This is a genomic window from Massilia sp. DJPM01, from assembly GCF_030348125.1.
GTDB lineage: Bacteria > Pseudomonadota > Gammaproteobacteria > Burkholderiales > Burkholderiaceae_D > Telluria_A > Telluria_A frigida.
The window spans coordinates 1-57,671 of the sequence record NZ_JAQOZV010000049.1; the positions used below are offsets into that span (position 1 = coordinate 1).

Annotated in this window: 51 protein-coding genes and 1 pseudogene; 28 read left to right on the forward strand and 24 right to left on the reverse strand. The window is 63.7% G+C overall.

From position 1 onward, the window contains the following. Positions 1-76: 76 nt before the first annotated feature. The gene (locus PO883_RS25425) at positions 77-499 is read right to left on the reverse strand and encodes a hypothetical protein (RefSeq protein WP_289312237.1); all 423 of its coding nucleotides are present in this window, start codon (positions 497-499) and stop codon (positions 77-79) included. An 850-nt stretch (positions 500-1,349) separates the two neighbouring features. On the opposite strand from PO883_RS25425, the gene PO883_RS25430 reads away from it, so the two are divergent. Continuing rightward, positions 1,350-1,568 (forward strand): hypothetical protein, encoded by a 219-nt coding sequence (locus PO883_RS25430; RefSeq protein ID WP_289312238.1) that lies wholly within the window; start codon positions 1,350-1,352, stop codon positions 1,566-1,568. Positions 1,569-1,619: 51 nt separating this feature from the next. Here the strand turns inward: PO883_RS25430 and hemL are convergent, their stop codons facing one another. After that, entirely contained in the window at positions 1,620-2,909 is a 1,290-nt protein-coding gene (gene hemL / locus PO883_RS25435; protein ID WP_167086998.1) for a glutamate-1-semialdehyde 2,1-aminomutase, read from the reverse strand. Then, complete coding sequence (locus tag PO883_RS25440; protein ID WP_373890103.1) at positions 2,906-3,760, reverse strand: hydroxymethylpyrimidine/phosphomethylpyrimidine kinase; 855 nt, start codon at positions 3,758-3,760, stop codon at positions 2,906-2,908. Before PO883_RS25440 ends, hemL begins: the two co-directional genes overlap by 4 nt. Before the next feature lie 107 nt (positions 3,761-3,867). On the opposite strand from PO883_RS25440, the gene PO883_RS25445 reads away from it, so the two are divergent. The 6 genes from PO883_RS25445 (at position 3,868) to PO883_RS25470 (ending at position 13,744) form a co-directional block, all read left to right on the forward strand. After that, a complete protein-coding gene (locus tag PO883_RS25445) occupies positions 3,868-4,020 on the forward strand; it encodes a rubredoxin (RefSeq protein WP_054268606.1) in 153 nt (50 codons plus the stop codon). Between the two features lie 105 nt (positions 4,021-4,125). Then, entirely contained in the window at positions 4,126-4,527 is a 402-nt protein-coding gene (locus PO883_RS25450; RefSeq protein ID WP_054268473.1) for a PleD family two-component system response regulator, read from the forward strand. 17 nt (positions 4,528-4,544) lie between these two features. Continuing rightward, entirely contained in the window at positions 4,545-4,916 is a 372-nt protein-coding gene (locus tag PO883_RS25455; protein ID WP_167087000.1) for a response regulator, read from the forward strand. A 3-nt stretch (positions 4,917-4,919) separates the two neighbouring features. After that, positions 4,920-5,453, forward strand: coding sequence for a chemotaxis protein CheW (locus PO883_RS25460; RefSeq protein WP_289312240.1), 534 nt, complete (start codon positions 4,920-4,922; stop codon positions 5,451-5,453). A gap of 44 nt (positions 5,454-5,497) precedes the next feature. After that, a complete protein-coding gene (locus tag PO883_RS25465) occupies positions 5,498-7,810 on the forward strand; it encodes a methyl-accepting chemotaxis protein (protein WP_289312241.1) in 2,313 nt (770 codons plus the stop codon). A gap of 27 nt (positions 7,811-7,837) precedes the next feature. Further along, entirely contained in the window at positions 7,838-13,744 is a 5,907-nt protein-coding gene (locus tag PO883_RS25470) for an Hpt domain-containing protein (protein ID WP_289312242.1), read from the forward strand. Between the two features lie 130 nt (positions 13,745-13,874). Here the strand turns inward: PO883_RS25470 and PO883_RS25475 are convergent, their stop codons facing one another. Beyond that, positions 13,875-15,329 (reverse strand): deoxyribodipyrimidine photo-lyase, encoded by a 1,455-nt coding sequence (locus tag PO883_RS25475; protein WP_289312243.1) that lies wholly within the window; start codon positions 15,327-15,329, stop codon positions 13,875-13,877. 182 nt (positions 15,330-15,511) lie between these two features. Here PO883_RS25475 and PO883_RS25480 point away from each other — a divergent pair, with 182 nt between their 5' ends. The 6 genes from PO883_RS25480 (at position 15,512) to PO883_RS25505 (ending at position 20,214) form a co-directional block, all read left to right on the forward strand. Next, entirely contained in the window at positions 15,512-16,174 is a 663-nt protein-coding gene (locus PO883_RS25480; protein ID WP_289312244.1) for a YqgE/AlgH family protein, read from the forward strand. Between the two features lie 89 nt (positions 16,175-16,263). Next, positions 16,264-16,605, forward strand: a complete 342-nt coding sequence (gene ruvX / locus PO883_RS25485) for a Holliday junction resolvase RuvX (protein WP_229413812.1) — start codon at positions 16,264-16,266, stop codon at positions 16,603-16,605. After that, positions 16,589-17,125, forward strand: a complete 537-nt coding sequence (pyrR, locus tag PO883_RS25490; protein WP_289312245.1) for a bifunctional pyr operon transcriptional regulator/uracil phosphoribosyltransferase PyrR — start codon at positions 16,589-16,591, stop codon at positions 17,123-17,125. Before ruvX ends, pyrR begins: the two co-directional genes overlap by 17 nt. Further along, positions 17,118-18,083 (forward strand): aspartate carbamoyltransferase catalytic subunit, encoded by a 966-nt coding sequence (locus tag PO883_RS25495; RefSeq protein ID WP_099875215.1) that lies wholly within the window; start codon positions 17,118-17,120, stop codon positions 18,081-18,083. Before pyrR ends, PO883_RS25495 begins: the two co-directional genes overlap by 8 nt. A gap of 2 nt (positions 18,084-18,085) precedes the next feature. Continuing rightward, complete coding sequence (locus tag PO883_RS25500) at positions 18,086-19,396, forward strand: dihydroorotase (protein ID WP_289312246.1); 1,311 nt, start codon at positions 18,086-18,088, stop codon at positions 19,394-19,396. A gap of 77 nt (positions 19,397-19,473) precedes the next feature. Next, entirely contained in the window at positions 19,474-20,214 is a 741-nt protein-coding gene (locus PO883_RS25505; RefSeq protein WP_289312247.1) for a 1-acyl-sn-glycerol-3-phosphate acyltransferase, read from the forward strand. On the opposite strand, the gene PO883_RS25510 is transcribed toward PO883_RS25505, so the two are convergent. Continuing rightward, positions 20,211-21,062, reverse strand: a complete 852-nt coding sequence (locus PO883_RS25510; protein ID WP_289312248.1) for a symmetrical bis(5'-nucleosyl)-tetraphosphatase — start codon at positions 21,060-21,062, stop codon at positions 20,211-20,213. The genes PO883_RS25505 and PO883_RS25510 overlap by 4 nt on opposite strands. A gap of 69 nt (positions 21,063-21,131) precedes the next feature. On the opposite strand from PO883_RS25510, the gene rfbB reads away from it, so the two are divergent. From rfbB to PO883_RS25560, 10 genes are all read left to right on the forward strand, one after another. Beyond that, positions 21,132-22,175 carry a dTDP-glucose 4,6-dehydratase gene (gene rfbB, locus PO883_RS25515; protein ID WP_289312249.1) on the forward strand — a complete coding sequence of 348 codons (1,044 nt, stop codon included), beginning with the start codon at positions 21,132-21,134 and terminating at the stop codon, positions 22,173-22,175. Beyond that, entirely contained in the window at positions 22,172-23,065 is an 894-nt protein-coding gene (gene rfbA, locus PO883_RS25520; protein ID WP_289312250.1) for a glucose-1-phosphate thymidylyltransferase RfbA, read from the forward strand. The genes rfbB and rfbA overlap by 4 nt, the downstream gene beginning before the upstream one ends. Further along, positions 23,065-23,610, forward strand: a complete 546-nt coding sequence (gene rfbC, locus PO883_RS25525; RefSeq protein ID WP_289312251.1) for a dTDP-4-dehydrorhamnose 3,5-epimerase — start codon at positions 23,065-23,067, stop codon at positions 23,608-23,610. Before rfbA ends, rfbC begins: the two co-directional genes overlap by 1 nt. Beyond that, positions 23,607-24,497, forward strand: a complete 891-nt coding sequence (gene rfbD, locus PO883_RS25530; RefSeq protein ID WP_289312252.1) for a dTDP-4-dehydrorhamnose reductase — start codon at positions 23,607-23,609, stop codon at positions 24,495-24,497. The genes rfbC and rfbD overlap by 4 nt, the downstream gene beginning before the upstream one ends. Positions 24,498-24,716: 219 nt before the next feature. Continuing rightward, the gene (locus PO883_RS25535) at positions 24,717-25,811 is read left to right on the forward strand and encodes a glycosyltransferase family 4 protein (RefSeq protein ID WP_289312253.1); all 1,095 of its coding nucleotides are present in this window, start codon (positions 24,717-24,719) and stop codon (positions 25,809-25,811) included. 82 nt (positions 25,812-25,893) lie between these two features. Next, a complete protein-coding gene (locus tag PO883_RS25540) occupies positions 25,894-26,202 on the forward strand; it encodes an H-NS family nucleoid-associated regulatory protein (protein ID WP_054268487.1) in 309 nt (102 codons plus the stop codon). Positions 26,203-26,402: 200 nt separating this feature from the next. Continuing rightward, entirely contained in the window at positions 26,403-27,797 is a 1,395-nt protein-coding gene (locus tag PO883_RS25545; RefSeq protein ID WP_289312254.1) for a phosphomannomutase/phosphoglucomutase, read from the forward strand. 22 nt (positions 27,798-27,819) lie between these two features. After that, positions 27,820-28,800: a lipopolysaccharide heptosyltransferase I gene (gene waaC, locus PO883_RS25550; protein ID WP_289312276.1), complete on the forward strand. Its 981-nt coding sequence runs from the start codon at positions 27,820-27,822 to the stop codon at positions 28,798-28,800. Then, complete coding sequence (gene waaA / locus PO883_RS25555; protein ID WP_289312255.1) at positions 28,800-30,065, forward strand: lipid IV(A) 3-deoxy-D-manno-octulosonic acid transferase; 1,266 nt, start codon at positions 28,800-28,802, stop codon at positions 30,063-30,065. Before waaC ends, waaA begins: the two co-directional genes overlap by 1 nt. Positions 30,066-30,109: 44 nt before the next feature. After that, a complete protein-coding gene (locus tag PO883_RS25560) occupies positions 30,110-30,667 on the forward strand; it encodes a YcxB family protein (RefSeq protein WP_289312256.1) in 558 nt (185 codons plus the stop codon). A gap of 14 nt (positions 30,668-30,681) precedes the next feature. Here PO883_RS25560 and PO883_RS25565 read toward each other — a convergent pair whose 3' ends face one another. From PO883_RS25565 to miaB, 13 genes are all read right to left on the reverse strand, one after another. Further along, complete coding sequence (locus PO883_RS25565; protein WP_289312277.1) at positions 30,682-31,614, reverse strand: M48 family metallopeptidase; 933 nt, start codon at positions 31,612-31,614, stop codon at positions 30,682-30,684. A gap of 14 nt (positions 31,615-31,628) precedes the next feature. Beyond that, positions 31,629-32,369: a 1-acyl-sn-glycerol-3-phosphate acyltransferase gene (locus PO883_RS25570; RefSeq protein ID WP_289312257.1), complete on the reverse strand. Its 741-nt coding sequence runs from the start codon at positions 32,367-32,369 to the stop codon at positions 31,629-31,631. Between the two features lie 47 nt (positions 32,370-32,416). Beyond that, positions 32,417-32,980, reverse strand: a complete 564-nt coding sequence (gene gmhB, locus PO883_RS25575) for a D-glycero-beta-D-manno-heptose 1,7-bisphosphate 7-phosphatase (RefSeq protein ID WP_289312258.1) — start codon at positions 32,978-32,980, stop codon at positions 32,417-32,419. 11 nt (positions 32,981-32,991) lie between these two features. Further along, positions 32,992-35,079 carry a glycine--tRNA ligase subunit beta gene (gene glyS / locus PO883_RS25580; RefSeq protein ID WP_289312278.1) on the reverse strand — a complete coding sequence of 696 codons (2,088 nt, stop codon included), beginning with the start codon at positions 35,077-35,079 and terminating at the stop codon, positions 32,992-32,994. 17 nt (positions 35,080-35,096) lie between these two features. Beyond that, complete coding sequence (gene glyQ / locus PO883_RS25585) at positions 35,097-36,008, reverse strand: glycine--tRNA ligase subunit alpha (protein WP_289312259.1); 912 nt, start codon at positions 36,006-36,008, stop codon at positions 35,097-35,099. 103 nt (positions 36,009-36,111) lie between these two features. Continuing rightward, the gene (gene lnt / locus PO883_RS25590; RefSeq protein ID WP_289312260.1) at positions 36,112-37,668 is read right to left on the reverse strand and encodes an apolipoprotein N-acyltransferase; all 1,557 of its coding nucleotides are present in this window, start codon (positions 37,666-37,668) and stop codon (positions 36,112-36,114) included. Then, positions 37,668-38,546 carry an HlyC/CorC family transporter gene (locus tag PO883_RS25595; protein ID WP_289312261.1) on the reverse strand — a complete coding sequence of 293 codons (879 nt, stop codon included), beginning with the start codon at positions 38,544-38,546 and terminating at the stop codon, positions 37,668-37,670. Before PO883_RS25595 ends, lnt begins: the two co-directional genes overlap by 1 nt. Positions 38,547-38,679: 133 nt before the next feature. Beyond that, positions 38,680-38,985, reverse strand: coding sequence for a hypothetical protein (locus tag PO883_RS35205; RefSeq protein WP_373890104.1), 306 nt, complete (start codon positions 38,983-38,985; stop codon positions 38,680-38,682). Positions 38,986-38,995: 10 nt separating this feature from the next. Beyond that, positions 38,996-41,329 carry a hypothetical protein gene (locus PO883_RS25605; protein WP_289312262.1) on the reverse strand — a complete coding sequence of 778 codons (2,334 nt, stop codon included), beginning with the start codon at positions 41,327-41,329 and terminating at the stop codon, positions 38,996-38,998. Positions 41,330-41,469: 140 nt separating this feature from the next. Continuing rightward, complete coding sequence (locus PO883_RS25610) at positions 41,470-43,725, reverse strand: hypothetical protein (RefSeq protein ID WP_289312263.1); 2,256 nt, start codon at positions 43,723-43,725, stop codon at positions 41,470-41,472. A gap of 41 nt (positions 43,726-43,766) precedes the next feature. After that, positions 43,767-44,231, reverse strand: coding sequence for an rRNA maturation RNase YbeY (gene ybeY / locus PO883_RS25615; protein ID WP_289312264.1), 465 nt, complete (start codon positions 44,229-44,231; stop codon positions 43,767-43,769). Beyond that, positions 44,215-45,264, reverse strand: coding sequence for a PhoH family protein (locus tag PO883_RS25620; protein ID WP_289312265.1), 1,050 nt, complete (start codon positions 45,262-45,264; stop codon positions 44,215-44,217). Before PO883_RS25620 ends, ybeY begins: the two co-directional genes overlap by 17 nt. After that, the gene (gene miaB / locus PO883_RS25625) at positions 45,261-46,622 is read right to left on the reverse strand and encodes a tRNA (N6-isopentenyl adenosine(37)-C2)-methylthiotransferase MiaB (protein ID WP_289312266.1); all 1,362 of its coding nucleotides are present in this window, start codon (positions 46,620-46,622) and stop codon (positions 45,261-45,263) included. Before miaB ends, PO883_RS25620 begins: the two co-directional genes overlap by 4 nt. Before the next feature lie 607 nt (positions 46,623-47,229). On the opposite strand from miaB, the gene PO883_RS25630 reads away from it, so the two are divergent. After that, positions 47,230-47,571, forward strand: coding sequence for a hypothetical protein (locus tag PO883_RS25630; RefSeq protein WP_167087026.1), 342 nt, complete (start codon positions 47,230-47,232; stop codon positions 47,569-47,571). Positions 47,572-47,653: 82 nt separating this feature from the next. Here PO883_RS25630 and PO883_RS25635 read toward each other — a convergent pair whose 3' ends face one another. Further along, entirely contained in the window at positions 47,654-48,496 is an 843-nt protein-coding gene (locus PO883_RS25635; RefSeq protein WP_167087027.1) for an HDOD domain-containing protein, read from the reverse strand. Next, the gene (locus tag PO883_RS25640; protein ID WP_289312267.1) at positions 48,493-48,840 is read right to left on the reverse strand and encodes a hypothetical protein; all 348 of its coding nucleotides are present in this window, start codon (positions 48,838-48,840) and stop codon (positions 48,493-48,495) included. The genes PO883_RS25635 and PO883_RS25640 overlap by 4 nt, the downstream gene beginning before the upstream one ends. A gap of 170 nt (positions 48,841-49,010) precedes the next feature. On the opposite strand from PO883_RS25640, the gene PO883_RS25645 reads away from it, so the two are divergent. From PO883_RS25645 to PO883_RS25655, 3 genes are all read left to right on the forward strand, one after another. Continuing rightward, a complete protein-coding gene (locus tag PO883_RS25645) occupies positions 49,011-50,606 on the forward strand; it encodes a sensor histidine kinase (RefSeq protein ID WP_289312268.1) in 1,596 nt (531 codons plus the stop codon). Positions 50,607-50,782: 176 nt separating this feature from the next. Then, the gene (gene gstA / locus PO883_RS25650) at positions 50,783-51,391 is read left to right on the forward strand and encodes a glutathione transferase GstA (RefSeq protein WP_289312269.1); all 609 of its coding nucleotides are present in this window, start codon (positions 50,783-50,785) and stop codon (positions 51,389-51,391) included. A gap of 11 nt (positions 51,392-51,402) precedes the next feature. Then, positions 51,403-51,957: a DUF1697 domain-containing protein gene (locus PO883_RS25655; protein WP_289312270.1), complete on the forward strand. Its 555-nt coding sequence runs from the start codon at positions 51,403-51,405 to the stop codon at positions 51,955-51,957. A 61-nt stretch (positions 51,958-52,018) separates the two neighbouring features. On the opposite strand, the gene PO883_RS25660 is transcribed toward PO883_RS25655, so the two are convergent. Both PO883_RS25660 and PO883_RS25665 read right to left on the reverse strand, forming a co-directional pair. Then, complete coding sequence (locus PO883_RS25660) at positions 52,019-52,282, reverse strand: PEP-CTERM sorting domain-containing protein (RefSeq protein ID WP_167087032.1); 264 nt, start codon at positions 52,280-52,282, stop codon at positions 52,019-52,021. A 250-nt stretch (positions 52,283-52,532) separates the two neighbouring features. Then, positions 52,533-52,670: a hypothetical protein gene (locus tag PO883_RS25665; RefSeq protein ID WP_289312271.1), complete on the reverse strand. Its 138-nt coding sequence runs from the start codon at positions 52,668-52,670 to the stop codon at positions 52,533-52,535. Positions 52,671-53,123: 453 nt separating this feature from the next. On the opposite strand from PO883_RS25665, the gene PO883_RS25670 reads away from it, so the two are divergent. After that, complete coding sequence (locus PO883_RS25670; RefSeq protein ID WP_289312272.1) at positions 53,124-55,088, forward strand: AAA family ATPase; 1,965 nt, start codon at positions 53,124-53,126, stop codon at positions 55,086-55,088. An 80-nt stretch (positions 55,089-55,168) separates the two neighbouring features. Here the strand turns inward: PO883_RS25670 and ybaL are convergent. Both ybaL and PO883_RS25680 read right to left on the reverse strand, forming a co-directional pair. Next, positions 55,169-56,877 (reverse strand): annotated as a pseudogene (gene ybaL / locus PO883_RS25675) (YbaL family putative K(+) efflux transporter). A gap of 64 nt (positions 56,878-56,941) precedes the next feature. Beyond that, positions 56,942-57,577, reverse strand: a complete 636-nt coding sequence (locus tag PO883_RS25680; RefSeq protein WP_289312273.1) for a TetR/AcrR family transcriptional regulator — start codon at positions 57,575-57,577, stop codon at positions 56,942-56,944. Between the last annotated feature and the right edge of the window lie 94 nt (positions 57,578-57,671).

Below are 57,671 nucleotides of genomic sequence, written 5' to 3' on the forward strand. Positions count from 1 at the left end.
TATTTTTTGCTAGTAAATGGTGGGCGCTTTTGCTTTTGCCGCCAAGTGGCCTGACTGCTTGGTCTGAAAATTGAAGTCACCCCGCGCAAATGGTTATCAATTCATCGACTTGAGATGGCATGTGCAAGATGACGAGTCCTGTGAGCACTTGGATGGCATCTCTCTTTGACCATATATCGCCCTTGTCACTGGTAACAAAAATTTGGCATCCAGCTTTCAAAGCAGAGTCTAAATGCTGCGCGTCCACCTGTTGTCCGCCAACAATTTTTCGAAGCTGTAAAAATATGCTAGATGGCTCATCATCGTCCCATGACCCGGAATCGGCCGCCCAACTTACGTGTTCGCTTTGACCCCACGTCGCGCCGGAGCCTGGTACTATATTCCGTACCTTTGCATTTTTATTTTCAAACGGATAATGGTATGTTTCGAGCAGTTTTTGCCGCTCAAGCGCTCGGACTTGAGGGTGTAGTCCGCCCGTGTCAACGTAAACTTTTATCATTCCCCCCCCCCTATAGTGTTTAGTCATCTGTGGAGATTGGCTAATGGCAATTCTACTGCACTGCAGCCGCAACCTTACTTTGGCGCGCGAGGTGATTGAACGGTGGGCGATGGCTGAGTCGGAGCCGGCATTTGAGCCACACGCAGTGGCTCAACAGCATGTGCCGCTGGTGGAGACTTCAAAACGGGGCAATCTTGCTTATTTTTTCCGAAACTGCTCGGTTCGGTGTGATCGCAGGCGCGGAGGCGGACGGCGGGGTGGTATCGTGCGCTTTCTGGGCACTAGATTGATGTGGTCGTGATAGGCACTGCCCCGCCGATTCGATCCAAAATGGCTTGGTTATCGAGCGCGGCCTTGCGGGGGGCGGCGGCAATTCTAAAGCCGGCAAGCGGGAACTCTGCTTCCGTCCGAGTGCGTCGGAACGACGCCGTGGCGGGCTTACAAACAGCCGCAAAATTCCGAGTGTCCAAACCGATAACCGAGTGCTGCGCTAGTTTCTTCAGCACGGCCGGGGACTCCGGTGTAAGGTAGTCGTTCGCTTGAAAAATGATGTCGCCACTATCGGACTCGTTTTACTCCATAGGTCAGGCCGCTCCTCTAGCACCCTCAAGGCCATCGTCAGCGCAATGAGCGAAAACTGGTCGTTTTCCCTCCAAAGCGGCACTCGGTCAAATAGTTGTATGATCTAGGAACAACGAGGATATTCACATGAATATCGATAAAAGCGCCCTCTGTGAGTCGCCCGACGCGTCCTTTCATTTGAATCGCGGTATCGACATGCGCCTGTCGCCAAGCGTTGCGTTGCACGTCTGCGCCGAGGCAGCTCGTCAGGGCTTGGTCCATCGCGCGGGTGGAAGGCGGCATCTGGCATGCGCCTGGATTTGAATCGCGGCTGGACTGTATCTGGGATGGACAGGATTCGCCGCTCGATGCAGACCAGGCAAGCCGGAACAATCAGGAAGCGGCGCGGTTTATCGCGTCGCAAGCGCCGGCGCACAGCGTCTTCATCCTGACCGCGCCGCCGCTGGCGGGCTGGCCGCAGCGGGCGAAAAAACAGCAGCCCGGTTAGCGGCCGACCCTGCCGGGTAAGCCAGGGCAGCCCACCTCGAACGGATCGTCCTCAGGCCAGCTTGGCAAACACCCGGCGCGCCGCCGCGATGGTCTCGTCGATCACCGCATCATCGTGCTGCGCCGAGACAAAGCCCGCCTCGAACGCGGCCGGAGCAAAGTACACGCCTTCGTCCAGCATCGCGTGGAAAAACGCATTGAAGCGGGTCTTGTCGCCCGCCATCATCTCGGCATAGCTGCCCGGCACCTCGTCGCTGAAGTAAATCCCGAACATCCCGCCCACCGAATCGGCGCAGAAGGAGACGCCCGCCTCTTTGGCCGCTTGCGCCAGCCCGGCCGCCAGCCTGGCCGTCTGCGCCGTCAGCTTCTCGTAGAAGCCCGGTTCCTGGATCAGCCTGAGGGTGGTCATGCCCGCCGCCACCGCCACCGGATTGCCCGACAGCGTCCCAGCCTGGTACACGGCCCCGATCGGCGCCATGTTCTGCATCAGCTCGGCGCGACCGCCGAAGGCCGCGACCGGCATGCCGCCGCCGATGACCTTGCCCAGCGCGGTCAGGTCCGGCACGATGTCGTACAGTTCCTGCGCCCCGCCCAGGCCCACGCGGAAGCCGCACATGACTTCGTCGAAAATCAAAATCGCGCCGTGCCTGGTGCACAGGTCGCGCATGGCGCGCAGGAATTCCGGCGTGGCCTTGATCAGGTTCATATTGCCGGCCACCGGTTCGACGATCACGCAGGCGATGGTGTCGCCCATCGATGCGAACGCGTCTTCCAGCTGGGCCACATTGTTATAGTCGAGCACCAGGGTGTGCTTGACGAAGTCTTCCGGCACGCCGGCCGAGGTCGGGTTACCGAAGGTCAGCAAGCCGCTGCCGGCCTTGACCAGCAGGGAATCGGCGTGGCCGTGGTAGCAGCCCTCGAACTTGACGATCTTGTCGCGTCCGGTGGCGCCGCGCGCCAGGCGCAGCGCGCTCATGGTCGCTTCGGTGCCCGAGGACACCAGGCGCACCTGCTCGATCGACGGCACCAGGCGGCAGATTTCCTCGGCCATCAGGATTTCGCCTTCGGTCGGGGCGCCGAACGACAGGCCGCGCGCGGCCGCATCCTGCACCGCTTTCACCACTTCCGGATGGGCGTGGCCGACGATGGCCGGGCCCCAGGAACCGATGTAGTCGATATAGCGCTTGCCGTCGGCGTCCCAGAAGTAGGGGCCTTCGGCGCGGGTGATGAAGCGCGGCGTGCCGCCCACCGATTTAAAGGCGCGCACCGGCGAATTGACGCCGCCCGGGGTGGTTTTCTGGGCGCGCGCGAACAGCGTGTTATTCAGGGAGTCTGTGGTCATGGCTTGCTCGATGGAGGAATAGGGTGTGCGAAAAATTTGTTGGGAACCAGTTTGCCCATGCCGAAGCGCTGCGCATTGGCCAGCGCGCCGACGGTGAACTCCTGGGCTGCCTGGATGGCGTCGACCGTGTCGACGGCGCCGCCGGCGTGGACCCCGCGCGCCATCAGCGCCGCCAGCGCACCCGACAAGGTGCTGCCGGCGCCCACGAACGGCCCCGGGAAATGCTGCCAGTTGAAGGTGCCGACCACGCCGTTCTCGTCGAACAGGGTGTTGGCCAGCTGCGCGCCGGCGCCGCTGCCGCTGGTGGAGGTGCATTTGACCAGCACGTACTCGCAGCCCATGCCGGTCAGCTCAAGCACGTCTTCCTTGAGCATGTCGCCGCCGCCGTCGCGCCAGGTTTCGGCCATGCGCGCCAGTTCCACCTGGGTGAGCAGCAGCACGCTGGCCTGCGGCACCAGGATCTGGCGGATCGCGACCAGCATGTCGTCGTCGGCCAGGCCGGAGTCGGGCAGGCTCGATAAAAACGGGTCGAGGATCAGCGGCACGTCCGGATAGTCGGACACGATTTCGGCAATCGCCGAGGCTTGTTCGACGCTGCTCAGGGCGCCCACCTTGAAGGCCGCCACCGTCATGTCTTCGAGCACCACGCGGGCCTGGTCGCAGACCCAGTCGGCGTCGACTTCCTGCAGGTCTTCGACGCGCGCGGTGTCGGCAATGAGAATGCCGGTGGTGACCGACAGGCCGTGGCAGCCGAGGGCTGAAAAACACGCCAGGTCGGCCTGGATGCCGATGGCGCCTATGGGGTCGGACACGCCGAACGTTAAGATCAGAGGAGAAGTTTGGATTTGCACGGCCGGTAGATTAAGATGCCTGATTCGGCATTTTACTAGATAGAAGGGTAGTCAACGTGAGCAGCATAGAAACAACCGGCGCCGCAGGTGCCGCTTTCCAGACCTGGATGTGCCTGATTTGCGGCTGGGTCTACGACGAGGCCGCCGGCATTCCGGAAGAAGGCATCGCCCCCGGCACCCGCTGGGCCGATGTGCCGATGAACTGGACTTGTCCCGAGTGCGGCGCCCGTAAAGATGACTTCGAAATGACTGTTATCTAATCGCCATGAGGCTTATTGCAGACACATGTTGACTGGCCGCAACATTAAGGGGACAAAAGGGTTGCCCTATGATATCGTTCAGGTTCATGCTGAGTGAAATTGAAAATGACGACATTGCCTCAACCGAATGTACTGAAAATCATGGTGATCGACGACAGCAGCACGATCCGTCGTTCGGCCGAGATTTTCCTCACCCAGGCTGGGTATCAGGTGGTGCTGGCCGAAGATGGTTTCGATGCCCTGGCCAAGATTAACGACCATCATCCGTCGCTGATTTTCTGCGACATCCTGATGCCACGCCTCGATGGCTACCAGACGTGCGCGCTGATCAAGCGCAGCGCGCGTTTTCACGCCACCCCGGTGCTGATGCTCTCGTCGAAGGATGGCCTGTTCGACCGCGCCCGCGGCCTGATGGTCGGTTCTTCCGCCTACCTTACCAAACCCTTCAGCAAAGACAGTCTGCTCAGCGCGGTGCGCGAACATACTGCCGACGCCGACTCAAAATAATATCTCTGGAACCTACCGTGGCCATACAAAAAATCCTGATCGTCGACGATTCCCCGACCGAACGTTACTACCTGACCGATATCCTGGTCAAAGCCGGTTTCACCGTGACCACCGCCGAAAACGGCGAGGAAGCGCTGCTCAAGATCAAGGACGACAAACCTGAACTGATCCTGATGGATGTGGTCATGCCTGGCGCGAATGGCTTCCAGGTCACCCGCACCATCGCGCGCGACCCCGAGCTGGCCGACGTGCCGATCATCATTTGCAGCAGCAAGAACCAGGAAACCGACCGCGTCTGGGGTCTGCGCCAGGGTGCGCGCGACTACATGGTCAAGCCGGTCGATGCCGAATTGCTGCTGGCGAAAATCGCTGCCCTCGGCGGCGCCTAAACCGTGAGCGACGTCGATTTCGCCCCAGTCGCCTCCGCCCCGTCGGATGGCGCCAGCCGCCGCACGCGCTTGCGCCAGTACCAGGTGCAGCTGCTCGAACGCATGCAGGCGGCCCGTACCAACAGCGGTGCGCGTGTCAATCAACTGGGGGTGCTGATCGGCGCCGAGCGCTTCCTGCTCGACCTGACCCAGGCCGGCGAAATCGTGCCGATCCCGCCGGTGACGGTGGTGCCGCTGACGCAGCCCTGGTACCTTGGCCTGGCCAATATCCGGGGCAATCTGGTCGGCCTGATCGATTTCGCGCGCTTCCAGGGAGGCGCCGAAACGGTGACCGGCCCGGACAGCCGGGTGGTCACCCTGGCCACCCACCTCGGCTTTAACTGCGGCCTGCTGGTGGCCCGGGTGTACGGCCTGCGCCACGCCGGCGACATGGAAGTGGTCGGCGACAGATTACGCGATACCGATGCAAACGAATGGATCCCGCTCGACCTGGCGGCCCTCGTCACCGATGCGCGGTTTTTGCACGTTGGATTTTAAGCCGCAGTCATAAGTGGCCATACCTTAAGAAACTGGGAGCTGGAATGGGATTTGCATGGAAGAGTACCCCAAAGGGTGAGCCGGTACCGGATACAGAATTCGGTCCCGACCTGGAGGCTGCGGCCTTGAACAAGGACGATAGCGCGCCCGCGCCCGACGTGGTGGACGACAGTCTGCGCGCCGAGCTCGATCAGCACGACGAACTGCGCCTGGCCAATATCATGGGCCGCAAGCGAGGCGCGGACGACGACGATGGCGAGACCGAAGCGCGCCTGCCGCTGATCGGCCACCTGTCGCTGCCGCGCCAGCTGCGTATCTTGCTGATGGTGTTCGTGGCCGGCATCCTGGTCACCGTGGTGGCGCTGTGGCGCAACGCGGCCAGTAGCTCGGACGCGTCGGCCCAGACCCAGATCGCATCGGATGCGCTGATGCACTCCCAGCGTATCGGTAAAGCGGCGCCTAACGCGATCCAGGGTAACCAGGAAGCGTTCGTGCAGCTCGATCAGAGCCGGGTCCAGCTGTCGGCCGACCTGAACGCGCTCCAGCGCGGCGGCAAGATCGGCGGCGTGCAGCTGCCGACGCCACCGGCCAGCATGAACAAGCTGATCGCCGCTGCGAAAACCAAATGGGTTACCTCCGACAATTCCGCAGGCACCATCTTGCGCATGAAGCCGGAACTGACCGGTTTTGAAAAGACCCTGCGCCAGCTCGACACGCTCTCGCCAGAGCTGTTGTCGATGACCGAAGAACTGCTCAACGAAAAAGTCCAGCGTGGCGGCACGCCGCGCGAACTGGCCGCCATCGGGCGCCTGATGATGCTGACCCAGCGCCTCTCGCGCAGCGCCAGTGAATTCCTGACCTCCGGCGGTATCCGTTCCGAAACCGCGTTCCAGCTGGGACGCGACACCACGACCTTCCGTACCACGGTCGAAGGCTTCCTGAACGGGAACGAGACGATGCAGCTGTCCGCAACGAAAGACGCGGAACTGCGGGTCAAGCTCGAACTGATCAAATCGAAGTTCGACACCTACCAGAAACTGGTGGCCTCGATCCTCGACAACCTGCCGAAATTCACGGCCGCCAAGGGCGCCGAACAGTCGATCTTTTACGAGAACGAAGAAGTCAAGGCGCTGTTGACCAAGGTGCAGGTGGGCTTTCGTACCGAGCAGGATTCGAACAATGTCTGGTTCTGGGTGATGGCCCTGGCCACCATGTTTACCCTGGCCGTCGGCGTGAGTATCGCCCGCGTCATGCTGCAAGATTCCCGTACCCGTGCCCGCGGCGCCGATGCGCGTCGCCACGAAGCGGAAACGTTGCGCCAGCTGGCGCAGTCGAAGGAAGAAGAAGCGAAAGCGACCAACGACCAGAACCAGGCCGCTATTTTGCGCCTGATGAACGAACTGCAAGAAGTGGCGGATGGTGACTTGACCGTGCACGCAACGGTGTCGGAAGACATCACCGGCGCGATCGCCGACTCGGTTAACTACACGGTGGAAGAGCTGCGCGGTCTGGTGGAACGCGTCACGACCACGGCCGAGCAGGTGACTTCGGCATCGACCAACGCGCAGAATATTTCGACCGACCTGCTGGCGGCGACCGAGCAGCAGTCGCGCGAGATCCAGGAAGCGTCCGAGACGGTTCTGAAAATGGCGAACGAAATTACCGACGTATCGAAGTCGGCGAATGAATCGGCAGAGGTTGCGCGCCAGTCGGTTGCGGCGGCATTGCAAGGTTCGACGGCGGTGGAAAACTCGATCAAGGGTATGCACGAAATTCGCGAGCAGATCCAGGAAACCTCGAAACGAATCAAGCGACTGGGCGAATCGTCCCAGGAGATTGGCGAGATCACGGAACTGATTTCCGACATTACCGAACAGACCAACGTACTGGCGCTGAACGCGGCGATTCAGGCGGCATCGGCCGGCGAAGCGGGGCGCGGCTTCTCGGTGGTTGCGGAAGAGGTTCAGCGACTGGCGGAACGTTCGGCGGAAGCGGCAAAACAGATCGGCGCGCTGGTGCGTACCATTCAGACCGATACCCACGACGCGGTGGCCGCTATGGAAAAATCGACGCAGGGTGTGGTCGAGGGAGCCAGGCTGTCCGATGCCGCGGGTGCCGCACTGTCCGACATTTCGCGCGTTTCGAACCGCCTTGCGGAACTGATTCAGGGTATTTCGTTTGCGACGGAGCTGCAGGCGACATCGGCGAACGATGTGGCGCACAACATTCAGCACATCCTGTCGGTGACCGAGAACACCCAGGACGGTACCCAGCAAACCGCACAATCGATTCGCCAGCTCTCGCTGCTGGCGCAGGAACTGAAAAACTCGGTATCGCGCTTCCGCGTGGTGGCTTGAGAACCCGGTTGATTTATCAAGGTAAGCATGACCACTACTGACAATTCGCACGTACCGCAGTTCGACACAGGACCGCTGTCCTGGGTCATGAGCGAGATCCGCGATGCGCTGGGCCGCTCCAATACCGCGCTGGCAGAGGCGGCGGAGCATACGGCGGAAGCCCAGGCAAGTTCGCTCAAGCATGCGAAAGCCTATCTGCACCAGGCGCACGGCGCCTTGCAGATGGTCGATGTCGATGGCGCCGGCGCCATGACCGAGGCCGCGGAAAACGCGCTGGACCGCTTCAAGGATGGCCTGCTCGACTGCACGCCCGAGCGCGCGCAAGTCATCGCCCACGCTTACCAGGCGCTGATCGAGTATCTCGAAGAACTGCTTTCGGGCGCGCCACAGCAGCCGGCGCGCCTGTTCCCCTATTACCGCGCGCTCAAGGAAATGCTGGGCGCCGACCGGATCCACCCGGCCGACCTGTTTTTCGCCGACCTGTCGGCGCCGGTGTCGCTCAAGCGCCACGTGGCGCCCGACAGTGCGCCGGATTACGCCGCCTGCCGCACGCGCTTTGAAAAAGCGCTGCTGCCGTTCCTGAAAAGCCCCGACCAGGCCAGCCAGCAAATGCACGCGCAAATGCTGCTCGAAGCGATCGCCCATGTGGCCGACGCCCAGGACCAGCCCTTGCCGCGCACTTTCTGGATGGCGATGCAGGGTTTTGCCGAACTGGTGACCGAAGGCCATCTGGCCAGCGACCTGTATGTCAAGCAGCTGTTTGGCCTGATCAATCTGCAAATCCGCCGCCTCTCGCAAGGCCAGGTCAGCCTGCCCGAAACGATGCTGCGCGACGCCCTGTTCTTCATGGCCGCCGTACCCAATCCGCCGCCAACGGCGCTGGCCCTGCGCCGCGCCTATCAGCTCGATGGCATGGTGCCGGCCGATTACGATACGCGCCGCTACGGCCGCATCGACGCCGAGGCGCTCAAGACCGCCAAGGAAGCGCTGGCCAAGGCCAAGACCATCTGGGACCGGCTCTCGGTCGAACCGTTGCCGGCGCTGGAAACCGAATTCGAAGAACTGCTGGCCACCCTGGCCGCGGCCGGCGAAAAGCTGGGCGCCCCGGCGCTGGCGAGCCTGCAGCACCTGATGGTGCGCGTCACGAAAGATTCGGCCGCCTCGAAACGCAACAGCGTGTTCAGCCTCGAAATGGCGACCGCCATGCTGTTCATCGAGAATAGCCTCGACAAGATCCGCCAGTTGCCGGACGATTTCGACGCCCACGCCGAAGTGATTGGCGCGCGCCTGCAGGCCATCGGCGCCGGTGAAACGCCGCCGGAAGCGCCGCAATGGCAGGGCGACCTGTCGCGCCGCATCCAGCACGAGCAAACCGTCGCCGTGCTGGCCGCCGAAATGAAAAACGGCTTGCGCCAGGTCGAAAAAGTCCTCGACGATTACTACTCCGACACCAGCAAGCGCGCCACCCTGGCCCAGATCGATCCGGTGCTGCACCAGTTGCAGGGCGCCGTCGCCATCCTGGACCAGGAAGACGCGATGCGCGCCGCCCTGCACGTCAAGGATGCGGTACGCACGCTGGCCGCGGCCGAAGGCAATGCCGAACTCGAAGCCGCGTCGCTGCAAAACATCGCGCAAAACGTCGGCGCGCTGGGCTTTTTTGTCGATATGCTGGCCAAGAACGTCGACGAGGCGCGCGAGCGCTTCACGTTCGACAGCAACGATGGCATGCTGCGCGCCGTTCCGTTTGAAAAACCGGCGCACGGTGAATCGCAATTCGACCAGGAACCGGTGATCGAAGCCGTGCCGGTAGCCGAGGCGCCTGCGCCGGCGGCGCCGGTGGTGGTCGAAGCAGAAGCCAGGGCGCCGATGGCGGTGGCCGCACCGGCACCGCCGGGCGACGACGAAATCGAAGCCGAACTGCTCGAAATTTTCATCTCCGAAGCACAGGAAGTGCTGGCCTTTGTCGGCTCGACCCTGCCGGCGGCGCAAAGCATGCCGACCAATATGGAAACGCTGACGATGCTGCGGCGCTCCTTCCACACGCTCAAGGGCAGCGGCCGCATGGTTGGCCTGAACAATTTCGCCGAAGGCGCCGCCGCCGTCGAAAAAGTGATGAACCTGTGGTTGTCGGAAGAACGCGCAGCCGACGCCAACCTGCTGGCGCTGCTTACCCGCGCCACCGCCGACATGAGCGTCTGGGTCGAGCAGCTGGCGACCACGGGCAGCTCGCAGCGCACCAGCGAAGCGCTGGTTGCCGCCGCCGAACGCGTGCAGCATGGCGAAGCCTTCTCGATGGATGCGACGCCGGCCGACGTCACGCCGGCCATGGCCGACGAGCCGCTGCAGACGGCAACGCCGGTGGACGAACATCACGACGAACACTTCGCGATCGACGACTCGTTCGAGCCGATGGTCCTGGACGATATCATCGCCCTGCCGGCCACGGAGAGCGCGGCGCCGGGCAATGTCATCGACTTCCCGGTCCCGGGCACCCTGGCCGCGGCCGACGACAACACCAAGCGCATTGGCGAACTCGAAATCCCGCTGCCGCTGTATAACATTTACCTCGCCGAGACCGACGAACTGGTTCGTTTGTTGAGCCAGGATTTCGCCGAATGGCGTCACGAGCCGCAGCGCCAGGTCACGCCGGAAGCTGAAAAAGCCGCGCACACCCTGGCCGGCACCTCGGCCACGGTGGGTTTCCACGCCCTGCGCGAAATCGCGTACGAAGTCGAGATGGTGCTCAAGAGCCCAGCCCCGGTGTTCGACGAAGCCCAGCGCGACCTGCTCGACGAAACCATCGACCGCGTGCGCCAGATGCTGCAGCGCTTCGCGCTCGGCGAACTGGCCGCGGCCGAACCGGATCTGGTGGCACGCCTGCACGTATTGCGCGAGCAGCTCGCAGCCCAGGAAGCGGCCGCCGTGTTTGCGGGTGCCGACGAAGACCTGGCACGCCGTCTGGATGGCCTGTTTGCCGATACGCTCGACAGCCTGGTGGCAGAGCCGCCAGTGATGCCGGAACGCGAAGCGGCCGTGGCGCAGACGCCGTCCGAGCCGGAAGTCGACGCGATCGACGCCCTGTTCGGCGAGGACGATCCGTTCGATGTGCCGCTGCTGGACAATCCGGAACCGGCGCAGCCGGTGGTGGAACAACAGCACGATCCAGTGATCGAAGCGCAAGCCGTGTTCGAAGCCGAACCGCTGTTCGACGAGCCGGTGATCGAAGCGCAAACCGTGATCGAAGCCGAACCGCTGTTCGACGAGCCGGTGATCGAAGCGCAAGCCGTGATCGAAGCCGAACCGCAGTTCGACGAGCCAGTGATCGAAGCGCAAGCCGTGATCGAAGCCGAACCGGTGTTCGACGAGCCGGTGATCGAAGCGCAAGCCGTGATCGAAGCCGAGCCGGTGCTTGAAGAACAACTGGTTGATGAAGCTGTGCTTGAAGCCGAGTTGCTGGTCGAAGAGCCAGTGGCCGAAGAAACCGTGCCCGAAGCCGAACCGCTGGTTGAAGAGCCGGTGATCGAAGAACCTGTGGCCGAAGAACCTGTGGCCGAAGCCGAGCCAGTGGCCGCAGCGCTGCCGGAACCAGAACCGGCGCCGGTCGTACCGATGCAGCCGATGACGGCGCACGTGCCGCTGCTCGAAGCCTTGCTGCAGCCGGAGTCGGACACGCCAGCCGCGCCTGCGGTGGCCGAAACGGCCTTCGCCGATGACCTTGACGTCGACCTGCTGCCAGTGTTCCTGGAAGAGGGTACCGACCTGTTGCCGGAAATCGGCAACAACCTGCGCAAGTGGCAGCAGAATCCGTCCGATACCAGCCCGGTACAGCAGCTTCTGCGTACGCTGCACACGGTCAAGGGCAGTGCGCGGATGGCCGGTGCGATGCGCCTCGGCCAGCACACCCACGAAATCGAAACGCAGATCGAGAACATGGTCCACGCCGGAACGTCGACGCCAGCCGCGTTCGACGAACTGATGGCCAACTACGATCACGCGCTGCTGCTGTTCGAACAACTGCAACAGCCCGCCCTCGGCGTGGTGCCGGTGCCTGGCCTGGCCGCTACGGCCCCGGGCAGCATGGACGATGCGCACGCCGCCCAGACCCGTACGCCGCTGGTGCGTGTGCGTGCCGACATTCTGGACCGCCTGGTCAACCAGGCCGGTGAAGTGTCGATCACGCGCTCGAAGCTGGAGAGCCAGGTCTCGACCCTGAAGGCGTCGCTGAGCGACTTCTCGGACAATCTTGGCCGTTTGCGCCGCCAGCTGCGCGAAGTCGAGATGCAGGCGGAGTCGCAGATTTCGTCGCGTATGTCGATTTCCAGCGAACGCGAATTCGATCCGCTCGAATTCGACCGCTTTACCCGCTTGCAGGAATTGACGCGGATGATGGCCGAATCGGTGAACGACGTTGCGTCGTTCCACGAAAGCCTGACGCGCACGGTCGACGGCGCCACCGACGACTTGAACGTGCAGTCGCGCCTGACGCGCGATCTGCAGCAGGATCTGATGCGCGTACGGATGGTGCAGTTTGCCAGCCTGTCGGAACGTCTGTTCCGCGTGGCGCGCCAGACCGCGAAAGAAATCGACAAACGGGTCAACCTGGATATCCGGGGTGGCACGGTCGAAATCGACCGCAGCGTTCTGGAGCAGATGGCCGCGCCGTTCGAGCACTTGCTGCGTAACGCCATCGTGCACGGTATCGAATCGCGCGCACGCCGTGGTGCGGCCGGCAAGGCCGAAACCGGCGAGCTGCTGATCCAGGTCAGCCAGCAGGGTAACGAGGTGGTCATCCAGTTCAACGATGACGGCGCAGGTCTCGACCTGGCCCGTATTCGCACCAAGGCGCGTGAAAACGGCCTGCTGGCGCCGAATGCCACCGTCACCGACGCCGAAGCGGCCGACCTGATTTTCGAGCCAGGCTTCTCGACCGCCGATGCGCTGACCGAACTGGCCGGCCGCGGCGTGGGTATGGACGTGGTGCGCTCGCAAGCGCAAGCGCTTGGCGGCCGGGTGGCGATTGCCACCGAAGCCGGCAAGGGCGCGCGCTTCACGATTCACCTGCCGCTGACCCTTGCGGTCACCCAGGTCGTGCTGACCACCAGCGGTACCAAGACGTTTGCGCTGCCATCGATCCTGGTGGAGCAGGTACTGCAGATGAAAGAAGCGGCCGTCAACGCCGCGCACGCCGAAGGTTTCGTGGAATTCCAGGGCCAGAAGGTGGCGCTGCATTATCTGCCGACCTTGCTGGGCGATGCCGAAGCGCGTCCGATGTCGCAGCGTTCCTGCCCGGTGATGGTGCTCAAGAGCGGCGCCGACCGCCTGGCGGTGCAGGTTGACGATATCCAGGGCAACCGCGAGGTCGTTATCAAGAATATCGGACCGCAGTTGTCGCGCATGATCGGGATTTCCGGTGCGACGGTGCTCGGTTCGGGCGATATCGTGCTGATTCTTAATCCGGTGGCCTTGTCGCATCACCTCGACCATCATCCGCAAATGCGCCAGCGCGTTGTCGTGGAAACGACGGCGGCGGTGCCTGAGACGCGGGCGGCGGACTTTGTCATCATGGTGGTCGACGATTCGCTGACCGTGCGCAAAGTGACCCAGCGTTTGCTGGAGCGCGAGGGCTACCAGGTGGTGCTGGCCAAGGACGGCGTCGATGCGCTCGAACACCTGCAAGAGACGGTGCCGGACCTGATGCTGGTCGATATCGAGATGCCGCGCATGGATGGTTTCGACTTGACGCGCAATATTCGCGGCAACAGCAGCACCAACGAGATCCCGATCATCATGATCACCTCGCGTACCGCGGACAAGCACCGCAACTACGCGCTCGATCTGGGGGTGAATGCCTACTTCGGTAAGCCGTTCCAGGAAGAGATGCTGCTGGCGGCGATTGCCGGTTTGCTGAATCGGGATATGCCGGTTGCGCATTAAGCGGTAGGTAGCAAAGACAAAACGCCTTGCCCCGGTTAAACGGCGCAAGGCGTTTTTTATTTTCGCTGCCCGTAAACCCGTCGTTCCCGGCCTTGGCTGGAACGACGGGGCGAGGGGGAAGGGAGAGCGGTTAGCTGACCTTCACCACCGCATACCGCTCCAGCGTCTTCGCCCGCGCCTCGTCATGCCTGACAACCGGCGCCGGGTAATCCTTCCCCAGCACGACCTTCTTCTGCGCCAGCACCATCGGCGGCACCGTCCACGGCGCGTGAATTTCCTTGTCCGACAAGCCATCGAGCTGCGGCAGATAGCGCCGGATGAACTTCCCCTTGGCGTCAAATTTTTCGGACTGCGTCACCGGATTGAAAATCCTGAAGTAAGGCTGCGCATCGCATCCCGACGACGACGCCCACTGCCACCCGCCATTGTTCGACGACAGATCGAAGTCGTTCAGGTGCAGTGCGAAATACGCCTCCCCCCGGCGCCAGTCGATGCCCAGATCCTTGATCAGGAAGCAGGCCGTGACCATGCGCAGCCGGTTGTGCATGTAGCCGGTCTGGTTCAACTGGGCCATGGCCGCATCGACCAGCGGATAGCCGGTACGCCCTTCGCACCAGGCGGCAAACATCGCGTCGGCTTGCGCCCCGGTCTCGAACGCAATCGCATCGTAGGCCGGCTTGAACGCACGCTCGACCACGTGTGGATGGTTAAACAGGATCATGGCGTAGAAGTCGCGCCAGATCAGTTCCGACAGCCACACCGGCGCACCTTCGCCGCCAGCCCCGCGCGCGATCAACTGCGTCACCGTGCGCACCAGATGGCGCAGCGACAGGGTGCCGAAGCGCAGGTGGACCGACAGATACGACGGCCCCTTGACGGCAGGGTAGTTGCGCGCCTCTCCGTAGTCCGCAATGCGCCCGATGAAGTCCTCGAACAAGCGCGCCGCGCCGCTCATGCCGGCCGGGATCGACAAGGCCGCCAGATTGGTCGGCGCGAAACCGATCTCGCTCAACGCCGGCAGGCGTTCGTCGCCGCAAGGAGGCGCGAAGCGCGCCGCATGCGGCTCCACCGAATACGGTACCACGCAATCCGGTTCGGCCGCCATGCGTTTGAGCCAGGCGTTCTTGTACGGCGTGAACACCGAGAAGTTCTGGCCCGCCAGCGTGAGCACCTCGCTCTTCTCGAAAATGACCTGGTCCTTGTAGCTGAAAAAGCGCCGGCCATCGGCTTCCAGGCGGCTGGCCACGGCCGCATCGCGCGCGATGGCTTGCGGCTCGTAGTCGCCGTTGACGAAGACCGCATCCACGCCCAATTGCGCCGCAAGTGTTGGAATTGCCTGCGCCGCGTCGGCGTGGCGCACGATCAGAAAGCCGCCCAATTGACGCAATTCGGCATCGAGTTCGGCCAGGCTGGCATGAATGAACTCGACCCGGCGGTCCGCGCGCGGTAAACTGTCGAGGATTGTGTTATCGTAAATGAACACGCAATAAACGCTGTTCGACGATGTTAGCGCATGATGCAGCGCGGCGTGATCGAAGGCACGCAAGTCGCGGCGAAACCAGACGAGCGATTTACTCAATGTCATGATGGTGTTGGGTGTCAAGAATGGAAGGCGTATTATCGGCTACCATCGCAGTTAGCTGCGCGCGCGATGGCGCTTCCGGTGGGTGGCGGCCGCAAATCAGTGTAAACTATCGAAAATTCCATCGTTTTCCGGCCCGGATACTAGCAGTAAACATCAGAGAGCGAGCAGAGAGAGTGACGCATATGAAGAAAAGCAAAATCGGCAAAACTCTGCCCGTGCCCGGCATGTCGCAGGACGACGAGGTTCGTCTCGACGAGCGCAGCGCCCTGGCATCGGGGTCCGCCTTGAACCTGGCAAATCATTTCTTGATAGCGATGCCATCGATGCAGGACCCGATTTTCGGCGGCACCGTCGTCTACATCTGCGAGCACAATGACAAAGGCGTGCTTGGTGTCGTCATCAACAAGCCGACCGACATGACCATGGAAGTGCTGTTCGAGCGCATCGACCTGAAACTGGCAGATGGCTTGCGCACGGCCGTCGTCAATGAACCGATCATGTTCGGCGGCCCGGTGCAGGACGACCGCGGCTTCGTGCTGCACACGCCCGGCGCGCGCTATTCCTCGTCGCTGACGGTGACCGAGGACGTGGCCTTCACCACCTCGATCGACGTGCTCGAAGCGGTGGCCAACGGCGAGGGACCCCGGCGCCTGCTGGTGTCGATCGGCTATGCCGGCTGGAGCCCCGGCCAGCTGGAAGATGAAATCGGCCGCAATGGCTGGCTGACGGTGGCTGCCGACGCGCACGTGCTGTTCGACCTGCCGATCGAAGAGCGCTACAACGCCGCCATCAAACTGCTTGGCATCGACCCGCTGATGCTCGCCTCCGAGGCTGGCCATGCTTGACCATCACAGCGGGAACCGCGCGCGTGGCTGAAGCGGTGATTGAACTGGTACTCGGCTTCGATTTCGGCATCAAGCGTATTGGGATCGCCATGGGCAACACCCTGACCGGCCAGGCGCAGCCGCTCGCGGTGGTCAACGCCATCGACAATGCGGCGCGATTCAAGCAGATCGGCGACCTGATCGCCGCCTGGGCCCCGGCCCGCCTGGTGGTCGGCGAACCGCGCCACCCGGATGGCACGGAACACGACATGACGCTGCGCTGCCGCCGCTTCGCCAACCAGCTGCACGGGCGCTTCAACCTGCCGGTCACGCTGGTCGACGAACGCTATTCGTCGGCCGTGATCCACGCCAAACGCGGCCAGATCATCGACGACCAAGCCGCCTCCATCATTTTGCAACAATACTTTGACGACCATGCCAACAACAACTAATCAGCTCGACGCAATCAGGCAGTTCGACGCCGAGGCGCTGTACCAGACGCTGCTCGGCCAGGTGCGTGACGGCTTGCACGGGGTGCAGGACGCGGCGATCATCGGCATTCACTCGGGCGGCGCCTGGCTGGCCGAACGCCTCGCGGCGGACCTGGGCCTGAAAGACCGCCTGGGCTTCATCGACGTCTCGTTCTACCGCGACGACTTTGCCAAGAAGGGCCTGCATCCGGACGTGAAGCCGACGCACATCCTGTTCAACGTGGACCGCGCCACCATCGTGCTGGTGGACGATGTGCTCTACACCGGCCGCACCACGCGCGCGGCGATCAATGTGCTGTTCGACTATGGCCGCCCGGCGCGCATCATGCTGGCGGCACTGGCCGACCGCGGCGGGCGCGAACTGCCGGTGGCGGCCGATTTCGTCGCCACCGCCGTCGCGCTGGAAGCCCATCAGTCGCTTGCGCTGGCGCGTGCCGGCGACGGGCAATTTTCGCTCACCATAGAAGAAGACCATGCTTAATCCGCAACTGAATAAAAATGGCGAACTGCAGCACCTGTTAAGCATCGAAGGGCTGCCCAAGTCGATCGTCAACCATATCCTCGACACGGCGTCGAGCTTTGTCGGCATCTCCGACCGTGAAGTCAAGAAGGTGCCGCTCATGCGCGGCAAGAGCGTGTTCAACCTGTTCTTCGAGAACTCGACGCGCACCCGCACCACCTTCGAGATCGCCTCCAAGCGCCTGTCGGCCGACGTGATCAACCTGAATATCCAGGCGTCGTCGGCCAGCAAGGGCGAGTCGCTGCTCGACACCATCGACAACCTGTCGGCCATGCACGCCGATATGTTCGTGGTGCGCCACGCGCAGTCGGGCGCGCCCTACCTGATCGCCAAGCACCTGATCGACACGAAGCAGTCGCACGTCCATGTGGTCAACGCGGGCGATGGCCGCCACGCGCACCCGACCCAGGGCTTGCTCGACATGTACACGATCCGCCACTACAAGAAAGACTTCACCAATCTGCGCGTGGCCATTGTTGGCGACATCCTGCACAGCCGCGTGGCGCGTTCCGACATCCACGCGCTGACCACCCTGGGCGTGCCGGAAGTGCGCGCCATCGGCCCGCACACGCTGCTGCCGGGCGGGCTGGAACAGATGGGCGTGCGCGTGTTCACCAACATGGACGAGGGCCTGAAAGACGTCGACGTGATCATCATGCTGCGCTTGCAGAACGAGCGCATGAGCGGCGCGCTGCTGCCGTCGGCGCAGGAGTATTTCAAGAGCTACGGCCTGACGCCCGAGCGCCTGGCACTGGCCAAACCCGATGCGATCGTCATGCATCCGGGTCCGATGAACCGGGGCGTGGAAATCGATTCGGCCGTGGCCGATGGTGCGCAGGCGGTGATTTTGCCGCAGGTGACGTTCGGGATCGCGGTACGGATGGCGGTAATGAGTATTCTGGCAGGAGCGCAAGGGTGAACGTGAACAACCATCTTCATATCAAGAACGGGCGCCTGATCGACCCGGCCAACGGCATCGACACGGTCACCGACCTGTTTATCGTCGACGGCAAAGTGGCATCGACCGGCACGGCGCCAGCCGGTTTCAAGGCCGGCAACAGCATCGACGCCACCGGCCTGGTGGTCGCTCCCGGCCTGGTCGACCTGTCGGCGCGCCTGCGCGAGCCGGGCTACGAATACAAGGCCACCCTCAAGTCCGAGATGCAGGCGGCGATGCAGGGCGGCGTGACCAGCCTGATTTGCCCGCCCGATACCGATCCGGTGCTGGACGAGCCGGGCCTGGTCGAAATGCTCAAGTACCGTGCCGGCAAACTGCAGCAGGCGCACGTGCACCCATTGGGCGCGCTGACCATGGGCCTGAAGGGCAAGGCCCTGACCGAAATGGTGGAGCTGACGGAAGCGGGCTGTATCGGCTTTTCGCAGGCCGAGGAAGTCATCGAAGACACCACGGTGCTGCTGCGCGCCCTGCAGTACGCCAAAACCTTCGGCTTTACCGTGTGGGTGCGTCCGCAGGATGCGCACATCGGGCGCGGCGGCATCGCCCACAGCGGGCCGCTGGCATCGCGCCTTGGCCTGGCCGGGGTGCCGGTCATGTCCGAGACCATCGCGCTGCACACCGTGTTCGAACTGGTGCGCGCCACCGGCGCGCGCGTGCACCTGTGCCGCATGTCGTCCGCCGCCGGCCTTGACCTGGTGCGGGCGGCCAAGAAGGAAGGCTTGCCGGTCACCTGCGACGTGGCGGTGCACCATGTGCACATGACCGACGCCGACATCGGCTTTTTCGATTCCAACGCGCGCGTTACGCCGCCGTTCCGCAGCCAGCGCGACCGCGATGCGATCCGCGCCGCCCTGTACGACGGCACCATCGACGCGATCTGCTCCGACCACACCCCGGTCGACGACGACGAGAAGCTGCTGCCGTTCGGCGAAGCCTCTCCCGGCGCCACCGGCCTGGAACTGCTGCTGTCGCTGGCCATCAAGTGGGCCGACGATTACGCCAGCGTGCAGCATGGCGCGGCCGGGTCAAGCTCCCCGCTGGCGCGCGCCATCGCCAAGATCACGGCCGACGCGGCGCGCATTGCCGGCCTGGCGGTGGGCCAGCTGGCGCCGGGCGCCCCCGCCGACGTGGTGGTGTTCGATCCGGCCGCGCGCTGGACGGTCGAAGCGTCAGCGCTGGCCAGCCAGGGCAAGCACACGCCTTTCCTCGGCTATGAACTGGCCGGGCAGGTGAAGGCGACCATCGTGGGCGGACGCGTCGCGTTCCAGCGTTAAGATGACCGGCGGCGCGCGACGCCGCAGGCAAACCGGGCGCCATCGGCGCGCCCGGCATTCCCGTTCCTTTGGTGTCAATGAAGATCAAGCTCTATTTCCGGCTGTGCCGCGTGTTTTTCCATCTGCTGACCGGCCTGTCCGCGTGCGCATTCGTGTTCCCGTGGGCCAGCCACCGGCTGCGCGACCGCGTGACCCAGAGCTGGTCGCGACGGCTGGTGGGCATCTGCGGCGTGACGGTGACGCCATCGACCGGCGTGCCGGCGCTGGCGCACGCGATGGTGGTGGCCAACCACGTTTCGTGGCTCGATATCTTCGTGATCAATGCGCTGTACCCGTGCCGCTTCGTGGCCAAGTCGGAAATCCGCGAGTGGCCGGTGCTGGGCTGGCTGGCCGACAAGGGCGGCACGGTGTTTCTCGCGCGCGGCAACCGGCGCGACCTGCGCCAGATCTTCAAGGGCCTGGTGCTCAAGCTGGAGCAGGGCGAGCGCGTCGCCTTTTTTCCGGAAGGGACCACGGCTCCGCAGGGCACCCTGCTGCCCTTCCATGCCAATCTGTTCGAGGCGGCGGTGGATGCCAAAGTGATGGTGCAGCCGTACGCGGTGAGCTATGTGGATGCCAGCGGCGCGCCGCATCCATCGATTGAATTCATCGGCGAGATGACCTTCGCCGACAGCATGGTGGCGATTCTCTCCGGCCCGCCGGTCACCGCGCGCCTGATATGCCTGGAAGCGATGGATGGCGCCGGCGCGCACCGGCGCGACCTGTGCGCCGCCGCCCAAGTGGCCGTGGGCGCGGCGCTGGGCCAGCAGGCCGTCTAGGGCTTCTGTTTGCCGGGTTCCCTGTACTCGGGGCAGTCGACCTGCAGCAGGCTGCGGTCGTCCAGGCACAGGGCCGTCAGTTTGCCACCCCACACGCAGCCGCTATCGAGGCCGATGACGTCGGGGCGCAGCAGCAGGCCTAAGGCCGACCAGTGGCCGAACACCACGGTGGTGCCAAGGCTCCGGCGGCCGGGCAGGTCGAACCAGGGCCGCAGATTCGATCCGGGCGGCGCGCCCGCGCTTTCCTTTTCCTTGAAATCCATGCTGCCGTCGGGCGCGCACAGGCGCATGCGCGTGAGCGCGTTGACGATGCAGCGCAGGCGCGCGATGCCGGTGAGCGCATCGTCCCAGCGCGCCGGCTCGTTGCCGTACATCTCGCGCAAAAAATCGATCCAGCCCGGCCCGCGCAGCACCGTCTCGACTTCCGCCGCCAGCGCCATGGTTTGCGCCGCATCCCACTGGGGCGCCACGCCGGCATGCACCAGCAGGTGGCCTTTGGCCATCATGGCCAGCGGGCGATGGCGCAGCCAGTCGATCAATTGATCGCGGTCGGGCGCGCCGAGGATGGCGTCCAAGGTGTCGGATTTCGACATCTTTTGCGCGCCCACGGCCACCGCCAGCAGGTGCAGGTCGTGGTTGCCGAGCAGGGCGTCACTGGTGCCGCCGCTGGCGCGCGCGCGCGCCGCCACCTGGCGCAAGGCGTCCAGCGAGGCCGGGCCGCGGTTGATCAGGTCACCCACGAACAGCACCCGCGCCTGTCCCGCGGCATCGTCATCGATGCGCTTGAGCAGGACGGCGGCTTCGTGGGCGCACCCTTGGAGGTCGCCAATTACGTAAGTTCTTAACAATTAAATTCCAGTACTGGCGGGTTTCACATAAAATCGTGGTTTCAAATTTCCGACCTCCGCGGATACTAAATGATTTTTGTAACCGGTGGTGCCGGTTTTATCGGATCCAATTTCATCCTCGACTGGCTGGCGCGCAGCGACGAGCCGGTATTGAATCTGGATAAGCTGACGTATGCAGGCAATCTGAATAATCTTGCGCGGCTCAAGGACGACCCGCGCCACCTGTTCGTGCAGGGCGATATCGGCAACCGCGCGCTGGTGGCGCAGCTCCTGGCGCGGCATCGCCCGCGCGCGCTGCTCCATTTCGCCGCCGAGAGCCATGTGGACCGCTCGATCGACGCCCCGGGCGAGTTCATCGCCACCAATATCAACGGCACCTTCGCGCTGCTCGAAGCGGCGCGCGCGTATTGGCAGGACCTGGCAAGCGCGCCGAAAAGCGCGTTTCGCTTCCTGCACGTGTCGACCGATGAAGTGTATGGCACGCTCGGTCCGGCCGATCCGGCGTTTACCGAGCACACCGCGTATGCGCCAAACAGCCCGTATGCGGCCTCCAAGGCGGCCTCGGACCATCTGGTGCGGGCCTGCCATCACACCTACGGCTTGCCGACCCTGACCAGCAATTGCTCGAACAACTATGGTCCCTACCAGTTCCCCGAAAAGCTGATTCCCCTGATGATCGCCAATGCGCTGGCCGGAAAGCCGCTGCCGCTGTACGGCGACGGGCAGCAGGTGCGCGACTGGCTGTATGTGGGCGACCACTGCGCGGCGCTGCGCCGCATCCTCGATTGCGGGCGGCCGGGCCAGGTGTATAACGTCGGCGGCTGCAATGAAATGAAGAATATCGATGTGATCCACACCCTGTGCGATCTGCTGGACGGCGCGGCCCCGCGCGCGGCCAGTTATCGCAGCCAGATCGCGCATGTGGCGGACCGTCCGGGCCACGACCGGCGTTATGCCGTCGATAGCGGCAAGCTGCAGCGCGAATTGGGCTGGCGCCCGGCCGAGAGTTTCGGCAGCGGTATCGCCAATACCGTGCGCTGGTACCTGGAGCAGCGCGCATGGGCGGAAGATATCGCCTCGGGCGCTTATCGTCATGCGGGAGCGGCGGCATGACGGCGCCAATGGCGCGCAAGGGCATTATCCTGGCGGGCGGCTCCGGATCGCGCCTGTATCCGGTCACCACCAGCGTCTCCAAGCAGTTGCTGCCGGTGTACGACAAGCCGATGATTTATTATCCGCTCACGACCCTGATGCTGGCCGGGATACGCGATATCCTGATCATTTCGACGCCGCAGGATACGCCGCGTTTTCACGCGCTGCTGGGCGACGGCAGCGCCTGGGGCATTAACCTGCGCTACGCGGTGCAGGCGGCGCCCGATGGCCTGGCGCAAGCCTTCGTTATCGGGCGCGAGTTTGTCGGCGCGCAACCTTCAGCGCTGATTTTGGGCGATAACATTTATTACGGTCATGGACTTGATCATAAATTGAATATGGCCAATGCGCGCACCGATGGCGCCACGGTATTCGCGTATCACGTGCACGATCCGGAACGCTACGGGGTGGTGGAATTCGACCAGGACCAGAATGCGCTGTCGATCGAAGAAAAGCCGTTGCTGCCGAAATCGCATTACGCGGTGACCGGCCTGTATTTTTACGACAGGCAGGTGTGCGACATCGCCGCCGCGATCCGGCCGTCGGCACGCGGCGAGCTGGAGATTACCGATGTTAACCGCGCCTATCTGGCCACCGGGCAATTGCGGGTGGAAGTGATGGGGCGCGGACTGGCCTGGCTCGATACCGGTACCCACGAATCGCTATTGGACGCCTCACAATTTATTGCCACAATCGAGAAGCGGCAGGGTTTGAAAGTCGCGGTCCCCGAAGAAATTGCTTACCGCAAGGGTTTTATCAGCGCCGCCGACCTGGAAGCGCTGGCCCAGCCGATAAAAGATAATGCTTACGGGCAGTATTTGCTGCACATCTTAAATGATAGGATTTTCTGATGAAAGTCACACCAACCGCCATGCCCGAAGTGCTGATCCTGGAGCCGCGCGTGTTCGGCGACGACCGGGGCTTTTTCTTCGAGAGTTTCAACGAGCGCAAGTTCGAGCAACTGACCGGTGTCAGCGCCCATTTTGTCCAGGATAACCATTCCAAATCGGCCAGGAATGTCTTGCGCGGCCTGCATTATCAGATCAGCCAGCCGCAAGGCAAACTGGTGCGCGCCAGCGCCGGTTCCATCTATGACGTGGTGGTCGATCTGCGCAAATCATCGGCCTTTTTCGGGCGCTGGATCGGGGTCGATTTATCGGCCGAAAACCAGCGTCAGCTGTGGATTCCGCCCGGCTTCGCGCACGGCTTCATGGTCACCAGCGAGAGCGCCGAAGTCCAGTACAAAACCACCGATTACTGGGCGCCCGAGCTGGAACGGGTGATTTTGTGGAACGATCCCGATATCGGTATCGAGTGGCCCTTGCGCGGACTGCCCATGCTATCGGGCAAGGATAGCAAGGGTGCGCCGCTGTCCCAGTCCGACGTGTTCCCGTGAAGATTTTACTCACCGGCGCCAGCGGGCAAGTCGGGCATGAACTGGCGCGCAGCCTGCGCCCGCTGGGCGAACTGGTCGCGCCCGGGCACGCGCAGTGCGACCTGGCCGATCTCGACCAGCTGCGCGCCGTGCTGCGCGCTGTGCGGCCCCATCTGATCGTCAACGCGGCCGCCTACACGGCCGTGGACCGGGCCGAGGGCGAGGGCGCGCTGGCGATGCGCATCAACGCCGACGCGCCCGCCCTGATGGCGCAGGAAGCCCGCGCGCTGGGGGCCGCGCTGCTGCATTATTCCACCGATTACGTGTTCGACGGCAGCAGCGCGGGCGCCTACGCCGAGACCGATACGCCGGCGCCGCTGAATGTCTATGGCCAGAGCAAGCTTGCCGGCGAGCAGGCGATTGCCGCCGCCGGCATTCCGCACCTGATTTTGCGCACCAGTTGGCTATATGGCATGCACGGCAATAATTTTCTCCTGACCATGTTGCGCCTGGCGCGCGAACGCACGCAGTTGCGCATCGTCGCCGACCAGCACGGCGCGCCCACCTGGAGCCGCACGGTGGCCGACACCAGCGCGCAGCTGCTGGGACTGGCGCTGGCGGGTGGCGCGCCCTGGTGGGAGCGGCACGGCGGCCTGTACCACCTCGGCAGCCAGGGCCAGACCAGCTGGGCCGGCTTTGCCGAGGCGATTTTCGGCGCGACCGGAATGGCCTGCGAGGTGATCCCGATCAGCGCCGCCGAGTACGGCGCCAGCGCGCCCCGGCCCGCCAATTCGCGCTTGAATTGCGCCAGGTTGATGGCCTTGTGCGGCCCCCTGCCGCACTGGCGCGCGGCCCTGGCCGACTGCCTGGCCGGGGCGGGCGCGAGCGGCGCCGTCGGCCAGGAGTGAGCAAAAGTGCCGCAACAGGCGCCGATAGCGCTCTTTTTTGCATAAAACCTGCGCATCGTCGGCCGCCAGCCCCCATCCAGGCGTAATTAAGGGGCGGGTAATCCGGTACAATCACGGATTACCTCCACACCAGATCATGGCGACGGCAACACTCACCGCATGCGTTGGTCCGCCGGGTAGGGCACGAGCCTGCCCGCGTTTTTGCATATATAAATAATAATGTTTTCATTTCTCGTGAGTTTCGTCGCTTCCGCCTTGCTGACCCTGCTTGTGATCAAGCAGGCCAGGCTGCATGGTCCCGCGCTCGATGCCGATTTTTTCGGCGTGCAAAAAGTCCACTCGCATACCGTGGCGCGCATTGGCGGGCTGCCGATTTTCATGGCGGTCGTCATCAGTGCGCTCATTTCGATCTGGCGCGTGCCGGCCATGGCGGGCTGGCTGATGTCGCTGATGCTGTGCGCCGGCGTGGCATTTGTCGGCGGCATCGTGGAAGACTATACCGGCAATGTCAGCGCGCTGCGCCGCCTGGTATTGACGATGGCGGCCGCCTTGCTCGGTTATTTCTTGCTCGACGCCAAACTCGACCGCATTGACTTTCCCTTCAGTTCGTGGCGCATCATGTATATCTGGGTGGCGCTGCCGCTGACCGTGCTGGCGGTGGCCGGGATCGCCAATGCGATTAATATCATCGACGGCTTTAATGGCCTGGCCAGCGTGGTAACCATTTGTATGCTGATCTCGCTCGGTTATGTGGCGTGGCAGGTGGGCGATGTGTTCGTGCTGGTGGCGGCGCTGATGGTGGCGGGCGCCACGGCTGGCTTCCTGATCTGGAATTACCCGGTCGGCCTGATATTCCTGGGCGACGGCGGCGCGTATTTTATCGGCTTCATGCTGGGCGAGCTGGCGCTGCTGCTGGTAATGCGCAACCCCGATGTGTCGACCTGGTATGCGGCTTTGCTGCTGATATATCCGGCGTTTGAAACGATTTTCTCCGCCTATCGCCGCATGTTCTTGCGCGGCAAATCTCCCGCGATGCCCGATGGAATTCACTTGCACAGCCTGATTTTCCGGCGCATCGTGCAATGGGCGGTGGGACGCAAAGAAGCGCGCGCCCTGATGCGCCGCAATTCGCTAACATCGCCCTACCTGTGGATGTTTTCGCTGATGGCGGTAATCCCGGCCACGGTGTTCTGGAAAGACACGGGCGTATTGATTTTTTTCTGTTTATTGTTCGTCGTCAGTTATGTGTGGCTGTATGCGCGTATTGTTCGATTTAAGTCACCGCGCTGGCTCATTCTTCGCAAGAAGGACTAGCATTAATACACGGATGTAGTATATTGCGACAATTGGTGAGTTTTCACTTAATTTGTTTCAACCCCACTTTGAAGGAACGATGATGGATCTGTCAAATATGTCCGTTGGTGACCTGCGCAACCTGCAGGATCAAATCAAGCAAGAAATGAAGAAGCGCGAGCACCAGGAAGTCGCCAAGGCGCGCGAACAGATCCTGGCAATTGCACAGAGCGTTGGTGTGCCACTAAAGGATCTGATTGGCACCGGCATCCGCGCCAAGACCGGCAGCGTGGCCGTGCGTTATCGTCATCCGGACAATGCAGCCCAACAATGGACCGGCCGTGGCCGTCAGCCGAAATGGGTCAAGGAATGGGTCGAAGGCGGCAAAGACATCGACAAGCTGCGCGTCTAGTCGTTTTCCATGTAGCGGCAAGATCCGCGGGCCGGCAATTCCCAACAGCCCCGCTTGCCGCTACAATATCAACCACGTTCTTTTAAGCGCTTTCCCCCACATTCATCCCGACGCACTGTTTGCAAGCCCGGTACCGCCTGTTCCTGCATGGCGCACGCCAGCATCCTGCCGCGCCGCGACTCTCCTAAGGTTTCTATCCCATGCTTCCACTTTCCAAGACGATCTTCAAAGCCTACGACATTCGCGGGGTGATCGGCAGTACGCTCGACGCCGGCATCGCGCACCAGATCGGCCAGGCCTTCGGCACGGCCGCGCTGGCCAAGGGCGAGCGCATCGTCGTGATCGGCCGCGATGGGCGCCTGTCCGGCCCGGAACTGACGGCAGCGCTGGCGCAAGGCTTGCAAGCGGCCGGCGTCGATGTGATCGACCTGGGCGTGGTGGTGACGCCGATGGTCTACTTCGGCACCAATGTGCTGGGCGCGGCCTCGGGCATCATGGTCACGGGCAGCCACAATCCGCCCAACTACAACGGTTTCAAGATGGTGCTGGCCGGCGAAGCGATTCACGGCGAAACCATCCAGGCGCTGTTTCACAGCATAACCGACAGCATCGCCGCGCATGACGGCAGCGCCGCCCCGACGCCGGGCGCCTACCGCACCCACGATATCCGCGCCGCTTACCTGGAGCGCATCATCGGCGACGTCAAGCTGGCGCGCCCGATGAAAATCGCGGTCGACTGCGGCAACGGCGTGGCCGGCGCCTTTGCCGGCGACCTGTATCGCGGCATGGGCTGCGAAGTGATCGAACTGTTCTGCGAAGTGGACGGCACCTTCCCGAACCACCATCCCGATCCGGCCCATCCGGAAAACCTGCAAGACCTGATCCGCTGCCTGCAAGAGACCGATGCCGAAATCGGTATCGCCTTCGACGGCGACGGCGACCGCCTGGGCGTGGTCACCAAGGATGGCCAGATCATCTATCCGGACCGCCAGATGATGCTGTTCGCGGCCGATGTCCTGTCGCGCAATCCGGGCGCCGAGATTTTGTACGACGTCAAATGCACGCGCCACCTGGCGCCGTGGATCAGCAAGCATGGCGGCCGTCCCCTGATGTGGAAGACCGGCCACTCGCTGGTCAAGGCCAAGCTGCGCGAAACCGGCGCCCCGCTGGGCGGCGAAATGAGCGGCCATATCTTCTTCAAGGACCGCTGGTACGGTTTCGACGACGGCCTGTATTCCGGCGCGCGCCTGCTGGAACTGCTCACCAAAGAGAGCGATCCGTCGGCCATGATGAACGCGCTGCCGCAGTCCGACAGCACGCCCGAACTGCACCTGCACCTGGCCGAAGGCGAGAACGTGGCCCTGATCGAGCGCCTGCGCAATGAAGCGACTTTCCCCGGTTCCGAGCGCATCATCGACATCGACGGCCTGCGCGTCGAATATCCGGATGGCTTTGGCCTGGCGCGATCGTCCAACACCACGCCGGTGGTGGTGATGCGCTTCGAAGCGGAAACGCCGGAAGCGCTGCGCCGCATCCAGAGCGAATTCCGGCGCGTGATCGTGGCCGTGCGGCCCGACGCCGAACTGCCGTTCTGAGCGCGAGCCCCGCTTGGCGCGCCTGAACATCCTGCTGGTGCGCGTTTCGTCTTTGGGCGACGTGCTGCACAACCTGCCGATGGTGGCCGATATCCTGCGCCACCATCCCGACGCCAATATCGACTGGGTGGTGGAGGAGGGCTATGTCAGCCTGGTGCGCCTGAACCCGCACGTGCGCCGCATCATTCCGTTCGCCTTGCGGCGCTGGCGCAAGAGCCTCGGCAAGAAGGAAACGCGCGCCGAGATCCGCGCCTTCTTCAAGGCCGTGCGCGAAGAACAGTACGACTACGTGTTCGACACCCAGGGCTTGCTCAAGACCGGCATCATCATGGGCGCCGCGCGCGTGACCAGGGGCGGGCGCAAGGTGGGCCTGGCCAACGGCAGCGAAGGCTCGGGCTACGAAGGCATCTCGCGCATCTTCCACACCCACAGCATTGCCACCGATCCGCGCACGCACGCGGTGGCGCGCGGACGCCTGGTGGCAGGTGCGGCGCTCGGCTACGCGCTCGACACCCAGCCCGACTTCGGCTTGCCGGGACCGGAGCACGCCAAGCGCCCGGCATGGATGCCGGCCGGGGATTACGCGGTGTTCTTCCATGGGACCGCGCGCAACGCCAAGAAATGGGCGCCCGAGAACTGGATCGCCACCGGACGTGCGCTCGCGCCCATGCCGGTGCTGCTGGCCTGGGGTTCGCCCGTCGAGAAAGCCGAAGCCGAAACGCTGGCGGCCAGCCTGCCGAATGCCACCGTGCTGCCCAAGCTGTCGATGGATGAAGCGGTCAGCCTGGCGCGCAACGTGGCGCTGGCGATCGGCGTGGACACCGGCCTGACCCACATCGCCGCCGCCTTCATGCGCCCCGTGATCGAGATTTATTGCGACTCGCCCAAGTGGAAAACCGAAGGCAACTGGTCGCCGCACATCATCAACCTGGGCGACAAGGGCGCACCGCCCGCGGTGGCCGAGGTACTGGCCGCCGTGAAGCAACTGCGGGGCGCGGCCTGATGCGCACCTTCTACAGCGTCATGTGGTACCTGGCCTTGCCGCTGGTGCTGGGGCGCCTGTGGTGGCGCGGCTTCAAGGAACCGGGCTACCGCCAGCACTGGCGCGAGCGGCTCGGCTTCTACGGCGGCCGCGTGGCCGGCTGGCACACGATCTGGGTGCATGCGGTGTCGGTCGGCGAAACGCGCGCCGCCGAACCGCTGATCGACGCGCTGGCCGAGGCGTATCCCGACAGCCGCATCGTACTGACCCATATGACCCCCACCGGGCGCGCCACCGGCAAGGCGCTGTTTTCCAAACATGGCGAGCGCCTGGTCCAGGCCTATCTGCCGTACGACACGATGGGCATGGTGAACCGCTTCATCCGCCAGTTCACGCCGCGCATCTGCATCCTGATGGAGACCGAAGTCTGGCCCAACCTGATCGCCGCCTGCGGCGAGCGCATTCCGGTCGCGCTGGTCAATGCACGCCTGTCGGAACGCTCGCTGCGGCGCGGCCAGCGCTTCGGCAAGCTGATGACCGATGCCGGCCGTGGCATCGCCCTGGTGGCGGCCCAGACCGAGGCTGACGCGGCGCGCCTGCGCTCTTTCGGCGCGCCCAAGGTGGAAGTCACCGGCAGCATCAAGTTCGACGTGGTGGTGCCCGATGCGGCGCTGGAGACGGGCGCCTGGCTGCGTGCGCGGATCGGCGAACGCCCGGTGCTGCTGTGCGCCAGCACGCGCGACGGCGAGGAAGCCCTGATCCTCGACGCGTTCAGGAAAATGACGCTGCCGGCCGGACCGGCGCCGCTCCTGATGATCGTGCCGCGCCACCCGCAGCGTTTCGATGACGTGGCGGCGCTGGTCAGGGAACGCGGCTTTTCGCTGCGGCGCCGCTCGGCCATCGGGCAGGAGGATCTCGACGCGCAGGTACTGCTGGGAGACTCGATGGGCGAAATGTTCGCCTACTACGCCGCATGCGACGTGGCCTTCGTGGGCGGCAGCTTGCTGCCGCTGGGCGGGCAAAACCTGATCGAGCCGTGCGCCCTGGGCAAACCGGTGCTGGTCGGCCCGCACACCTTCAATTTTGCGCTGGCCACCGAAGACGCGATCGCCGACGGTGGCGCGATTCGCGTGCCCGATGCCGGCGTGCTGCTCAGCGAAGCGGCGCGCCTGCTCGCCGACCCCGCCGCGCGTGCCGCCATGGGTGCGCAGGCCGCCGCATACGCGCAACGGCACCGTGGCGCGACCGCGCGCACAGTTGGTTTATTGCGACGATTGATCTATTAGGCTTTGGTAACATGTGACCACAACAAATATAACTGGGGAAACGCATGTGGTTCATTCATCCAAAGCCGGTGGGCAGCCGCAAGCCCGTCGCCGTGCTGGTTCAACGCGAACGGCTCGATTCAGCAAACCGCGTCACCATTGACGCGCCGATGATGCCGCTGCCGGTGCTCGGACCGGGCCTGGTGCCGGCGGCCGCACCGGAGACGGTGCAGTTTTCGGTGCGCTATGCGCTGCCGGAATATGTCAGCTTCATGTGGCAGCACGCCGGATATATCATCCGCCGCCGCCGCATTGGTACTCTTGCTACGTATTGGATGCAAACCAAGAGTACCTCGTCCGCGGCCTTGCATTTCGTCACGCAGGGGCGTTCCCGGAATACCTATGAATTCACGATCGACACGCATGGCATCGTGCGCGCCAGCCGCAGTGGCGTGACCCTGGTACCGTGGGGCGATGTGTATGCGATCCGGCGCTATTCGCGCGGCTTCATGATGGTTCTCAAGCGCGGCACCCTGCCGGTACCGTTCCGCTGCCTGAACGCCGCGCAGGGCGAGAGCATGGTCCGCTTCAGCGAGTCGCTGCGGGCCGCCACGCGGCTCTGAGAGCGCGCTGCGCGTCAGGCGCTGAACACCACCGGCATTTCCTGCGAGCGCTGCTTGAGCGCCGTCCTGGCGCCGTCATAATCGGGATACACCGACTCCACCCTGGCCCAGAAGCGCGCACTGTGGTTCATTTCGATCAGGTGCGCCAGTTCGTGCGCCACCACGTAGTCGACCAGCGGCAGCGCGTAGTGGATCAGGCGCCAGTTCAGGCGGATGTGGCCATCGACGGTGCACGAACCCCAGCGCGTGCCGGCCGACGACAGCGCCAGCGAGGCGTGGCGCACGCCCAGTTTTGCCCCATACAGGTCGAGCCGGTCGGCGAACAGGCGCTTGGCCTCGGCCTGGAACCAGATCTTCACCCGTTCCTGCAACTGCCATTCGGCCAGCCCGGCCACCACGCCCACCGTCAGCACGCGCGCATCCGCATCGAACTCGCAGCGGCTGCGCGGCGCCTCGATCAGGCGCAGCGTGATGTTGGCGCCCAGGTAGGGCAGCTGGGCGCCGTCGATCCACACCACCGGCGCGCGTTCCTGGCGCAGTGCGCGCCGCTCGCCGCGTTCGCGCAGCTTGGTGATGATCCAGCGCTGCTTGGCGCGGATGGCGTTGTCGATGTCGGCCAGGGTGATGCGCCTGGGCGCGGTGACGCGCAGGCCATGGTCGTCGATCATGAAACCGATCGAGCGCCGGCTGGAGCGGCGCAATTCAAATTCGAGGCTGTGGGGGCCGAGCTGGATGCGCCGCAGCGGTGGCGCGTCCGGTGCGCGCAGCGGCGTGGGGAAAACGACTTTGGGCGGCGCCGGCGGCGCCTTGAACAGCGGCTGCGGCGCGATCGACTGCTTTGCGGCCGGTTCCAGCGCCGCAAAAAAATCCTGGGCGAATAATTCGAGCTGGTCGCCGTTGATCTTGGGAGAGGACTCGGTCTGCTGCGGCGCCGCTGCCTGGATCAGGGCGCCGACCCCGCTCAGCCAGCGCTGTAGACGTGGGGCGAAATGACGCGCATTTCGGATTCTATCCAATTTTCTACCTCGTGCATCAAGCTGTCAGGGGTGTGCCCGTCCGGTGAAATCGGTTTGCCGATCGATACCGTGATCACACCAGGGCGTTTCAGAAAAGAGTTCTTGGGCCAGCATTCACCTGAATTATGCGCGATCGGCACCACCACCGCATTGGTTTCAATCGCCAGGCGCGTTCCGCCGCTTTTGTATTTACCTTTTTGTCCGACCGGGATGCGGGTCCCTTCAGGGAACATGATAATCCATTGGCCGCTGGCCAGGCGGCGTTTGCCATGCGCGACCACGTGCTTGAAGGCGTTCTTGCCCCGCTTGCGGTCGATCGGGATCATGCGCAGCAGCGCCATGGCCCAGCCGAAGAAGGGGATATACAAGATCTCCTTCTTGAACACGAACACCAGGGGACGGGTCAGGTTCGGCAGCAGGAAAATCGTCTCCCACGCCGACTGGTGTTTCGACAGCACGATGGCCGGTTCGTCGGGCAGGTTCTCGTAACCCTTGAATTCATAATGGATGCCGCAAATGACCTTGGCGCACCAGATCACGAAGACGTTCCAGCGCGAGGTGACCCAGAAGCGTTTGTTGTACGGCAGCGGCGCGGCCAGGAAGCATACGCAGGCCCACACGATGGTGGCAATCGCCATGACCACGGTAAACAGCATGGAACGCAGGAACAGGATGGTATGACGCAAAGAAGTCTCCGGGGATGCGTGAGTCGATGGGGAGTCGGATACGACAATCAGATGGGGATGTGCGCGGCCGCGGCACTGACCTTGAGCAGCGCGCTGACCATCGTCGCCAGGTCGGGGAAGACCTGGGTGCCGGGCGGCAGGCCGCCGGTCTGGCGCGTCTTTTCGCCCTTGCCGGTCAGGACCAGGTAGGGCGTGCAGCCGCTGATGAAGCCCGCCTGCAGGTCGCGCAGCGAGTCGCCCACGGTCGGCACGCCTTTCAGGCTGACTTTGAAGCGCTTGGCGATTTCATCGAACATGCCGGCTTTCGGCTTGCGGCAATCGCAGTTGTCGATGGCCGCGTGCGGGCAAAAGAAGATGGCGTCGATGTCGGCCCCAACCTGCTGCGCGCTGGCGTGCATCTTCTGGTGAATCGCGTTGAGGATCGTCATGTCGAACAGTTCGCGCGCAATGCCCGACTGGTTCGAGGCGATGACCACCCGATAACCCGCCTGGTTCAGGCGGGCGATCGCTTCGAGCGAGCCGGGGATCGGAATCCACTCCGCCGGCGACTTGATGAAGGCCGGCGAATCGTGGTTGATGACGCCGTCTCGGTCGAGGATGATCATCTTCATGCCGGTCTCTCCTAGGCCGCCAGCTTGGAAATGTCGGCGACGCGGTTCATCATGCCGTGCAGGACCGACAGCAGCGCCAGGCGGTTGTTGCGCAGCGCCAGATCCTCGTCCATCACCATCACGTCATCAAAAAACTTCGCAACGTCGTCGCGCAGCTGGGCCAGCGTTTTCAGGGTGCCGGCGAAGTCGCGCGCCGCGAAGGCCGCATCGATTTCCGGACGCACGCGCCTAATGGCCGCGAACAGGGTGCGTTCGGCGTCTTCCTTGAGCAGCGCTTCGATTGGTGCGCCGGTGACGGCGCCATTTTTCTTGAGGATGTTGGTGATGCGCTTGTTCGCTTCGGCCAGGGTGACGCTTTCCGGCAGGGCGGCAAAGGCTTGCACCGCTTCCAGGCGCTCGACGATGTCGTGCAGGCGGTCGACGTGCGAGGTGAGCACGGCTTCGACTTCGTTGGCGCTAAAGCCACGCTCGCGCAGCACGCCGCGCAGGCGGTCGAACATGAAGGCGCGCACGTCGAGCACCGGATCGGTGAAGCCGGCGATGCCGTCGAAGCGCGCATTGGCGAAGCCGAGCAACTGGATGATCGACACGTCCATGCGCTTTTCGACCAGCATGCGCAGCACGCCCAGCGCGTGGCGGCGCAGTGCGAACGGATCTTTTTCACCGGTTGGCTGCAGGCCGATGCCCCAGATGCCGACCAGCGTTTCGAGCTTGTCGGCCAGCGCCACGGCGGTGCCGGTCTCGGTCGATGGCAGGGTGTCGCCGGCAAAGCGCGGCTGATAGTGTTCGGTCGCGGTCAGCGCCACTTCTTCCGGCTCGCCGTCGTGACGCGCGTAGTAGGTGCCCATGATGCCTTGCAGCTCAGGGAACTCGCCCACCATGTCGGTCAGCAGGTCGGCCTTGGACAGTTGCGCGCCGCGCGCGGCCAGTTGTTCGTTGTAGCCCATGGTGTGGGCGATGGCGGTGGCAATGGCCACCACGCGCTGCGAGCGCGCGGCCTGGGTGCCCAGCTTGTTGTGGTAGACCACATTGGCCAGCAGCGGCAGGCGCGATTCCAGGGTCTTCTTCTTATCCTGCTCGAAGAAGAACTTGGCGTCGGACAGGCGCGGACGCACCACGCGCTCGTTGCCGCCGATGATGTGCTGCGGATCGCTTGTTTCGATGTTGGACACGATCAGGAAGCGCGAACGCAGCTTGCCGTCGGCATCGGTCAGCGCAAAATACTTCTGGTTGGTCTGCATGGTGAGGATCAGGCATTCCTGCGGCACGGCCAGGAATTCTTCCTCGAAGTGGCACTCGTACACCACCGGCCATTCGACCAGCGCCGACACTTCGTCGAGCAGCGACTCGGGCATCAGCACCTGGTCGGCGCCGGCTTTTTGCAGCAGCGCGCTGCGGATCTTTTCCTTGCGCGCTTCAATGTTGGCGATGACTTTGCCTTGCGCTTCGAGCGTGGCCGCGTACTGGTCGGCATGCGCGATCGTCAGGGGCGCGCCATCGGTCAGGAAGCGGTGGCCGAGCGTCTGCTTGCCGGACGAAAGGCCGAGCAGGGTCAACGGCACGACGGCCTCGCCATGCAGGGCGACCAGCTTGTGTGCCGGACGCACGAACTGCACGGTGCTGCCGTCCGGACGCTGGTAGCTCATTAATTTGGGAATCGGCAGCTTGGCGGCGGATTCTTCCAGCGCGGCTTGCAGGCCGGTGTGCAGCGCGCTGCCAGCCACGCTGCGGGTGTAGAACAGGCTTTCGGCCTTGCCGTCCACGGCGCGTTCGAGCGTAGCGATATCGAGGTCGGGCACGCCGAGGGCAGCGAGTTTTTTCGCCAGTGGCGCGGTGCCCTTGCCGTCGGCATCCAATGCTACGCTGACCGGCAAGACTTTTTCGCGCACCGATTTATCGGGCGACATGGCGCGCACGCCGGTGATCGACACGGCCAGGCGGCGCGGCGAGGCGTAGGCGGTGGCCACGCTGTCGTCGCCCAGGAAGTCGCGCGATTTGAGGCCGTTGGTAATGCCGGCGGCAAAAGCGGCGCCCAGTTTGACCAGCGCTTTCGGGGGCAGTTCTTCGGTCAGCAGTTCGACCAGTAAGGTGTTGTTCATCATTCTAATTTTATCTTTCAGGCGGCGAGCGGCGCTTTGGGAGCCATCGGGAATCCCAGCTTTTCGCGCGAGTCGTAATAGGCTTGTGCGACCAGGCGCGACAGCGTGCGCACGCGCCCGATGTAGGCGGCGCGTTCGGTGACCGAAATGGCGCCACGCGCGTCGAGCATGTTGAAGCTGTGCGAAGCCTTCATGATCTGCTCGTAGGCCGGCAGGGTCAGTTCGAGTTCGATCAGGCGCTTGGCTTCCGATTCGTGGTTGGCGAACTGGGTGAACAGCAGGTCGGTGTTGGCGTGCTCGAAGTTATAGGTCGATTGCTCGACTTCGTTCTGATGGAACACGTCGCCGTAACTGAGCGACTTCTTGACGCCGCCCTCTTCCCACTCGGTCCAGACCAGGTCGTACACATTCTCGACGCCCTGCAAGTACATGGCCAGCCGTTCGATACCATAGGTAATTTCGCCCAGCACCGGCTTGCAATCGAGGCCGCCCACTTGCTGGAAATAGGTGAACTGTGTCACTTCCATGCCGTTCAGCCACACTTCCCAGCCCAGGCCCCAGGCGCCCAGTGTCGGGCTTTCCCAGTCATCTTCGACGAAGCGCACATCGTTCTTTTGCAGGTCGAGGCCGAGCGCCTTGAGCGAGCCCAGATACAAGTCGAGGATGTTTTCCGGCGCCGGCTTGAGGACCACCTGATACTGATAGTAGTGTTGCATGCGGTTCGGGTTTGCGCCATAGCGGCCATCTTTCGGGCGGCGCGATGGCTGCACGTAGGCGGCACGCCAGGGTTCCGGTCCGATTGCGCGCAGGAATGTACCCGTGTGAAAGGTGCCCGCGCCGACTTCCATATCGTATGGCTGGAGCAAGGCGCAGCCCTGCTTGTCCCAGTAGGTTTGCAAGGTCAGGATAATTTGTTGAAATGTGAGCATCTTGGTGGCTGTCGCGCGGCTGACGGCGCGAACGAATGAGTTTGCTAAAACGACCAATTTTAGCGGGTTTTAGCGGGACGCTGGGGGGCAAGTGGCGACAATGTCATGTTTGCTGCGTTTTTGCGTACTTGCGGCCCGAGAACCAGGCAAAAGCCAATGCCAGCGCCGCCAGTGCGAGGAACAGATAATTGCCCATGCGGATGAATGGCGTCATGCCGCCCATCCCTTGTACCTGGGCAGCCAGGGTGCCGTGCGTGTACATCGGCAAGGTGTTGACGATCTTGCCACGGCCATCGATCACGACGGTCGCGCCGGTGTTGGTGGCGCGCAGCATCGGGCGCCCGGTTTCCAGCGAACGCATCTGCGACATTTGCACATGCTGGGGAATCGCCACCGATTCGCCGAACCAGGCCAGGTTCGACATATTAAGAAGCATCGTGGCCGGACGCGGCATGGTGCGCAGTTGCAGGGCAATTTCTTCGCCGAAGACGTCTTCATAGCAGACGTTCGGCAACACCAGCTGGTCCTTGACGGCGAAAGCGCCCTGGACTTGCGCGCCACGGCTCATGTCGCCCAGCGGAATGCGCATCATGTCGACGAACCAGCGGAAGCCGGCCGGCACGAACTCGCCGAACGGCACCAGGTGGTGCTTGTCGTAGCGGTAAGACTGGCCGGACGGGCTGACACCGACCGCGCTGTTGGCATAGCTGCCGGGACCGTCGGACAAGGGGATGCCGAACAGCACGTGACTGCCCGTGTCGGCGGCAAATTTTTTGATCGACGGCAAATAATCGGGTGGCAGATACTGAGGCAGGGTGGCGACGGCCGTTTCCGGCAGGGCGATCAGGTCGGCTGGCTGGGCGGTGATCATGCCGCGATACATCTCCACCGCGCGCATGACATGATCCGGATCAAACTTCTTCATCTGTTCCACATTGCCCTGCATCAGGCGCACGCTGATGGGATTGCCCTGGGGGGCGGTCCAGGCGACGAAAGTCAGGCCGTAGCCGGCCGCGAGGATGGCGCCGAGCAAGCCCATGCCGGGCCAGCGCGCGCGCTGGGTCAGCATGACGATGCAACTGGCGCACAGGGCGGCGATGGCCCCGATGCCGTACACGCCGACCAGCGGCGCGTAGCCGCCCAGCGGACTGGCGTTATGGGCGTAACCGGTGGCAACCCAGGGGAAGCCGGTCATGACCCAGCCGCGCATCCAGTCCGACAAGCCCCAGGCCACCGGTAGCACCAGCAATAAAAAGCTGGTGAGCGGCAGCGACCAGCGCTTGCGCAGCCAGGTGGACAAGCCGCTGGCGAAGGCACCGAACAAGCCCATGTACAGGCCCAGCAGGCACACGGCCGCCACCGCCATCGGTCCCGGAATATTGCCGAAGCGATTCATGGTGATGTATAGCCAGTGCATGCCGGCAACCGACCAGCCGAAGCCGAAGGCCCAGCCGATCAGGCTGCTGCGGCGGACATTGGTGTCCATGCCGACCTGGTAGAACAGGAAGGCGAGCGCGAGGATTTGCAGCGGCCACCAGCCGATGGGCGCGAACGCCAGCACGCTGGTCGCGCCAGCGAGGGCGGCGAACAGCATGGGCAGCAGCGTGGTGCGGGGGGCGCGCAGCGCCGGATCGAGCGGAACGGTCGAGCGGCGCAACATCAATCGTGTTCGTCTTCGGGCAGCGGCAGTTTTTCCACCAGCACGACGTGAACCTGGCGCGCGTCGGCGCGCAGCACCTCGAAGCGCAGGTTGGCGATATCGAACACGTCGCCCTTGTGCGGCATGCGGCCGAGATGGCTGGCAACGAGGCCGCCGATGGTATCGACGTCGTCTTCCGGCAGGCTGGTGCCGAGTTCTTCGTTGAACTGGCTGATCTCGGTCAGCGCCTTGATGCGCCAGCGCGGGCCGAGCAGGCCTTCCTTGATCGACAGGATGTTGTCTTCTTCTTCATCGAAATCGTATTCGTCTTCGATGTCGCCGACAATCTGTTCAAGCACGTCTTCGATCGTGATCAGGCCGGCAACGCCGCTGTATTCGTCGACCACGATGGCCATGTGATTGTGATTGGCGCGGAAATCGCGCAGCAGCACATTCAGGCGTTTCGATTCGGGAATGAAGATGGCGGGACGCAGCATGTCGCGTACGTCGAAAGTTTCTTCGGCGTAATAGCGTAGCAAGTCCTTGGCCAGCAGGATGCCGATGACCTTGTCGCGTTCGCCTTCGATGGCAGGGAAGCGCGAGTGGGCTGTTTCCAGCACCTGCGGCATCCATTCCTCGATCGGCTTGCTGATGTCGATGACGTCCATCTGCGAGCGCGGGACCATGATGTCGCGCGCGGACAGGTCCGAGACCTGGAACACCCCTTCGATCATGGACAGCGCATCGGCGTCGATCAGGTTGCGTTCATGGGCGTCGTGCAGGACTTCGAGCAGCTCGGCGCGGTTTTCGGGCTCGGGAGAGATCAGTGCGGTCAGGCGTTCAAACAGTGACCGGTGGGTCTTGGCGTCCGTTCGGACGTCATAAGGGTGCTCTGGCATAGTTGGCGTGAGCCGTTGTTGCGATAGGCGTAGGATACACCAAAAGCGCAATTGCCTGTTTTTTAAGCGGAGACGGACTCCTTTGCCCTCTACCGTCGCTCAGCGTTTACCGTCGCCCCCGCGACGTTAATAGCTAATCGGTCCTGCGCTCTTGCCCCGCTGCCGGAGGCGTCCCGGCGCCCGTTTCGGCTTCCAGCGTGGCCACCGTCAGCGCGCGCTTGGCCGGTCCGTGCAGCACCTCCCCATCGGGCGCGAAGCGCGAGCCATGGCAAGGACAGTCCCACGACTTCTCGCCCGCGTTCCAGTGCACCGCGCAGCCAGTCGGTGTTTCGCCGGCGATCGGGAAGCGCTGGCGCGTCCACGCCTCGATCGCATCGTAGCGCTGCTGCGGATGCGCATCCTGCCCCCCGCGAGTGCGGCAAATACTACCTTGCCTCACTCACCGTCATTCATACCATCGCGCCCGACTTCCACGCAGTGACCAGTTCCTGCGGCCAGAACTGGCGCGGCGCGATCATCAGGCACAAGGTGTCGGGGTGGGTCAGCACCGGGAACCAGGCACCCTGCATCACGTCGGCCGGCATGTGCTTGCGCACCGCCAGGAAGGCCGAGATCATCACGCGGCGGCGCGTGAGCATGTCCGGCACCGCCAGGTCTTGCGGGCGTTGCAGTTCATTGGACAGGCAGGTGGCGATGTGCTGCAGCGGCGCCGGTACGTCCTTGCCCTTGTACCCAAACAGCGCCTGCGCGACGCGCTGCAAGGCTTGCGGGCGCGCTTCGAAATGGCGGTCAAGGCTGTAGGCCAGCAGCGCCGGCATGTCGTGCGGTCCCTCGGCGAACAGGGCGTTGTTGGCCCGTACCAGCGAAGCCCACACCACCATGCCGCGTTCCAGCAGCATGTGCTGGCGGCGGTAGATCTCGGCCAGGCTGTCGTTGCCCAGCCAGCCCGGATTACCGGCGTACAGGGTGTCGTAGTCGGCCGCGGTGGCCGCGCGGCGCCACTTCATGATGGCGTTGCGGACCTTGTCGAGAGTCAGGTCCATCTTGGGATCGGCCGGCCATTGTTCGATATCGGCTGGCGCCAGCGGGTTGGCACCGTCGCCGGCGCTGTGCGGCAGCAGCTTGCGCGCGTAGTCTTGCAGCGATTCGGCGCGCGCGTCGGTCAGCACGGCGCTGATGCTGGCCAGCGGGTAGGTGGTGTATTCGACGCTGTCGAGAAACACCAGGAAATCGCGTGCGCGCGGACGCTGGCGCGCAAAGGCGGGATGGGCGCGCACCATGTCGTCGTAGTTCATCCATTGCCACTGGCTTGCGTCCGGCGTATTGCTGCGGATGACTTCACCGAGATAGGCGCCAGCCGCGTCGATCAGGCGCGCCAGCAGCGGCGCCGCAAGCTCGCCGGCCGCATGGCGCTGGCGCACCAGGCCGAGCCAGGCTTCGAGCGGGCGCAGCGAGGCGAAGCTGTAGTCGAGTTTATCGCGCGGCAGCTGTGCTTCGAGCGGCAGGCCGGCGCCGTCCGCGACCTCGCCCTGTCCGAGCAGCATGGCGCACAGGCGCGGGATGCGGCAGGCCAGGTCGTCGGCGCGCGCGCAGACGCTGGCGTCGCTCACGGCCAGTTGCGCATACCAGCGCGCCACGCTGTCGTGGGCGCCGTTGATGATGTGGTCGAGCACCTGCAGGTGCGGATGGCACACGCGCCCGCGGTGCGTGCGCACCACCATCAGGCGCCGCTGGCCGCGCGTGACGTAGCCCCACTGGCCGCCGATCTGGCTGGCGATCACGGAACCGAGGTAGCTGCCGGCGCGGAGCGCCCAACTGGTGGCGATTGCGCTGCTGAAGGCGGCGTTGGCCGGCTGCTTGCCGCGTTCGTGCATGTAGAAGGCGTGCAGCTTGTCGAGCAGGCCGGCCAGCGCGGTGATGCTGACGCCGCTGCCGTCGAGGGCGATCCGGTATTTGTCGCGCGCATACGCGACCAGTTTGGCCTGTTCGGCGTGGGCGCTGGCATACACGCCGCGGTCGCTGGCAAAGCCGGGCAGGTGCGTGCTCAGGCCGGGGCCGGGGCTGACCATGGTGGCGCGGTGGGCAAGCGTGCCCAGTGGCGCCGCTTCCATGAACAGCAGCGAACTGGCGTCGTGCGCGAAGCGGTAGAACGGGTGGTAGCCGGGATTGGCGCCGACCGCGGCGTCGGCGCGCGCGGTCAGGTTGCGCAGCACGCGCAGGGTGGCGCTGTTGCATGCCTCGGGCCGCATCGCCAGTTCGATCGTCAATTCCTTGGCGGCCGCCTCGCCGTGATCGAACAGTTGCAGGTACGGGCCGTTGGCGTTGACGCTGGGGTAGCGCAGGGCAGGGCGCTGCGGGTCCGGCATGGCCGTTTCCAGCTGGTCGGGCCAGAGCTGCTGGGCGCTGTCGATGCGCCGCACGCCGTTGACGCAGGCGTCGCGCATGGCGGGCGGCAGGCCGTGTGCGCCATGCAGCGGCGTGTAGATCATGTCCAGGGCGTCGTCGAAGGCGACGCAGCCCAGCTGGCGCATGCATTCCCAGACCAGCGCGCGCAGGGGCGCGTCGAAATGCGGACGCTCGAAGCCGACGCACAGCGCGCCGCCGGTGCGCGCGCCGATGACGGTGGCGCCTGCGGCGGTGCGCCCGGCTTCAAAGGTGATTTCAGTGTCGTGCAAACCGCGTCCGGGTTTGCCGTGGCGCGCGAGGATGGAGATCAGGACATCGAAAGGCATGGCTGCCGGTTCGCCGTTGGCGAATCGCTGCAGGTAAAGAAAAGTGGTCACAAAGGTCCAGGAAAAGGATGCTGCGCGGCGCAACAGCGCCGCCGTACATGCGATTTAGATTTTTCCGTATGGTACTTCAGAGCCCTGTGCCGGGTCCATCAAAGTGTTAGCATTGTGGCATTAAAGTGACACGCGGCGGATTAATAGAGCTGACCCCTGTTCCACATGTCGAGCAGATGCGGCGGCCAGAACCAGCTCGGCACGATCATCACGGCGCGCACGCCGGGATGGACCAGCGCCGGAAACCAGGCGCCGCTGAGGATCCTCTCGGGCAGGTGTTTGCGGAACGCCATGAAGGACGACATCAGCACTTCCTGGTCGGTCAGCAGGTCGGGCACGGGCAGATTGAAAGAGCGCACGGTTTCCGCAGCCAGGTTTTGGCCGATGATCCTGAAGGCGCCCGCCGCCGTCTCGCTTTTGTGCGAAGACACCGCGCGGGCGATGCGTTTGAGGGCTTGGGGGCGGCCATCGAAATGCGGATCGCGGCTGTAGAGCAGATCGCCAGGACAGTCGTGCACGCCCGGCTCGAACAGCATGCTGTTCGCTTGCACCAGCGCGCCCCACACAACGCTTCCCTTGGCCAGCAGGTCCAGCTGGCCTTCGAGGATGACGCCGAGCGGGTCGTCGGCCAGCCAGCCCGGATCGGCGCCGCGCAAGACCTCGAAGTCGCCCTTGTTGGCGACGCCGCGCCAGCGGATCAGGGCCGTGCGCACGTCGTCGAGCGCGCCGGCCATGACCGGGTCGCACGGCCAGTCGTTGATCTCGTCCGGGCCGAGTACAGGGGCATTGGTGCCGTGGATCAGCTGCCGTGCGTAGGCGCGCAGCTTGCCCTGGCCCGCCAGTGCCAGCGCCGCCTGCGCCATCGGAAACGCCATGCCGGCGGCGCTGTCGAGCAAGCCGCGCATGCCCGCTTCGCGCGGCTGCTGCTGCGCGAAGCGGGGGTGGAGCGCGGCGGCGTCGTCGTAATTGGTCCATTGCCAGGCGTCCGGCGCGGCGCCATTGGTGCGCACCACTTCGCCCAGATAGGCGCCGCAGGCCATGACCATGCGCGCTTCGTCCTGGGCCGCGATGGCGCCGGCCTGCGCCAGGTATCCGTCCACATGGCGCAGCGAGGCCAGGCTGAAATCGAGCCGCGCGTGCGGCAGGCGCGCCAGCAGCATCTGGCACAGGGCGGGCACGTTGGCGGCCACGTCGTCGGCGCGCGCGGTGCTCGAGGCGTGGATCAGCGCGAGCTGGCGCATGCGCTGCGCCACGTTGTCGGCGGCGCCGTTGACGATGTGGTCGAGCACCAGCAGGTGCGGAAAGCATATGCCGCCGCGATGCGTGCGCAGCGCCGGCTCGCGCGGCGCGCCGTGCAGGCAATAACCCCACTGGGCGCCGATGCAGCGCGCAATGACGGCGCCGAGGTAATCGCCGGCCCTGGCCGCCCAGCTGGCGGCCAGCTGGCTGACGTGGGGCGTGCCGGCTGCATGCATGGCGCGCTCGCGGCGGACCATGGCGTGCACCTTGTCGAGCAGCGGCGCGAGCGCATCGATGCTGGCCGCGCTCAGGTCGAGGACGATGCCGTAGCGTTCCCGCACCTGGGTGGCCAGGCGCGCCGCCTCGCCGGCGGCGCTGGCCGACAGCGCGCGGTCCATGACGAAGCCGGCCGATGGCGGCGTCTCGCTCCAGGATGCATGGTCGATGCTGTCGCTGTGTTTCAGGACGCCCAGCGCGGGCGAGCTTTTGAGCAGCCGCGCCACCTCCAGGTAGGCATGCCGGTATTCGCACTGGTATCCGGGATTGGCCCTGAGGGCCGCGTCGACCCGCAGTTCGAGGTTGCGCAGCACGCGCAGGGTGGCGCCGTTGCAGGCTTGCGGGCGCATGCCCAGGACAATCTCGACCTGGTGCGCGTCGCTGTCGATCCGGTCGAACAGCTGCACGCTGCGCCCGGCCCCGTTGGCATTGCGGTAGTGCAGCGCCGGCATTGCAGCGTCATTACCCGGCGCGGCGTCGTGCGACCACAGTTGGGCGATGCTGGCGAGCTGGCGCGCTCCGGCGGCGCAGGCGGCGCGCAGCGGCTGGGGCAGCGCATCGAGGCCGCCCGGCGGCGCGCCGACGCTAAGGAGGGTGTCGTCGAACACGCTGCAGCCGAAGCGCTCGATGCATTCCCAGGCCAGCGCGCGCAGGGCGGCATCGTAGCGCGGGCGCTCGAAGGCGATGCAGGCGGCGCCCGAGGCGGCGTCCCCGATGACGGTGCAGCTGGCGGCGATTTTTCCAGGGCCGAAGCTCACTTCGGTATCGACCGGCCAGCGGCGCGCCTTGCCATGGCGCCGCAGCAGCGCCATGACATCGTCGTAAGGAATCGGCGCCGGCTTGCCGTTGTCGAAGCGTTGCAGGAACAGGAAGGAAGTCATGGCGGTGCCGATGCGTGGACACGGCGTGCCCACGCGGACAATCAGGTGGCGTAAGGGTCGGGGTAGCCGAGCGCCGCCAGGATGTCGCGTTCGAGCTGCTCCATCTCGGCCGCTTCGTCATCGTCGTCGTGGTCGTAGCCCTGCGCGTGCAGCACGCCGTGCACGATCAGGTGCGCGCTGTGCTCTTCCACGGTTTTCTTTTGTTCGAGCGCTTCTTTTTCAAGCACGTCGGTGCACAGGATGATGTCGGCGCGGGTCGGATCAATCTCGGCGACGTCTTCGCCTTCGTTGTAGGCGAAGGTCAGCACGTTGGTGGCGTAATCCTTGGCGCGGTAATCGCGATTGAGGATGCGGCCTTCCTCGGCGTCGACGAAGCGGATGGTCAGTTCGGCCGGCGCGAACAGTGCCGCCTGCACCCAGCGCCGCACCTTGGGGCGCGTGATCGATGCCTGCAGGCGGGCGTCGGGATACTGGACCGAGAGGGAGAGCTTATTTTTTGCGGACATTTTTAGCTGCGGCAGGTTGTGGCAAGGCGACCAGGTCATCGACCGAGGCGGCGGACTCGTAAGCATCGACGATGCGCGCCACCAGCGGGTGACGCACCACGTCGGCGCTGGAGAACTGGGTAAAGGCGATCCCGCGCACGTCTTTCAGCACATGCACGGCGTCGCTCAAGCCGCTCTTTTGCGTCTTGTGCAGGTCGACCTGGGTAACGTCGCCGGTGACCACGGCCTTGCTGCCGAAGCCGATCCGGGTCAGGAACATCTTCATCTGTTCGACCGTGGTGTTCTGCGCTTCGTCGAGGATCACGAAGGCGTGATTGAGCGTGCGCCCGCGCATGTAGGCCAGCGGGGCGATCTCGATCACCTGTTTCTCGAACATCTTCTGGGTACGGTCGAAACCGAGCAGGTCGTACAGCGCGTCGTACAGGGGGCGCAGGTAGGGATCGATTTTTTGCGTCAGGTCGCCCGGCAGGAAGCCGAGGCGCTCGCCCGCTTCCACCGCGGGGCGGGTCAGGATGATGCGCTTGACGGCGTCGCGTTCGAGCGCATCGACCGCGCAGGCCACCGCCAGGTAAGTCTTGCCGGTGCCGGCCGGGCCGACACCGAAGCTGATGTCGTGCTCGAGGATCGAGCGCAGGTATGCGATCTGGTGCGGGGTGCGCCCGCGCAGGTCGTGGCGGCGGGTTTTCAGCACCGGGCTGTTGATTTCGATGTCGGGCAGCGCTTCGGTCGGGGTGCTGTCCGGGCTGTGCTGGCTGTGCAGGCCGGAGCGCTGTTCGACCAGCGCCAGTTGCACTTCCTCGATCGGGACGACCTTGTTGGCGACCTCGTAGAAGCGTTCCAGGATCTGCACCGCGTGCCCGGCGTTATGGCCGCTGACGATGAATTTTTCGCCGCGCCGGAAAATGGTCACGTCGAGCGCCGACGAGATCTGGCGCAGGTTCTCGTCGAGCGGCCCGCACAGGTGGGCCAGGCGCGTGTTGTCGAGCGGTTCGGGGATGAAGTAGTGGGGCTGGATAGGTGTCTTGGTTTTCAACTGGCGCAGGCTAAAGTGTCACCGCGCGCAACGAGTTCGCCGCGCAGGGTGTAGTTAAAACTCTCGGTGATGCGCACGTCGGCCATCTGGCCGATCAGCGCGCTCGCATTGATGCCGGGTTCGAAATTGACGACCCGGTTGTTTTCGGTGCGGCCCTGCAGCTCGGCGGCGTTCTTGACGGACGGGCCTTCGACCAGGATACGCTGCACCGTGCCGACCATGGCGGCGCTGTACTTGCGCGTGTTGGCGTCGATCGCCGCCTGCAGCTGCTGCAGGCGCGCCAGCTTGACCTGGTGCGGGGTGTCGTCGGCCAGGTTGGCGGCCGGGGTGCCGGGGCGCTTGCTGAAGATGAAGCTGTAGCTGGTGTCGAAACCGACATCAAGAATCAGTTTCATCATGGCGTCGAAGTCGGCCTGGGTCTCGCCGGGGAAGCCGACGATGAAGTCGGACGAAATCGACATGTTCGGGCGCACCGCGCGGATGCGGCGGATGATCGACTTGTATTCGAGGCCGGTGTAGCCGCGCTTCATGGCGGCGAGCACATTGTCGGCGCCATGCTGGGCCGGCAGGTACAGGTGGTCGACCAGCTGCGGGATCTTGGCGTAGGCGTCGATCAGGCGCTGGGTGAATTCCTTCGGGTGGCTGGTGACGAAGCGGATCCGTTCGATGCCGGGAATATCGGCCACGTATTCGAGCAGCAGGGCGAAGTCGGCGATCTCGCCGCCTTCCATGACGCCGCGGAAGGCGTTCACGTTCTGGCCGAGCAGGGTGATTTCTTTCACGCCCTGGGCCGCCAGGCCGGCCACTTCGGTGAGCACGTCCTCGAAGCGGCGCGAGACTTCCTCGCCGCGCGTGTAGGGCACCACGCAGTAGCTGCAGTATTTGCTGCAGCCTTCCATGATCGACACGAAGGCCGAGGCGCCGTCGACCTTGGCCGGCGGCAGGTGGTCGAATTTTTCGATTTCGGGGAAGCTGATGTCGACCTGGGCGGCGCCGCTGCTGCGCCGTTCGCGCATCATCTGCGGCAGGCGGTGCAGCGTTTGCGGGCCGAATACCATGTCGACATACGGCGCGCGCTTGACGATGGCGGCGCCTTCCTGCGAGGCAACACAGCCGCCGACGCCGATCAGCAGGTCGGGCCGGGCCAGTTTCAGTTCGCGCAGGCGGCCGAGGTCGGAAAAGACTTTTTCTTGCGCTTTTTCACGGACCGAGCAGGTATTGAGCAAAATCACATCGGCGTCTTCCGGCGTGTCGGTGCGGATCAGGCCGTCGGAAGCGCCGAGCACGTCCGCCATCTTGTCCGAGTCGTACTCGTTCATTTGGCAACCGAAGGTTTTGATGAAGACTTTTTTCTGCATGGAATGATCAACGTGGCGCTGCTGCCTGGTTTCAGGCGGGGTTGCCAGTTTATCGTAAATCAGCGGGGGCGGCCATGTCCACGACAGCGGACCCTGTCCGGCCCGCTTCATTGCACGCAATCAAGGGTTGAGCTAGCCACCCGTCACTCTTGCATATCGCTGGGAAAAGTTTCGCACAATAATCTTTCACAATTGCTCAATTGCACACTACCTATTTCTTCATGTAAATCAATGAGTTCCGACAGTATTCTAACAAGGGACTGAGCACACGAAATGTTCTTGCGTGCGCCACAATTTATCTCCCTGTGTTGAAATGACTATGTGACAAGCTTTCCGGCGGATACCTTGATTTCAAACAATGTCACCCATGCGCGAGTAAGTTGTACTAAAGGCTTATGAGTCTCATAATTAGTTTGCAATTCAAGTGCGTTGGAAGTGAGTAGCGCAGAGCGCATACGATCCGGGAACGTGCTTTTAAGCCAGTTATCAGATTTGTTCTGTTTAATCACGCTCAAGGGCGATTTTTCCGGGAACTTTATTAAGACACGTATGGTCTTTAACATAGTTCGTAACGGCATTATTTCAACCACTCACCACGAGGTAAATCATGGCACACCATGCTCTGGCATCACAGGAAAGTTATAACCCCAACCACCTGCTCGACATTCTGCTTGGCAAGATGCAGCTGAAAAACGATGCAGCGCTGTCGCGCATGCTCGAAGTCGCGCCACCGGTCATCAGCAAGATCCGCCACCACCGCCTGCCGGTTGGCGCCTCGCTCCTGATCCGCATGCACGAAGTGACCGGCATGAGCATTCGCGACCTGCGCGACCTGATGGGCGACCGCCGCACCAAGTATCGCCTGTCGGACGCCCAGGGCCGTCCCAAAGCGGCCGAGGAAAAAGGCACGCCGCCAGACGCAGCGACGTCCGGTAACTATGCGCACTAAGTTCTCCGGCATGGCGGTGTCCGCTGTCATGCCAGCGGAACGGGGTGCCTGATTGGCGCCTCTGCACGCAGAGGCGGGTCGGTCAGCCCATCAGGATCATCGTGATTTCCTCGTACTGCAGTTCGGTTTCGCGGAACACTTGCAGGTAGCATTCTTCGTTCAGTCCCAAGGCGGTCCATGCGACCGGCGACACGGCTGGCACCAGATCGTTTTCTTCGCGCCCCAGGTCGAGCGCATGCACGATGGCGTTGGCCACATGCACGATGGTGGCCAGCAGCCCCGCATCCGGGGCGCCCGGATCATGATGGAAGGCGATCGCCATCTTCATCGTATCCGAAAAATTCCAGTGCTCGGCCAGCGCCACGCCGGCCAGCACATGGTCCACTCCCAATATGGCCAGCTCCGCATCCTGCACGTAGGTGTCGTTGGCGGCGCGGTATTCCATCACCTGCTGATATAAATCCGGATAGCTGCTCACCAGCACCAGGCGCCCGATATCGTGCAGCAGCCCGGCGGTGAAGGCGTAATCCTGGTTGAAGCGCACGCGCCGCGCCAGCACCTTGGCGCAGGCGGCGGTGGCGATCGAGTGGCGCCAGAAGGCCTTGTGGTCGAAGGCGGGGCAGCGGCCCTCGGCGAAGCAGCCGGTCAGGGCCGAGGCCGTGATCAGATTGCGCGTGGTCTGGAAGCCGAGATAGGTGATCGCTTGCTGGATGGTGGTCACCCGCACCTGCAAGCCGTACAGCGAGGAATTGGCCAGGCGCAGGGTCTTGGCCGTGAGGGCCTGGTCGTGCGAGACTTTTTTGGCCAGCACCGCGATGTCGATGTCTTCCTGGTCGATGCTGGTGAGCAGTTCCATGACCACGGCCGGCAGCGAGGGCAGGTCGGCCAGGCGCCGCAGCACGTCGTCGAGCACGATGGCGCTCATAAGGCGACCTCGCGCGCGGCGCGGTAATCTTCCACGTAGCGGCGCAGGGCGCTGGTGGCCCAGTCGTGGGTGTCGTCCGGCTGGTGCTTGCGAAACAAGATGGCCAGGCGCTTTCCGCTGGCGGCCAGGTCGGGCGCGGAACGGGGCTGGGCCGGGGCCGCGCCGCCGCTGCGCAGCACGGGCACGGCATCGATGCCATGGCTGGGCAGCAAGGCGATGGTACGGTCGGTCAGGATGGCGCCCTTGGGCAGCAGGACTTGCCCCTGCCGGTCGAGCAGTTCGTCGGACAAGACCATTCCCGGCTCCACGTCGGCCAGGGCCAGGTGCTGGTAAGCTGCGCTCATAGGCATCCTCCCTCTCATGCTACGATCTTACCATTGCTGATCCGGGCTGTGCGCCACGCAAAAACCTTTACTTTGCACAGGTGCGCAACTCAATTTCTTGCCAAGAAGTAGTGCTTACCGTACATTCGGAACTACATCGCGCGCATGCGCTGGCGATCGGGAGGAATTGGATGTTCAGTATTCAAAGCCGGCTGAAACTGCTGTTCGTGGTGATCGTCACCCTGGTGCTGAGCATTTCGGGCAGTTATACCCAGTATTCGCTGGGCAAGGCGCTGGAAGAAAGCAACCAGCGCCTGCGCAAGGGCGTGATCACGCGTTTGCAGATCAGCCTGCCGTCAGCCCTGTGGGACCTGGACAAATCCAAGGTCGACAGCATCGTCGAGGCCGAAATGCTGCCGCCCGAGGTGGTGGCGATCCGCGTCTACGACAGCTCGGTCGGCCTGTTCGCCGGCAAGCTGCGCGCGCCCGACGGCAGGCTGGTCACGGTCGAGCGCGCGCCGGAACCGGGCGGCCAGGCGGTCGACGCGCCGCTGGTGTTCCTCGAAGGCGGCTCGGCCAGCGCCTCGATCAAGCCGGTCTCGGTGGGCCGGGTGGTGATCAATTTCAGCCGCGCCCAGATCGACCAGGCCCTCGCCTCCGAACTGATGCGCAAGGTGATCGAGGTGCTGCTGCTCGACCTGATCCTGGTGGCGGCGCTGGCGCTGTCGCTGCGGGTGGTGTTCGAGCCGCTCAAGCAATTGCGCGACGGCCTGTTCGACCTGGCCACGCGCGGCAGCGACGAGGTCGAGGAATTGCCCGAGAACCGGCGCGACGAGCTGGGCGACGTGATCCGCGGCTTCAACCAGATCCAGCGCCGCTTGAAATCGACCATCGGCCGCATCCGCGAAGCCGAGGATGCGGCGCGCCGCTCGGCCCAGCAGACCGCCCAGGCGCTGCAAGACTTGCGCCAGACCCAGGAATCCCTGCTCCAGGCTGAACGGCTGGCCTCGCTCGGCAGCCTGGTGGCCGGGGTCGCCCATGAAATCAACACCCCGGTCGGCATCGCCCTGACCAGCGCTTCGGTGCTCAAGGCCGCCACCGATGAGCTGGAACTGGCCGTCAAAGGCGCCGGCCTGAAAAAGTCCGACATCCTGCGCTACGTCGAGACCGCCAGCGAAAGTGCGCGCCTGATCATGAACAATGCCTACCGCGCGGCGCACCTGATCCACAGCTTCAAGCAGATCGCGGTCGACCAGACCAGCGAGGCGCGGCGCCCCTTCGGGCTGCGCGAATACATCGAAGAAATCGTCTCCAGCCTGCAGCCCAAGCTCAAGAAAACCCCGATCACGCTGGTGCTGAACTGCCCCGAAGCGATCGTGCTCGACAGTTATCCGGGCGCCTTTGCCCAGGTCATCACCAACCTGACCCTCAACTGCGTCGAGCATGCCTTCGAGGTCGATACCGCCGGCGAAATCATGATCAGCGCCCGTCTCGACGGCGACGTTGTGGAGTTGCACGTCAAGGATGATGGCAGGGGCATCGCGCCGGAAGTGCTCGACCGCATCTTCGATCCGTTTTTCACCACCCGGCGCGGCCAGGGCGGCACCGGGCTGGGCCTCAATATCGTGTACAACCTGATCGTCAAGCAGTTCAGCGGCACCATCGCCGTGAGCAGCACCCTGGGGCAGGGCACCCATTTCACCCTGCGCATTCCGCGCGTGACGCCGGTCGATGGTCAAGCCGAGGCCCAGGCCGCGCCAGCCGGGGCGCTGGGCGTGCGCGCATGAGCGCCGCGCGCGGCGGGGCCGCCGTATCGCCCTGAGCGCCACCCTTGCGCGTGCCCAAGCGCGAGCGCGCGTTTTATTGTACGCTTGCCATTCTTTGGCGGCGCCCTCGCCGGGCGCCGGCCGTTCCGACGCGCCATGCATGCCGGCTGCGCCCATTCGCCTCTCAAAGGATCATCATGAAACTGTACTTCAGTCCCGGTGCCTGCTCCCTCTCTCCCCACATCGTCCTGCTCGAAGCAGGGCTGGCATTCACGACCGAAAGCGTCGATTTGCGAAAGAAGGTCACTGCCAGCGGGGCCGACTTCAGCGTCATCAATCCCAAGGGCTATGTGCCGGCCCTCGAAACCGAGCAGGGCATGCTGCTGACGGAAGGCCCGGCCATCGTCCAGTACCTGGCCGACCTGGCTCCCGAGAAAAAGCTGGCCCCGGCCGCCGGCACCCCGGAACGCTATGTGCTGGTCGAGTGGCTGAACTTTATTTCGACCGAGCTGCACAAGAGCTTCAGCCCCCTGTTCCGCCCCAACGCGGGTGAAGAATTGACCAGCTACGCGCGCGCCAACCTGACCCTGCGTTTCGGCTACGTCGAACGCATGCTCGACGGGCGCGACTACCTGACCGGCGCCCAGTTCACGGTGGCCGATGCCTATCTGTTTACGGTGGCGAACTGGGCGAACCTGGTCAAGTTCGACCTGTCGGCCTTTCCGCTGCTGCAAGCATTCCAGAAGCGCGTGGGCGAGCGGCCCCTGGTGCAGCAGGCGCTGCGCGACGAAGGCTTGCTCAAGTAAGCCGCCCGGCCATGACCCGGCAACGCTATATTGCCCTGCTGCGCGGCATCAACGTCGGCCGCGCCAAGCGCATCGCCATGGCCGACCTGCGCCAGCTCGTCGGCGAACTGGGCGGCACCGAGGTGCGCACTTTGCTCAACAGTGGCAATGTGGTGTTCAGCGCCCCGCGCCAGGCCCCGGCGGCGCTGGCGGCCCTGATCCAGGATGCGCTGGTGCTCAAACTGGGCGTGGCGGCCAGGGTGATGGTGCTCGTCAGCGACGAGCTCGACCGCATCGTCGCCGCCAATCCCCTGCTGCCGGTGGCGACCGACCATGCGCGCCTGCTGCTGTTCGTGTTCAGCGACCCGGGCGCGCCGGCCTTGCTGGCGCCGCTGGCGGCGGCGCACTGGGCGCCGGAACAATTGGCCGTGGCCGGGCAAGCCGCTTACCTGTGGTGCCCTACTGGCGTGCTCGACAGCAAAATCGCCGTGGCCATAGGCAAGCTGCTGGGCGATGGCTTGACTTCGCGCAACTGGAATACCGTGTGCAAGCTGCAGGCCTTGTGCGCCGGCTCCGTTAAGGAGTGAGCTGGGCGTGCAGGCAAAAAAAATCCCGCACGATGCGGGATTTTTTGATGCGATTCTGTGATTAACGGAATTTTTCGCCACTTTCGCGGCGTGCGCGGTAACCGATCAGCACCAGGCCGAGCAACATCATGGCGAACACTTCAGGCTCGGGCAATTCCGACATGTGCGGGGCGGGCATGGTGGCCATTTCCATGGCGCTCATCTGCGGATGGGAATCCATCTGGGCGGCTGACGCCTGTGCATTGTCCACGACTTCGATAGCGCTGGCCGGTGCGGCAGCGACCAGGGCGAGCATGAAAGCTGCTGCGACTGCATATTTTTTCACGGTGTTTCCTCTTCTTTTTGGTTTTCGCAAGTGCAGGATTACTCATGCTGCATTGCAACCAGATGAGCAGTAAATGCGAATCATCCAGCTCCGTATTTAACCACGCTCACCACCGATTTCCAAGCCATTCCGCTATAAACGTCGTTTTTTTGATGTTTTATTGTCTAGAGGAATTAACATTTCTCGGTCAATGCTGCACTGCGGCAAAGTACAAGAAGACTGTTAAGAAGATACGGGGGTTGACGTGGAGTTACAGCTCGCTGTCGTGCGACAGCAATCCCAGGCAGTAAGCGGCATCGGACAGGTCGACCGCGCCGGTCAGGTGGTCGTCCTCGGCAAGTGGGCGGGCGCCGAACAGGCCGGCAAAGTAAGCAAGGAGTCGACGCATGACACTGATCCAATCGTGGGGTTTTAAGGATCATCTAATGATCCGGATTTACCATCAAGGGCTGATACGAAATGTTACGAACATACGCATCTTGCCCTGGCACGCCTTGCGCTTGATCAGGCCCGCCGCAAGACGCATTGTCGAGTTGATCAGAGGTGTTGCGCCGCAAAATTTTTTCAGTACATCCAGGTATACCTGGCTTTTTTTTGGCGGTATAGTTCCTCTATCCTATTGCTCATAGGCATTTTATTGATGGCAATTGGACATGCTGGTGCCACGACGCCCCGCATGCAGCTGTACCGTCAGGCGACATCGATTGGCCACATGGTTTGCGGAAATTCTCATGGTCCAGATATCGAACGTCGCTGTCACTGCCGCTGCCTACCATTGCGCGGCAGAAAACGATGTTTGCATAGTAATTCCGTCCGCAGCCACCATTCATAGAGTAACCACATGCCCAATCTTGCCAAGCTTCAGCTCGCCTTCAAGAATGTCTACGTGCGCATCGGCGCCGGCCTCCTGTTCGTGCTGCTTGTCGGCTTGGCCATCTACAGCGCCGACGTGGAGCAGGACACCAGCCCGCTGGTCCATTCGCAAGACATTTCGCGCATCACCGCGCTCGCTGCGCAAAAGGACAAGCTGGAATACCTGATGGTGGCCAAGCCGCTGTCGGAATCGCCGCGCTACATCTTCAAGTTCAAGGACGCGCCCCAGCTGCACGTGATCAAGGTGCCGAGCACCTCGCACCTGAGCCTGGAGCGCGAAGTGCTGCTCAAGAACGCGATTCCCTATTCGATCGCCAAGGAAGACTACCTGGCATCGCACAAGGCGGTCCTGCTCGACGAAGGCCAGAGCGCCGCCAGCGCCGAAGCGATCGCCTTCCTCAAGCGCCATGCGCTCGATATCTTCCTGATTCTTTTGATTCTGTACGCGATCAAGTTCGGTATTCCGGGCATGGGCATGAGCGCCGCCGTCATCATGCCGGACAAGCTCAAAGGCAGCATGGATGACCTGATCGGCATGGACGACATCAAGCAGGAAGTGCTGCATTTGGAAGACATGATCCGCAACCGCAGCGAATACAAGTCGCACAACATCGACAAGCCGTTCAACGTGATGCTGACCGGCCCCGCCGGTACCGGCAAGACCAAGCTGGTTGGCTACCTGGCCAAGAAACTCAATGTGCCGCTGATCCAGGCATCCGGCTCGGCGCTCGAATCGGGCTACGTGGGTGGCGGTTCCAAGGCCCTCAATGCGCTGTACCGCAAGGCGTGCGCGCGCGGCAGCTGCATCATCTTCCTGGACGAAGCGCAAACCCTGTTCATGCCGCGCGGCCGTGGCGAGAAGAAGTGGGAAGACGATACCGCCAACACGCTTTTGGGCCTGCTCGACGGCGTCAAGAGCGACAAGGGCGCCGGCGTGATCTGGGTAGTGGCCTCGAATTTCGACGATGCCTCGGTCGAGATGGACGAAGCGATGCTGCGCCGCTTCTCGGTAAAGATCAACTTCCGCCTGCCGAACAAGGGCGAGCGCGGTGCGCTGCTCAAGAGCTTTTTGGGCCGCAAGAAGGATGGCCTGGTCGACTGGAACGACCTCGATCTGGGCCAGGTCGCCGAAATGACCGCCAACCTCAGTCCCGCGCTGCTGGAAACCGTGGTCGAACGCGCCAGCATGATCTCGATCCAGGAAAAGGCGATCATCAACACCGACCTGATGTTCCGCGCCTTCGAGCGCGCCACCCTGGGCCTGACCGACCGCGCCACCACGGCCGAAAAGCACAAGCAGCGCGAGCGCGTTGCGCTGCATGAACTGGGACACTTCTTCATGCAGATCGACCCCTATCTGCGCCAGGGCATGACCTTGGCCGAGGTCAAGGAAAAGTCGCACCTGCTCAAGATCAGTACCGAATCGGTGTCCAAGCTTGGCGCGCTGGGGTATGTGCTGCAGTCGGGCGACGATGTCTCGCTGCGCACGCTGGAAGAACTGGAGCAGGACGTGATCCAGCTGTACGGCGGCGTGGCAGCCGAGGAACTGTTTTATGGGGCGCGCGGGATTTCCGTGGGCAGCCAGAACGATATCGAAAAAGCCACCAAGATGCTCAACCTGATGGTCAACCGCCTGTCGATGTATTCGCGTTCGAAGATCGACTACACGCAGTTGAAGCACGAAGGCAGCGGCGAGCACACCATCCGCCAGGTGGAAGAGAAGTCGGACGAGTTATACAGCTACACCCTGGGCGCGATCCGCGATTACAAGGCAGTGATCGAGTCGCTCAAGGATACCTTGCTCGATCAGTACGTGCTGTCGAAGGATGCCGTGTTCGCGCTGCTGGAAGAGCGCCGCGATCTGCTGGCCTTCCACGTTGCCAGCCAGCGTTTGGGTAATCTGAAGCTGTGTACCGAGGCTGCCGCGGTCTAATAACGTCCCTTGGCACCGCTAAAAGAAGTTCCGTCGTTCCCGCCGAGTGCCGCCTTGGCGCGGGAACGACGAACTAGTTGTTAATGCGGCTTCACCCCCGCCAGTTCCACGCCGACCCGCTCCGCCATGCTGCGCGCCAGCTCGCGCTCCCCGACGAACACCTGGCTGCCGGTCTCCTTGCGCAGCAACTCCGCCTCTTCCTCGTTATGCGTGCGCACCAGCGTGCGGATCGCCGGATTGAGTGCGCGCGCCGTTTCGATCATGGCGCGCACATGGAAGGTGTCGGGCGTGGCAATCACCAGCAATGCCGCGCGCGCGATATGCGCCTGGATCAGCACCGCCGGTTCCGCCGCATTGCCCGCCACCGCCGCGATATCGCGCTTGCGCAGCTGGTCGACCAGCTCGCGGTTCTGCTCCGCCACCACGATATGCACGCCCTGCGCCATGAGCGCATCGGCGATCATGCGTCCGACCCGCCCGTACCCGACCAGCACCACCTGTCCGCTCAGGCGCTCCTGCGGCACCGACATCGGCAGCTCGGCCAGCGGATCGGTCGAACGTTCCAGCTTGCGCGCCGCGTCCGACTTGCCGCGCAACCAGCGCTGCAGCGGCTCGATCGTCTTGAACAGCAGCGGATTGAGCGCGATCGAAATAATCGCTCCAGCCAGGATCAGGCTCTGGCCCTCTTTCGGCAGCAAGCCGAGCGCCATGCCCAGCGCCGCCAGGATGAACGAGAACTCGCCGATCTGCGCCAGGCTGGCCGACACCGTCAGCGCGGTATTGAGCGGATAGCGCAGCGCGATCACCAGCGCGAACGCCACCAGCGACTTGCCGAACATGATCACGCCGACCACCGCCAGCACCCTTAGCGGGCTCTCGACCAGCACCATCGGATCGGCCAGCATGCCCACCGAGACGAAGAACAGCACCGAAAATGCATCGCGTAGCGGCAGCGATTCCTCGGCGGCGCGGTGGCTCAGGGGTGACTCGCGCAGCACCATCCCGGCAAAGAACGCGCCCAGCGCGAACGACACCCCAAACAGTTCCGAGGAACCGTAGGCGATGCCTACCGCCGTGGCGACGACGGCCAGCGTAAACAGTTCGCGCGAGCCGGTGCGCGCCACGCGCCACAAGAACCACGGGAACAGCCTGCGCCCGACCACCAGCATGAACACAATGAAGGCGGCAACCTGGCCCAGGGTTAGCCCCAAGGTTTTCCAGATGTTCGCGTCCGCAGCGGCGGCGCCATCCGGGCCTGTTCCGCCCAGCGCACCGGCCAGCGCCGGCAGCATCACCAGCATCAGCACCGTCACCAGGTCCTCGACCACCAGCCAGCCGACCGCGATGCGGCCGTTGATCGAATCGAGGATGCCCAGGTCTTCCAGCGCGCGCAGCAGCACCACCGTGCTGGCCACCGACAGCGCCAGCCCGAACACCAGCCCCGCGCCCAGGCTCCAGCCCCACAGGTGCGCCATGCCGATCCCCATGCCGGTGGCCGCGCCGATCTGCAGCACGGCCCCGGGCAGCGCGATGGCGCGCACTTCCATCAAGTCGTCCAGCGAGAAGTGCAGGCCGACCCCGAACATCAGCAGCATCACGCCGATTTCGGCCAGTTGCCCGGCCAGCGCCACGTCGGCAACGAAGCCCGGCGTGGCCGGTCCGATCACGATCCCGGCGGCCAGGTAGCCGCTAGCGCCGGCAGCTTGAAGCGCACCGCGATCATGCCGAATATGAGGCCGAAGCCAAGTGCGGCGGCGATGGTGGTGATCAGGCTGATGTTGTGGTGCATACGGACGCTCTCCTCGTGATGGGCGGAGCCCCCAGTATAGTTTACATGCCGCTGTAAGGACGCCCTATGGCACCGTGGCCAGCGCCAGCAGCACCTTGCGCACCGAGGCGCGCACCGCCAGGAATTCGGCGCGCCGTCCCGTTTTATCGAGCCGGAACAGCATCAGGCCCTCGATCTGCGCCACCATCAGGATCGCGCGCTGGCGGTATTCGTCGTCGCCGATGGCGGGATTGAGGCCGCGAATGAGCTTGAAGATGGCCTTGCGCTCGCGTGCCATCATGGTATCCATCAGGCTCGATGCGAAGGCATTGCGCGACGCCAGGGCCCAGATCTCGAAGAAGATCGCATGCGTCACCGGGTCGGTGATCTCGTCGAGGAACATGTCGCAGGTCGAGAAAAACTGGTCCAGGCGCGAGGCGCTCGTCATGGCCGCCGAAATCGAATCCATCTTCGACTGGAACAGGTCCATCGTATAGAGCAGCAGCGCTTCGAGCAGCGCATCCTTGCTCTGGTAGTAGTGCTGCACGTTCGACAGGCTGATGCCCACCTCCTGTGCCACCCTGCGCATCGACAGCCCGGCATAGCCATCGGCCGCCAGCAGGGTGCGCGCCGCGCGCAGGATATCGTGGGCCCGTCCCAACCCTTTTTCGGTGGTGACGGAGGCTTTGTGTTTGAGGGCGCTGGCGACGGTACTGGACATGGAGCGGATTATCGCATGGCGCTATGCAAAGCAGGTCGGCTGACCTATAATCGGCGTACTAGGTCGAGCGACCTAGTTCATAAAACATCTCAGG

What these genes read in the sequence shown, in the direction of transcription:
- PO883_RS25425 (WP_289312237.1), bottom strand. Translation starts at nt 499, where the DNA reads ATGATAAAAGTTTACGTTGACACGGGCGGACTACACCCTCAAGTCCGA.
- hemL (WP_167086998.1), bottom strand. Translation starts at nt 2,909, where the DNA reads ATGACCACAGACTCCCTGAATAACACGCTGTTCGCGCGCGCCCAGAAA.
- PO883_RS25445 (WP_054268606.1), top strand. Translation starts at nt 3,868, where the DNA reads ATGTGCCTGATTTGCGGCTGGGTCTACGACGAGGCCGCCGGCATTCCG.
- PO883_RS25450 (WP_054268473.1), top strand. Translation starts at nt 4,126, where the DNA reads ATGACGACATTGCCTCAACCGAATGTACTGAAAATCATGGTGATCGAC.
- PO883_RS25465 (WP_289312241.1), top strand. Translation starts at nt 5,498, where the DNA reads ATGGGATTTGCATGGAAGAGTACCCCAAAGGGTGAGCCGGTACCGGAT.
- PO883_RS25470 (WP_289312242.1), top strand. Translation starts at nt 7,838, where the DNA reads ATGACCACTACTGACAATTCGCACGTACCGCAGTTCGACACAGGACCG.
- PO883_RS25475 (WP_289312243.1), bottom strand. Translation starts at nt 15,329, where the DNA reads ATGACATTGAGTAAATCGCTCGTCTGGTTTCGCCGCGACTTGCGTGCC.
- PO883_RS25480 (WP_289312244.1), top strand. Translation starts at nt 15,512, where the DNA reads ATGAAGAAAAGCAAAATCGGCAAAACTCTGCCCGTGCCCGGCATGTCG.
- ruvX (WP_229413812.1), top strand. Translation starts at nt 16,264, where the DNA reads ATGGGCAACACCCTGACCGGCCAGGCGCAGCCGCTCGCGGTGGTCAAC.
- pyrR (WP_289312245.1), top strand. Translation starts at nt 16,589, where the DNA reads ATGCCAACAACAACTAATCAGCTCGACGCAATCAGGCAGTTCGACGCC.
- PO883_RS25495 (WP_099875215.1), top strand. Translation starts at nt 17,118, where the DNA reads ATGCTTAATCCGCAACTGAATAAAAATGGCGAACTGCAGCACCTGTTA.
- PO883_RS25505 (WP_289312247.1), top strand. Translation starts at nt 19,474, where the DNA reads ATGAAGATCAAGCTCTATTTCCGGCTGTGCCGCGTGTTTTTCCATCTG.
- rfbB (WP_289312249.1), top strand. Translation starts at nt 21,132, where the DNA reads ATGATTTTTGTAACCGGTGGTGCCGGTTTTATCGGATCCAATTTCATC.
- rfbA (WP_289312250.1), top strand. Translation starts at nt 22,172, where the DNA reads ATGACGGCGCCAATGGCGCGCAAGGGCATTATCCTGGCGGGCGGCTCC.
- rfbC (WP_289312251.1), top strand. Translation starts at nt 23,065, where the DNA reads ATGAAAGTCACACCAACCGCCATGCCCGAAGTGCTGATCCTGGAGCCG.
- PO883_RS25535 (WP_289312253.1), top strand. Translation starts at nt 24,717, where the DNA reads ATGTTTTCATTTCTCGTGAGTTTCGTCGCTTCCGCCTTGCTGACCCTG.
- PO883_RS25540 (WP_054268487.1), top strand. Translation starts at nt 25,894, where the DNA reads ATGGATCTGTCAAATATGTCCGTTGGTGACCTGCGCAACCTGCAGGAT.
- PO883_RS25545 (WP_289312254.1), top strand. Translation starts at nt 26,403, where the DNA reads ATGCTTCCACTTTCCAAGACGATCTTCAAAGCCTACGACATTCGCGGG.
- waaA (WP_289312255.1), top strand. Translation starts at nt 28,800, where the DNA reads ATGCGCACCTTCTACAGCGTCATGTGGTACCTGGCCTTGCCGCTGGTG.
- PO883_RS25560 (WP_289312256.1), top strand. Translation starts at nt 30,110, where the DNA reads ATGTGGTTCATTCATCCAAAGCCGGTGGGCAGCCGCAAGCCCGTCGCC.
- gmhB (WP_289312258.1), bottom strand. Translation starts at nt 32,980, where the DNA reads ATGAAGATGATCATCCTCGACCGAGACGGCGTCATCAACCACGATTCG.
- glyS (WP_289312278.1), bottom strand. Translation starts at nt 35,079, where the DNA reads ATGAACAACACCTTACTGGTCGAACTGCTGACCGAAGAACTGCCCCCG.
- glyQ (WP_289312259.1), bottom strand. Translation starts at nt 36,008, where the DNA reads ATGCTCACATTTCAACAAATTATCCTGACCTTGCAAACCTACTGGGAC.
- lnt (WP_289312260.1), bottom strand. Translation starts at nt 37,668, where the DNA reads ATGTTGCGCCGCTCGACCGTTCCGCTCGATCCGGCGCTGCGCGCCCCC.
- PO883_RS25595 (WP_289312261.1), bottom strand. Translation starts at nt 38,546, where the DNA reads ATGCCAGAGCACCCTTATGACGTCCGAACGGACGCCAAGACCCACCGG.
- PO883_RS25610 (WP_289312263.1), bottom strand. Translation starts at nt 43,725, where the DNA reads ATGACTTCCTTCCTGTTCCTGCAACGCTTCGACAACGGCAAGCCGGCG.
- ybeY (WP_289312264.1), bottom strand. Translation starts at nt 44,231, where the DNA reads ATGTCCGCAAAAAATAAGCTCTCCCTCTCGGTCCAGTATCCCGACGCC.
- miaB (WP_289312266.1), bottom strand. Translation starts at nt 46,622, where the DNA reads ATGCAGAAAAAAGTCTTCATCAAAACCTTCGGTTGCCAAATGAACGAG.
- PO883_RS25630 (WP_167087026.1), top strand. Translation starts at nt 47,230, where the DNA reads ATGGCACACCATGCTCTGGCATCACAGGAAAGTTATAACCCCAACCAC.
- PO883_RS25635 (WP_167087027.1), bottom strand. Translation starts at nt 48,496, where the DNA reads ATGAGCGCCATCGTGCTCGACGACGTGCTGCGGCGCCTGGCCGACCTG.
- PO883_RS25640 (WP_289312267.1), bottom strand. Translation starts at nt 48,840, where the DNA reads ATGAGCGCAGCTTACCAGCACCTGGCCCTGGCCGACGTGGAGCCGGGA.
- PO883_RS25645 (WP_289312268.1), top strand. Translation starts at nt 49,011, where the DNA reads ATGTTCAGTATTCAAAGCCGGCTGAAACTGCTGTTCGTGGTGATCGTC.
- gstA (WP_289312269.1), top strand. Translation starts at nt 50,783, where the DNA reads ATGAAACTGTACTTCAGTCCCGGTGCCTGCTCCCTCTCTCCCCACATC.
- PO883_RS25655 (WP_289312270.1), top strand. Translation starts at nt 51,403, where the DNA reads ATGACCCGGCAACGCTATATTGCCCTGCTGCGCGGCATCAACGTCGGC.
- PO883_RS25665 (WP_289312271.1), bottom strand. Translation starts at nt 52,670, where the DNA reads ATGCGTCGACTCCTTGCTTACTTTGCCGGCCTGTTCGGCGCCCGCCCA.
- PO883_RS25670 (WP_289312272.1), top strand. Translation starts at nt 53,124, where the DNA reads ATGCCCAATCTTGCCAAGCTTCAGCTCGCCTTCAAGAATGTCTACGTG.
- PO883_RS25680 (WP_289312273.1), bottom strand. Translation starts at nt 57,577, where the DNA reads ATGTCCAGTACCGTCGCCAGCGCCCTCAAACACAAAGCCTCCGTCACC.